Below are 57,671 nucleotides of genomic sequence, written 5' to 3' on the forward strand. Positions count from 1 at the left end.
TAATAAATATAGTTTATATATTTATATAATATGAGATTAAAAAAATTATGTTATTATGCACACCTCAAACTTTTTCATCATAATATTAAACATAACGACATTAAAATTCATGAAATAAGGGTGAAACTATGTTTAATAATAAGACAATTTTAGTAACTGGTGGTACTGGTTCATTTGGAAATGCTTTAATAAAAAAAATTATTAATTCAAATATAAAAGAAATAAGAGTCTTTAGTAGAGATGAAAAAAAACAAGATGATATGAGAAGATTATACAACAACGAAAAAATAAAATTTTATATTGGCGATGTAAGAGATTACGATAGTATTAATTATGCACTAAAAGGAGTTGATTATGTATTTCACGCAGCTGCTCTTAAGCAAGTTCCATCTTGCGAATTCTACCCTCTTCAAGCAGTTAAAACAAACATATTGGGAACAGAAAATGTTTTAAATGCATGTATAAGCAATGGAGTTAAAAAAGTTGTTTGTTTAAGCACTGATAAGGCTGCTTATCCTATAAATGCGATGGGCATATCAAAAGCAATGATGGAAAAAATAGCTATATCTAAATCTAGACTATTAGACCCTCATGATACATTAATTTGTATTACTAGATATGGAAATGTTATGGCATCTAGAGGTTCCGTAATACCTCTTTTCATAGAACAAATAGAAAATAAAAAAGATTTAACTATAACCGATCCAAATATGACAAGATTTATGATGAGCTTAGATGATGCAGTTGAACTTGTTTTATACGCATTTGAGCATGGTAACCAAGGTGATTTATTTATACAAAAATCACCAGCTTCAACTATAGAGTGTCTATCAAAAGCTTTAATTGAAATATTTAATGCATCCGATATAAAAATTAGAACTATAGGAACAAGACACGGTGAAAAACTATATGAAACACTAGCTACAAGGGAAGAACTTTCAAAGTCTGAGGATTGCGGTTCTTACTATAGAATATTAGCTGATAATAGAGACTTAAACTATGATAAGTATTTTATATCCGGAAAAGATCATGTCTCTTATTTAGAGGATTATAATTCTCATAACACTTATAGATTGAGCTTAGAAGAAACAAAAGATTTGTTATTAAATCTTGATTTTATAAAAAATAAACTAAATTCATTTTCTAAATAAAGCAATTGAGTGAGGTTAAATTATGATAAAAATAATGACTATAATTGGAACTAGACCCGAAATAATAAAATTAAGTAGAGTTATAAATGAACTCGATAAATATACGAATCACATAATAGTTCATTCTGGGCAAAATTATGACTATGAACTTAATGAAGTATTTTTTAAAGATTTAGAAATAAGAAAACCAAATTATTTCTTAAATTCAGCAAAAGGTAATGCTATAGAAACAATTGCTGATATTTTAGTAAAAGTTAATGAATTATTAGATATAGAAAGACCCGATGCAATTTTAATATATGGAGATACAAATACATGCCTATCTGTAATTGCTGCTAAAAAGAAAAAGATACCCATATTTCATATGGAAGCAGGAAATAGATGTTTTGACTTAAGAGTCCCCGAAGAAATAAATAGAAAGATTGTAGACCATTTAAGTGATATTAATTTTACACTAACAGAACATGCAAGAAAATATCTAGAGGCCGAGGGAATACGACCAGAAACTATAATCAAATCTGGCTCTAGTATGAAAGAGGTATTTAAATATAATATGGATAAAATTAATCGGTCTTCCATATTAAAATCCCTATCCTTAAATCCAAAAGATTACTTCGTCGTTAGTGCCCATAGGGAAGAAAACTTAGATTTAAACAATAATTTTGCACAGCTTCTTACTTCATTAAATAAAATAGCAAACCATTATGATAAAAAATAATCTTTTCTACACATCCTAGAACTCAAAAATAGATCTTATAGAAAATCTAGAACTCGATCAAAGAATAATTTTGTTAAAACCATTAGGTTTCTTTGACTATATAAATTTACAATTAAATGCATATTGTACTTTATCTGATAGCGGTACCATAACTGAAGAGTCCTCTATACTAGGATTTCCTGCAATAACTATAAGAAACTCCCACGAAAGACCTGAAGGTATGGATGAAGGCACCTTAATAATGAGTGGCTTAGATTACGATACAATACAAAACTCAATAGATATTGTAGTTGGTCAGTCTAGTGATAACTGTATGAATATAGTAAAAGATTATGATACTGAAAATGTTTCAAAAAAAATTGTACGATGTATCGTAAGTTACATCGATTATATAAATAGAAATGTTTGGAATAAACACTAAGGAGGGTTTATATGCAAAAAGTATTAATATTTGGTGCCACGGGAATGGCAGGACATATGGTTTCAATGTATCTATCTAAAATTAAAGAAAAATACACTGTATATAATGTTTGTCATAATTCCAAACTAAATGAAAATAGCATACTATGTGATATAAACGACATTAATAAAATAAATAGTATAATTGATTATGTAAATCCAGACGTAATTATTAACTGCATAGGTGTATTAAATAAATCCGCTGAACTAGATATTAAAAACACTATATATGTAAATACATTTTTCCCAAAACTACTAGATAGAATAGGAGAAATGAAAAATATAAAAATATTACATTTAAGTACAGATTGTGTATTTAATGGCTCTAAGGGAAACTATTCAGAAGAATCTTTTAAAGATGAAGACGGTATTTATGGATTAAGCAAAAACTTTGGAGAAATATATGGTAAGAATTCACTTACAATTAGAACTTCTATTATAGGTCCTGAATTAAAAAACGGAAGTGGGTTATTTAACTGGTTTATGCATCAAGAAGGAATTATAAAAGGTTTTACTAATGTGTATTGGAATGGAATTACAACATTAGAACTTGCAAAGGTTATAGATAAAGCATTGGATTTAAATATACAAGGTATTTACAACATAGCTAACGAGACTAAGATCTCTAAATACAATTTACTAAATTTAATGAAAAGTGAATTCAAAAAAGATAATATTGAAATAGAAAAATTTGAAGAAATTCATTGTGATAAAAGCTTAATTTCAGTAAAAAAAGATTTTAACTACAAAGTAAATCCATATGAAGTTATGTTAAAAGATATGCATATTTGGATGGAAGAAAATAAAAGTTTATACAAGTTATATTTTTAAATTATTTATACCCAATGAGTTTTGTATTATATTAAACTCATTGGGTATAAATTGTAATAACTTTAAAAACTCTGTAATTATATACACGCTTTTTTATGTAGTCCTAGATAAACTATAGAAACTATAATTGAAACAAAAAGTAGTCCAAAGAATAAAAAAGATTTGTTTATTTCATATATATACGCTGATATTATAGGTCCAAATGCATATCCACATGACTCTGCTGCTCCTACAAATCCAAATACAATCCCTTTAATTCTTGGCTTATCTCCGAATTCGGATAATGAGCTTTGTAATGATGCATTTAAAAAAGTTGCACCTAAAAAATACACTATAATAATTACAGTAAAAATAGGTATACTTCTTGTTAGCGCCAGTCCTAATAAGCTTATATTCATAACAGCAAATGATAAGAACAATTGCCTTTTATTTCCTATCTTATCACTTACCCAACCCGCAATAGGCGCACCTACTCCAAATACAATTAGATATATAGATATTATTGCAGATGTATATGATGTTGTTGCTCCTAACACATCTCTTCCATAAAAGTGAAAAAGTGCAACAACACAACCATATATAAAATCTCCTAAAAATGCAATAGTACCTAAAACTAATATCTTATATCCCAGTTTAAATTTCCTTATTTCTGAAAATATATTATTTGATTTGCATGATCTACTTGCTCTTGTTTTACAATGATTACTATTCCTTTTTATTTTTAATTTTACATATATTAATGATAGTAATATTATTATAGATGATGTATAAAATGATAAATTATAGTCTCCTGCCTTTGAAACTATAAATCCTCCTATAGCTGCTCCAATTCCTCCACCAAAGGTAAACACTGCTGAAGCTAGCCCTGTACTTTCTCCTCTTTTTTTGAGATCTAGAGATCTTGATAATATTGAAAATGTAGCTGGTGCAGCCATACCTAATATAGCCCCCTGAATTATATATATCCATCCAGATATCAATTGAGATTTATTTAACGTATATGAAAAAGGTATAAATACCATTAGTAAAATAGCTAGCATTAAAACTAATTTATCACCTATAAAATCAGATATAACTCCAAAAGGTATTTGAACTATTGCTTTGCTAACTCCGTATAAAGAAAGTATTGTTCCTATCATTACAGTGGTTACTCCTATTGAGTTTAGATACAATGGTATTATAGGAATCATAACACTATAACCTATCCCAAAAATTAACCTATAAGTACAAAATGTCCTTAGTTCTTTTTTTGTAAATAGAACACTACTCTTTAGCATTTAAATCATTCTCCTAGAATTTAATTTTCTTTACACTTTATTATATTCCTGCATATAAAATCTATTCACATAGTGCGTTCTTTAGAGAATTTATTTAATAACTATACATATTTCTTCAGTAACTTTACAATATATAACTTCATATAATAATATTAATTATTTATTTTTTAAATTTTATTAATAAAGGTATGGTGTAAAATGTTTAATGATATTTCAATTATAATTCCATATAAAGAAAGTACCCCCGAAAGATCTAAAATTTTTGAATTTGTTATTAATAGATATAAATCTTTAATGCCTGATGCTGAAATATGTATTGGTTGTAATGAAGGTGTATTTAATCAGGCTAAATCGTTAATGATGCAATAAAAAAATCTACTAGAAAGTATCTACTTTTCATGGACAGCGATGTAATAATAAATCCCGATACTGTTACTAAATGTATTGAATGATAGAAATTTATGATGTAGTTTTTACACATGATTTATTAATAAGACTTACGCCTGAATTTTCTAAACATATAATGGATAATAATATCTTAATTCTCAATCAACGCTTAGAAAATTTCGCAGGTCAATATTTCCATTATCCTTTAAACTCTATTTGTATGATAAAAAAAGAGTTATTAAATAAAACAGGTTGCTTTGATGATAGATTTGAAGGTTGGGGCTATACTGACACAGCTTTTAGAGAAGTTTTATTAGCTGCTACTCCTAATGTAACCACTTTAAAATTCCATACTATATACCATCTTCATCATAATTACGATTCTAATTTTAAAAATGATACACATTTAAATAATAATTTTAAAATTTTCGAAGAAAATTACACGCCTTCTAAAATTTCTGAAACTATAAAATATTTAGCAGATAAATATAAAAATTCATAAATTTTTTATAAAAAGCTCTATTAAATTTAATAGAGCTTTTTTAATTACTTTATTATTTATCTAAATAAATTGGAGGATATTTTACATTTTTAAGTTCCTTAACATCCGTCAGTTCATGACCATCACTTAAATCATATACTTGTAAAAAAACATGATTTACATACAAGGCATAATAATTATCACCATAAAAATACTGATATTCATATTGAGAATCATCTTTGTAAGATACCTTATAAAGGATACCTTCATAACTTGCCTTCTTTGCCTTTTCTTTCGTAATTTTACTTATATCATCTTTTGAAACCCCCTGCGCTTCCATATATTTATTAATGTGTTTTTCTGCTTCATTCCAAGGCTTAAAGTTATTATTATATATGTAAAACCCTGTTAACCCTATAATTGATAATAAAAAAATAGCCATATATTTTTTCATATAGACCTCCTTGTTTTAATAAAAGTTCCCTTATTTAAATTCAATATAGTGAACTTTAAATGTGTTATAAGTTTTCTAATATACTACGACTTTGAGATATCAAAGTCATAGTTACATCTCAATTGTAAAGTTTTAATGTATTTTCCAGATTTATTAACTTTAACAACTTGAACAGGTATAACATCCTTATAGGGAAGTTCTACAAGACGCTCTTCTTCATTAAATGTTTTTTCAACTTTATCAAAGAATTCTTTCTCTGTTAATTTAGTATTAGTTAACGACTTAAATACGTTGTATATAGCTTTAATATATTTATCATTTTTATCTAATCTCTTATTTCAGGATATTCTTTAACCCAAAAAATATCTATTATAGACTTTCCTTTTTTATAGTCTTCATACATAGAGTAATATAGACTTTGAATAGATTTTGTAGGATGTTTTTCAAAACCTCCTAGCGATAATACGAAACTACCATCTGGGTTAGAATCAGCGATACTAAGTCCACTATCTATTATAGATTTTGATATCTTTTTAGATAAATCTTGTTTAACTTCATATAATCCATCTCGGGTGTTAGTTTTTCTTGAATAAGTTTCAAAAAGTTTAATAGTTTCGTCTGCTTTAGTTTTTTGAGTTTTAACTTCAATTGAGTTTTTTGATGAATTATCTGAATGTGTACATCCTACCATTAAAACTACGCTTAAACTTGCAACTAATATCATAGATAATATAAATTTTTTTGCTTTCATACAATATCTTCCTCCATTATATTTTTACTTCTCAAATAGTTATTAATCATAAACTCCTTAAACATAAAAAAGGACGCTATCTTCTGTTAAAAGATAACATCCTCTTTTTTGAGCATCAATATATATGACCCAACTAGTAGGTTAATCGACCCAACTGTCAGTATTTTGATTTAGTGGTATGTATATATTTATCATAAATTTATTTTTTTCATCTTCAAATAATATTTCTCCATTGTATTTTTCTAAAGATGATTTAACGCTTTGAATTCCAATTCCATGCATGAATTTATCTATTTTATCAGTTAATAATATATTTTTATAAATTTTAACACTATTAACTTTACTATTTTCACATTTAATTATAAAAAATGATTTTATTACAGTTCCTTTAATTCTAATATACTTATCAATCTTTGCATCACTTATTTTATCACATGCTTCTATTGCATTATCTAAAATGTTATCAAATATACTAGATACATCTATCGGTTTTATAAAGTCAACTTTTGAAAAGTTTATATCACAAGTAAAGTTAATGTCTTTATTTGTACATACTTTACTTTTTTCATTTATTATAATATCAAGTATCATATTACCTGTATTATAAATACATTTAAAATCTTTAATTTCATCTTTTAAATTATTAATATACTCATCAACTTCTGAGCTATTATTTTTAAGATTATCTATACAACAAATATGATTATTTATATCGTGATAAAGCTTTTTAACCTTTACATGGGACTCTTGAATGCTCAAATAATATTTATATTGCATATCTAATTTATTTTGCATTAGCTCATTCTGAGCTTTTAATTTATTTTCTTTTATAGTTCTTCTAAATATTATTATTATAATTATGCTACTAGCTATTACTAATTTTGGAATCACCAATTGATCAAAATAAGGCCATTCATCTTGCAGTACCGGTACTGACATCTTCCATTCAAACAACAGCTTACTTAGAGCATAATAATTTCCTATAGGATAAACTCCCATTGTGTATCTTCCAACTATATTAATAATATTAGCCATTAATGCAATAAGTAAATATATATAATTTCTTTTTTCACTATTAAATAAATTTAACTTCTTGTTAATAAACATAAGTATCGCAAAGGTAAATATTATGAATATATACGAACATATTTGAACTTTGATCCCATCACCATAAGATACTAAAAGTGCTTGTTCAGATGATATAGAACTTCCAGTAAATCCAATGAATAATATTCTATATACAACTGCTTCGTATAAATCGTAATATACATTAAATAAATAAAATAAAACTACATATTTAACATATCTTACATTATAAAAGTAATTAAAATATATCCCCCAAATAATAAATACTATAGCATCAATTAAATAATTTATACTAATAGTGTATTTTTTAAATCCATTTATTATAGATATGATATAAATTAATGATACTAAAATATAAAATACAATTTTTTGATTTTTATTTCCTTCTTTTTTATAAGTTATTAATGCTTTAAATATAACAAATTGTATAAGTATTGATAACCCTAATATTATGTAAGATGTAAATTTTAACATATGGAATCACCAAGAAATTTTAAGAATTTAGTCTTTATATCTTTATATCTATACCTGCTAACAGCCACTTCTTCTCCACTTTCCAATATTGCAATATTTGACTTTATATTTTCTACATAACTTAGATTAACTATGAAGCTTTTATGACATCTTACAAATGTGTCTATGTTTAAGTCTTTTTCTACTTTTTCTAAACTGTATTTTACTTGGAAATTTTTGTTTATAGTATGTATTAGCATGTCCTTTTTTTGGACTTCTATATAAGTTATTTCATTTGAGTTAATCTTATATGTATTAGACTTATTCTTTATTATTATATAATTATGTTTACTTAATTTGATTTCTTTAATACATGTTAATAAATGTTTCTTTAACTCTTCGAAATTTATAGGTTTTAATAAGTATCTGTAAGCTTTTACCTCATACCCGTCTTGTACATAATCTATTAAAGAGGTTATAAATATTATCTCCATTTTATTTCCATATTCTCTAATTTTCCTTGCAACATCCATCCCATTAATATTGTCCATTTTTATATCTAAAAGTAGTATATCTACATCTTTTAAATTAGCTTCTAATAGTTCTTCTCCAGAGCAATATTTGCTTAATTCATATTCTATATTTTCTTCATCTAATATATTCTTAATGTAGTTTTCTATTAAAAGTCTCATCTCTATTTCATCTTCACAAATTGTTATTTTAATTATAATCCCCCCTTAAAATTTTATCTATTAAGTATTTTACCTCATATTAAAAGTTTTTTTAAACAAAATTAAGTCTACTATAAAAATAACGATTAGATACATACTTACTGCTAATGACCCTATAAACGAAATAAGTAAATGAATACCTCCCATAATAAGTATTAAAAACATCATTAAGTAATTCTCTACTATTCCATCATTTTTTTAAGAACATTAATTGGTCGAGAAAAAGGCATACCTTTATCGATTGTTTTAAATGTGATTATTATGATAAATACTGCAACTAAAAATGTAATTATTATATGTGGTATTATACTAAATTTATAAAAATATACAAAAACTATAGATTGAATTAAATAAAGTGGAAGTATTAAATTAATCAAACAAGCTTTAACAGATGCCTTATGTACATTCATTTTATTTTTTATATTTACTGTTTTATATATGTATGATGCTTTATAGTTTTTAGAATATTTTATAACTATCATTATGTTGGGAATTATCATTAAAGAAAAATATAAAAACATATACATATATGAACTTATATATTTTTCGTTCTTATCAAAGATCATATATATAGGATATACACAGTAAAGTCCAATGGTTGGATAGACTTTATTCTTAAAATCCCTATCATTTTTCATTATATTAGAAATAAAGTTAAAAAATATTCTCTCTTCTTTATCTTTACATATAACTTTGCTTAGTGTCATTGTAACATTATACTTTTTTATATTTTTACTATAGCTTTCATCACTAAGCTTTTGAAGTTTATTCTCAAATACTGGTGTAAATTTTATGTATATTAAAATTGATATTATAGGTATCACAAAAGCTAAAAAGAAAGTATCCCCAATGTTCTATTTATATTTCCTGTTGTTATTATTTCAAATGGAGCTGCAAACCAAAAAGGTGGTAAAATATAGCTTACTACCCCTAAGTCAACATTATTGAATATATTCATGCTTTGCGATATATTAATTACAAATATATATGCAATACTAAATACCATTGTAACTATAATCTGTATAATGCTAATTACATCTTTAAGCTTTTCTCCCTTGAATAGTTTTAATATAAATAAATAAACTAGTCCAGATAGAATTATCATAAAAATATCTATAAGTAATATTTCTATTAAAAATACCAAAGAAAAAATTAAACCATACTTTATTGATGCAATTATTGCAAATCCACTTAATGACATACTTATACTTATCATATATATTAAAATATGAGTTATTTTAGATGCATTTAATGTTTTTAGACTTATACCTTTTGTAGATAATATCCCTTTATCTTTTATATCTAGTATTACAGATGAAAAGTCTGATATAAATGTTGTAATCATAAAAAACATAAACATAGAAAAGTATAAAGCCATAGCTGTGAATATATTTTGACTATTTATTATAATAATCATCATACATAATCCAATAATTGCATATACTATTTGCATTATTTTATATTGATTTGAAGATTCTCCATATTGATTATTATTTAACAAATTAGATATTTTCCTGGAATCCATAGTTAACTTTGTACTTAGTATTAGTCTCATATCCTCATAATCAACTCCTAATTTTTCATATAAAAATCTAAATTTATCAAGTATCTTTAGCGAAATAAAATTTTGCATATCCTACACCTCTTTTAATATAGATATAAATTTTTCGGCAAGTTCTTTATGTTCACTAAAGCCTGTAAGTTGATTAAATATTTGTTCTAGAGATTCTTCATGTACACGTTCTTTTAAGTCATTAAAGTTACCATCTGCAACTATTTCTCCATTATTTAATAGCACTATTCTGTCACTTATTTTTTCTACAACTTCCATAATATGTGATGAGTAAAAAATTGTCTTACCTTCTTTTTTCAAGCTTATCATAATTTCTTTTATTATCATTACACTATTTGCATCTAAACCACTTAGCGGTTCATCTAAAAATAGTATATCTGGATTGTGTATTAAGCTTGAGATTATAACTACCTTTTGTTTCATCCCTTTTGAAAAAGATCCAATTCGTGAGTTATATGCATCTTGTATTCCTAAGACATCCATCAGTTCATAAGCTTTTTTATCTGCAGTATCGTATTCTAACCCATAAAGCTGGCCTATAAATGTTAAGTACTCTCTCGCAGTTAAACATTCATACACTTCTGCCATCTCTGGTACATAACCTATCCTTTTTTATATTTTTCATCTCCAGTTGATATGTCTTCTCCAAAAACCTCAACTACACCTGTATAACCCTCAACTAGTCCTAAAATTATTTTGACAGTTGTACTTTTCCCAGCTCCATTTGGACCTATATATCCTACGATACTCCCCTTGTCTATCTCTAAATCTATACCTTTAAAACTTCTTTCCCTTCGAAGTTTATTTTCAAATTTTTTATAAATATCGCCTTATCCATAACTGCTCCCCTTAGTACTTTTTATTTTACATATTTTTCCAAATTATACCATATAGATTATTTTCATTCAAATTTCAAAATTGTTTCTTTTTAAATCGTTATTTCAATTGGTAATTGAGATCGCTCATATTAAAAAGAGATATTAGACTATATTTCTAATACCTCTTAATCAACTTTATAATATATATTACTACAAATAACTCTTTACTTCATCCCAAGTAGGTATAGACTCCAAAGCCCCTAACTTAGTTGTAGTAATACCACCAACTAAATTAGCATATTTCACAATTTCTTCAATATTTTTACTTGGTTCATTTAGTGTTTGAGCTAAAACAGCTCCAATAAATGCATCTCCTGCGCCTGTAGCATCTTTCATTTCTAGTTGTTTTGTTTTTATCAATACTTTCTTTTCTTTAGTTACCAGCATAGACCCCTCTTTCCCTAAGGTAATAACAAGATTCTTACATCCCAAATTTATGAGATAATCAGCAGCTCCTTCAATATTGTCTTTATTACTAATTAAATAAGCTTCTTCTTCACTTAATTTAACTATATCACTACCTTTGATAAAATCTTTGCAACAATTTATAAACATCTCTTTGTCATTTTTAAATAAGCTATCTCTATAGTTGGCATCAAAAGATATTAATTTATTATTATTTAAAGCATACTCTTTTAATTTATAATAAGTATTTTTTAGTTCTCCCTCTAAAAACGCTGTTGCACTTCCAAAATGGAATAAATCAAATTTGTCCAAATCACTTTTTATCATTTCAAAAGATAAAAATTCATCTGCACCTCTTGCAAATTCAAAGTCTCTATCTCCATCTTCCTTTAATGATACGAATGCAAAAGTAGTATTCTTGTCCTTTAATTTAAACATTAAATTCGTATTTATGTTATTTTTATTAAAAGTATTTTCTAAAAACATACCAAAAGCATCATCTCCAACAGTTCCACAAAAATAAGCTTGAGCACCTAATTTTGATATTGCTGCTGCAACATTGGCAGGAGCTCCACCTGCTTTTTTTATAAAACCTGAAGTATCAATTAAGTTTTTACCTGTATCTATAGATATAAAATCTATAAGTGCTTCTCCTATACAAATTACTTTTTTCATTTTCTATCTCCTTTAACATTTAATTCCTAGCTTCTCATCTATTTTTAAGATCTTCAACTATATCGTTATACGTAGATTTATTTAACTTATATGCTAACAATACAATACCTGTAATAACCCACATTACACCTGGTATAGTTGTAAATGAATGTTTCATAATTGCTAGTACTACTTTATTTTGCGGTTGATTTGCAACATATCCAAAGGCACCTAGTGATAAAGCTAATACAGACGTACCTAAAGCCATACCTATTTTATTGCCTAGCGAAATAAATGCATATTGAAAACCATCATTTCTTATACCTGTTTTCCACTCACCATACTCAACACAATCTGGAATAATCGCATATATAGCAGTATTGAATCCTGAAAAGAAAAATTGAGCTAACCCCGATAATATGTAAAATATTATTGGTGATGTGCCTATGCTAAATTTATAAAGAATTATCATAGATATACCTGTGCAAATTGCAAAAATTGATGCCGCTCTACCCTTATTTTTTGTCCATTTAAATAATAAAGGAAAACATGCTGCCCCTATTATAGATGGAATCATAATAACTAGTGAATATGTGCTAAAGAATTTAACGTTACCTTCAACATAAGTAAAATAATACAATGCATTTGCATTTCTTCCATATAGCGTTAATCCAAATAATAATTGACCAATAAATGCTAATATGTAAGGTTTATTTTGTAGAATTGCCTTAAGCTCAACTTTTAGAGATAGTTTTTGTTTTTGAGGACCCTCTACCACTTCTTTAGTTTTTGCAAAGCAGAATATATGACATAAGGCAAATATAATTCCATAGACTATAGCAACTAATAAATAACCTTTTTGAGCATTTCCATTACCTAAATTATCTATCAATGGTACTGTAATAATATTTATAATGCTTATAGCTATCATGGCACTAACTGAACGTGATGTATTTATCTTAGCTCTTTCTTCTATATCTTGAGTCATAGCTCCACATAATGTACCATAGGGAATATTAACACAAGTGTATCCCAATACAAGAATGCAATAAGTTATTACCATATAAACTATCTTTGAGGTATCGCTCCAATCAGGATGTCCCCAAAATGTTAATACTAATACAATTGATGTTAAAGGTGCTGCAATTAATAACCATGGACGATATCTGCCCCATCTTGTATTTGTTCTATCACTCAAACTCCCAATAATAGGATCATTTACAGCATCCCAAAATCTTGAAAATAGCATAAGCATAGATACAGCTGCCATACTTATCCCAAACACATCAGTATAAAAAATCATTAAAAAGTTTCCTACAAACATCCAGCTAAAATTACAACCTACATCTCCCATACCATAAGCAATTTTACTTATTAAAGGTACTTTTCCACTTGTACTTTTATTCTTATTTACATCTGATATTGTGTTTTCAATCATGTTATCTCCCCTTATTTAATTAAGTAATTTACTATGCATCTCTTATATTTTAATAACAGCCTTTACTATGTCACTTTTGTTATTTACGCTATAATCCATAGCTTTTTGAACTTCATCTAAAGTAAACTCATCTGTTACTATTCCTTTTAAATTAACTTTTCCGTTTGCAACAGCTTCTATTGCCATTGGGTAAATATGGCGATATCTAAATACTGTTTTAAATGTAAGTTCTTTATCTAATACTAAACTCATAGGTAATGTCATTTCCCCTGTTTTACTATATCCAACTAACACTACATTAGTACCTTTTTTAGCCATATGTATACATTGAATAGTAGTTATTTCAGCACCTGCAGTTTCTATAGCTAAGTCACAACCTTTGCCATCTGTTAATTTCATTATCATTTCTACAGGATCTGCTTCTTTAGAATTAATAACACCTGTTGCACCTAATTCTAAGGCTTTTTCTAATCTTTTTTCCATAATATCGACTACATATACATTAGAAACTCCCATAGCTTTTAATGCCATCATAGTTACAAGTCCTATACATCCAGCCCCCATTACAACTGCTGTTTGACCAGCTTGAGCTTGTCCTTGAATCGCTGCATGAAAACCTACAGCTAAAGGTTCAATTAATGATCCTTCAATTGTGCTAACGTTTTCCGGAAGCTTAAAACATAAATCAGCTTCATGACATACATACTCTTGGAAAACTCCATCTACTGGGGGTGTAGCAAAGAATATTACTTCTTGACAAAGATTATATCTTCCTGTTTTACAAAATTCACAGTGTCCACATGTTTTTCCTGGTTCAAGTGCTACTTTATCTCCAACCCTTAGATGTTTCACTTCTTCTCCTACTCCAAATACAACTCCTCCTGGTTCATGACCTAGTACAAATGGTGGTTCTACAATATAATCTCCTATACGACCTGTCTCGTAATAATGAAGATCTGATCCACAAATACCTACATATTCTAGTTTAACAAGAACCTCATTAGCTTTTGGTTGTGGTACTTCTTTTTCTATAAATCCCATTTTACCTATTCCATTCATTACTGCGACTTTCATTTTATTTTTCATCTGTACTCCCCCTAATATGTAATTACTTTTATAAAACATTTTATAAAAGTAATTACATTATGTCATATCTATTACTAAAAATCAATATTTTGCTAAAACTTTTTCAAAATAAAAAAAATTACTATATGATAATAATAATTTAACTTATCATATAGTAATTTTAACTTTATATTAGCGAATCAAAGAAATTATCTACAAACTGTATCCCAGCACCTACTGCTGAGGCTTCTTTTTTATATTTAGCAGCACTTACATAAGAAGTGTCAATCTCAAAACTATTGTATTTAGATATACTTTTATTAATATCTAAAATATAATTTTCTAGGTAACCACCTACATATCCACCTAAAATTATATGGCAATCAAATACCATCCTTAAGTTAGTAACGACTATAGCAAGATTATCTAAATACTCATTCCATATACTTAAATATTTTTCATTTCCGTTTTCTAATTCTTTAAAAAATAAATCTAAATCATGATCTGAATTCTGAGATAATACATTTGCAGAACAATAAGCATCTACACATCCATTCTTACCACAATAACATGACTTACCATCTGGTCTAATTATTATATGTCCAAACTCTGCACTTTTTAAGTTATCACCCATATAAATACTATTATTCATATAGATAGCCCCTCCTACAGTGTTGCTAAGAGATAAATATATACACTGCTTATTATTTAAGGTAATTTCAGCATATGCAGCGCTATTTGCATCATTTTTAAAACATGTATCATATTTTATAAACTGGATAAAGTTTTTTAAACTTATATTACTTAACTTTAGCGTATGAGAACGAGTTAGTATTAAGTTATCCTCATCTACAATTCCTGGTATAGATATACCTACCCCTAATATTTTATCTATATCTACATTAGATTCTTTAATGAAATTATCTACTAATCTACCCAATGTTTCATAGTAATCTAGTGAGTCTTCATACCTACATCTAATTCTTTCTTTTTTATCATATTCCCTTTTAGATTTAATAATACAAAGCTTATATGATTATTGGTTATGTCTACTCCTATTGAGTATTTAATATTTTCAGAAATAGAAAGTACTTTTGCCTTTCTACCTCCAGTAGATTGATATTTCCCAACCTCAACAACAATTCCAGTCTCAATTAATTCTTTTATATTTTGTAGCACCGTAGGCATACTAAGGCCTAGCAATTTGCAAATTTCTTGCTTTGAAGTTTCATTTTGTTTATATATAAATTTGGCTATTTTAGCTTTATTTGACATTTTATAGTCTTCAATATTACTTTTCTTAATCATAAAATTCTCCCTTTGTTTTATAAAAACTTTTATAAAACTAATTATAGATTAAAGTATATATATAATCAATAAAGCAAAATAAATTGTCGTCCTTCTTTAAGAAGAATATAATTGTAAAAATATGCTTTTGAGCATTTGAACAGAGATAAGGTGTATTCCATAATTAAGGCAGATGATTCTAATATCAACACTTATTTAAAACAGAACCTATTATAAAATATATAGATTTGTTGCTATGATATAATCCACATGTAAGTAAAAATGTATTGACTATTTAACCAATACATCTTTATGGGTTCTCAATTGTGGAGTATATTTTTAAGTTTTCACAGTTTAATACATCGCTTACAATATCTTTATAAAAATCACGCTCATGACATACTAAAATCAAACTTCCTTTGTACTCTTTTAATGCTCTTTTAAGTTCATTTTTTGCATCTATATCTAAATGATTTGTTGGTTCATCTAAAATTAATATGTTACTTGATCTATTCATAAGTTTACATAGTCTAATCTTTGATTGCTCTCCTCCGCTTAGTATACTTATTTTACTATCTATATGCTCGTTAGTTAGCCCACATCTGGCTAGCATACTTCTAATTTCATATCTATTGCACTTATAAAATTCATTCCATATTTCTTCCAAAGCCGTATTGTCATTTTCTATTTTTGTTTCTTGTTCAAAATATCCTATTTCTTGATGTTCTCCAATTTTTATATTTCCACTTATAGGTATATTAATTCCAATTAGACTTTTTAATAATGTTGTCTTTCCTATTCCATTTGAACCAATTATAGCTATCTTTTGGCCTCTTTCCATTTTTATATTTATAGGCTTACTTAACGGTTTATCATACCCTATAATTAAATCTTTTGTCTCAAATATAAGCTTTCCTGATTCCTTAGATTCCATAAATTTTAAATTTTGGCTTTGGCTTATGTTTTGCTATTTCTATTCTATCAATTTTATCTAGTTTTTTTGTCTGGACTTTGCCATGCCACTTGTTGATGCCCTTGATTTATTTTGCAATATATTTTCAAGCTTAGAAATTTCCTCTTGCTGTCTATTGTAAGCGGACCTTAATTGAAGTTTATTGGATTCATATATCTTCATAAAACTTTTATAATTACCGACATATCTTGTTAGTGATTTATTTTCAAGATGACATATTATATTTACAACACTATTTAAAAAATCTAAATCATGAGATATTAATATAAATGCATTTTCATAAGATTGTAGATATTTTTTTAACCATTCTATGTGCTTTTCATCTAAATAGTTTGTAGGTTCATCTAATAGTAATATATCTGGCTTCTCTAAAAGTAATTTTGCTAATAATACTTTCGTTCTTTGACCTCCACTTAATTTTGAAACATCTTTGTCTAAGCCAATATCTCTAAGGCCTAAACCAAGTGCTACTGATTCTACTTTTGAATCTATACTATAAAATTCATTCTTAATTAAAATTTCTTGTATATCATTAGTTTTTTCAATAGCTTTCGTAATTTCTCCCATATCCATTGAAGCCATTTGATTATATATATTATTAAGTTTACATTCTATATCAAATAGATTATGAAATGCTTCCTTTAAAGTATCTCTTATAGATTTTCCTTCTTTAAGATGAGTGTGTTGGTCTAAATATCCAACATTTATTTTGCTACTCCAATGTATATTTCCACTATCAGGTATTATTTTATTGGTGATTATATTCATAAAAGTTGACTTCCCTTCACCATTTGCTCCCACAAGTCCTACATGTTCTCCTTTCAATAATCTAAAATATATACCTTTAAATATATCTCTGTCTCCAAACCCATGGCTCATATTTTCAACTGTTAAAATGCTCATTTTCATTCCTCGTTTCTTGCCTTAATTTTCATATTAAAATCATAACATTTTAAAATATAGTAACCAAGTTTATAAATACTTCTGTAATAATATGGACTTTTTAAATTATACAAATAGAAAGTGTCTCAAATAATTATAAACATCATTGAGACACTTTCTATTTATATAATTTGTTTTTCTTGTCTAATAATTCTTCTAATACTATTTTCAGTAAGGTAGTATTGCTTAGTAAGTTCTTTAATAGAGATACCTTCTTTATACTTGTTAAAAATCTCTATATTTCTTTTCTTTAAATCATTCTTACTTCCACTATTTTCTCCCCAAGATTTTTTATTACTAGGCTTTCTAGGTATATATAAATATCCACCATCTATATATTCTTGAATTAATTCAATAACATCTTCAGGTAATATATTTTGTGCTTTTTCGTATTTCATGATTCTCGCTCCTATTTACTGTTTAGTTCGTAAATAATTAAGCAAAGACTGCACAAAACAACTTAACCGAATTTAATCTCGGCTCCGAACAAAGTTTAGTTCTGTATATATATTACAGTCTTTGCGCAGAGCCAGGAACAATAACTAGTGCTGGTTTATTTTGCATAAGATAACACTCCTTTATATTAATTTATATTTTTATATTATGAATAGAATACATCACATAAATTATATCATCTGTATTGGTATTATTCAAAGGTCATAAATAATTCTGTATTAAATTTGACCAAGACTGTATTATAAACAAAAGAAAAGCACTGATCTAAAGCCTAAGCCTTAAAATCAGTGCTTCTTAGAAAATTAATCTACTAACTTCCAAAATCCTGTTTTAGGTGTTACAAATAATTCATTCCCATCAAACTCTTTATATTCAGTGCATCCTCTTTTTAATATTTTTTGTACTATAAAACTCGACTCAGCCATTCCCGAATGTATCAGCATTTTTGCTAATTTTCCAAATCTCATCTCTCCATTTTCTTCTAATATATCTATCATCTTAGCTTGTATTTCCTGTATTTGTTGTTTAGTATACTCCATGGTCTATCTCCTTTAATCTTATCTTTATATCTATATTAACAAAATACCTATACAAATTAAAGTTTAAAGTTCTAACTAATCCCGAACCTACTAGAAAGTTCTCTAAATTCCTAATCTTTTGAGTCCATTTATCAGATATATCTAAATATTTCTTGCTAATTCATAAGCATCCCAAATAGCATACATAATGTTATGAACTCCATTTGAGTCACCTATATTATAAACTGGAATATTTAAATCTTTGATTTCTTCATATAAACTATCATTAGATAGGTATCCTACTGAAGTTATTATTGTGTCTACTGGTATTTCAAATATATTATCTCCTTGTTTAACTTCCACACTTCTATCCTTGGTAATTGTAACACTTGTATTCGTGTAGATGTCAACATTATGGAATTTAAGAAGATCTATTAACATAAATTCATTCATGTGAGGTATACTATCATGACCACCTAATATTTCTGGCATCATTTCTACTACTGATATTTTTTTACCTTGCTGAGCAAGCCAAAGAGCAGTTTCACAACCAACTAATCCACCACCAACTACTACTATATTATCTCCGCATGAAACTTTATTTAGAAGAACTTCTTCAGCAGTTACACTCTTCAAAGAACCCTTAAAGTCTATTTTTCTTGCTGTAGAACCTGTTGCCACAACTATTATATCTACATCACATTGAGATAAACTATCCTGATCTATAAAAGTATTATATCTCACATCTACATTTAGTAACTCTAGTTGTCTCTTATAATAAGCTACTAGTTGATGATCATAACGTTTGAAATGAGGCATACCTCCAGGTATTAAATTACCACCTAATTTATCTGTTTTTTCACAAAGAGTTACCTTATGCCCAGATATAGACGCTACACGAGCTACTTCAAGACCTGCAACTCCTCCGCCGATAACTAGTATTTTCTTTTTAATAGTAGCTGGAACTATCCCATAAATACTTTCCCTGCCACAAGCTGGGTTTACAGCACAGCTAACAGGGCCTTTAGATAGTCTTCCCATACAACCTTCATGACATCCAAGGCATGGTCTAACTTCATCTAATCTTCCTGTTCTCATTTTTTCAACATACTCTGGATCTGCAAGTAATTGTCTACCATAACCTAATATATCGCAACTTTTCCCTATTTCTTTTACTGCCATTTCTGGATTTTCCATTCTACCTGCAAGTATTATTGGTACATCTACATGCTTTTTAAGAACTTCTCCAAACTCTCTATACACTCCCTCTTCGAAATACATAGGTGGATGGTTCCAATACCAAGAGTCATATGTTCCAGCATCAACATTAAGAGCATCATATCCAGCTTCAACTAAGATTTTAGCTGCTTTTATACCCTCTTCAATATCTTTTCCTGCTTCTACATAATCTTCTCTAGGTAGACCTCCTTGTCTCAATCCTTTCATACAGCTTTTTAAACTATATCTTAAACTTACTGGGAAGTCTTTGCCACAAGCTTTTTTTATTCCCTTAACTATTTCGGTTGATACTCTTAATCTGTTTTCTAAACTTCCACCAAATTCATCTTCTCTTTTGTTATAGAATGAAATGGCAAATTGATCTAATAAATATCCTTCATGAACTGCATGTATTTCTACTCCATCAAAACCTGATCTTTTTGCTACTACTGCTGATTCTACAAATTTTTGTATTAAATTCATGATCTCTTCTTTTGTCATTTCCCTATGTATTATGCTTGGGTCAAATCTATTTTCCTGTTCTGATGGTGCTATATTTATTGATGTAAAGCCAGGAAGCGCACTTCTTCCAAGACCTCCTGTAAGTTGTAAAAATATTTTAGCACCATATGCATGAATTCTGTCATTCATTGAATGAGTACTATGTATAAATGCAATAGGTGATTTAGTAGGACATGGCATTGTAATAGTTGGTATACCTTCGATACTATTATCAACAGAACATATCCCTGTTATTATAAGTCCTACTCCATGTTTCGCACGCTCTACATAATAATCTTGTATACGTTGATTAAATCCCCCAAATGAATCTGCATAACCTACTGGACCCATAGGAGCCATCGATGTTTTGTTCTTAATTTTTAACTTTCCTATATAAGCCGGTTTAAATATTTCTGGATAATAAGTCATTTAGTTACCTCCTCGAATATTGATCTACTTACGTTACAATTTAGCAGAATATATTCTGCAAGATAAGTGTAGTCTCGTTATTAATAATAAGTCAACATATACTTAAAATAACATCATACTTACTAAAAGAAAAAACTTTCGATAAAATACGATAGGTTTTAGAAGACAAAATAATTAATTTAATACAATATTTTTTCTTAAATCGGATAATAATAAGAATGTATTAAAACTATTACTAGGAGGACAAATTGATGAAAAATAAACAACCAAAGTTTAATAGCCATAGTGATGTTAAAATGTCTTGCACTACAAAAAAAAGACTAGAAGGTACTTGCCCAGAATATAAAAATGGATGCCAATGCAAAGAAGAAAAAAATCAAAAATACACAAATCAATTTAAATAAATTTATAACATTATTATTAATTTATAGGGAGTCGTAAATACGACCCCCTCTCTTCTGTTATTTTAGTATATACGCTTTAACTATTATCTAATTTTTTCTATACTTTTTACTTTTCCATCGCCTATAGTTACAACTATATCAGCCATTTTTGCTATTTTTTCATCATGAGTTATCATGACTAAAGTTTGATTAAATTCCTTTACACTCATGCAAAGCATATCCATAACTTCTTTACTAGTTTTACTATCTAAGTTTCCAGTAGGTTCATCCGCAAATATTATAGAAGGTTTGTTTGCAAGTGCTCTAGCTATTGCTACTCTTTGTTGTTGACCTCCTGAAAGTTCATTTGGAAATTTATTAATTTGACTTGAAATACCTAACTTTTTTATTAAAGTATTTATGTAATCTTTGTCTTCTTTTTTTCCATCTACAGATACCGGAAGAACTATATTGTCATAAACGTTTATAACTGGTATTAGATTAAAGCTTTGAAATATAAATCCAAATTCTTCTCTTCTTATCTTTGATAGTTTATCATCTGATAACTTAGATATATCTTCTCCATCTAATATAACTTCTCCACTTGTTATACTATCAAGACGTGCTATACAATTAAGTAAAGTACTTTTTCCACTCCCACTAGGCCCTATTATTGTTATAAATTTTCCTTTTTCAACAGATATGTTAATATTTTTTAATGCCTCTAATTTATTCTCACCTTTACCATAAGTCTTACTTAAATTTATTATATCTACTATACTCATCTCAACCTCACCTCTACTCTTCATTTCTAAGACCTTCTACTATACTTAATTTTGAAACTCTATTGTTTGCTAAATATCCAGCAACTACACATATAAGTATTGCTGCTACCCCAAACTGAAGTATTTCTACTGCAGGAATATTAAATTCATATGCTTGTTTAATTCCTAACCCTTTAGAAAAAGTTTCATTTGCTCTTTGCATGTTTTTATAAGTATCATAGCTAGAAAATATTCCCGCTATAATTGAACTCAAAATTCCATATATAATGCTTTCTTTTAGTATCATTTTCTTAATATTTTTCATACTCATTCCAATAGATCTTAGTGTTGAAATTTCTTTAACTCTAATCATTATGCTTGTAGTAACTATACAAACTATATTTATAGATGATATAACCATTGTAAGTACTACACTCACCAATACCTCTTTTTTAAGTTTTTCATTTCCTTCAGTAGATATCTTTCTATTTTCATACTTACTTTCCATTTCTTTAAATCTATTTTCATTTATTATTTCTTTTACATTTGAAACTACTACTTCTTCTTTATCCTTTTGCAATTTTATATATATATTATTAAAACCTTTTTTACCTGTTATCTGCTTAAAACTATTTTTATCTAATATAACTTGGAAATTTGAGTCTTTTCCTCCTTCACCGTTTAAAACATAGTCAGGTTTTAATAATCCTACAACTTTAATTTTTTGATTAACATATTTTACTTCTTCACCATTAATTAAGGGAATTCTAGCTTCAATAATATCTCCTACTTTTAATTTTTTAAATGTACTTGAATCAGTTGATATAGCTTCCCCTGAGTAAAAGTAGTTAGATACTATTGCATTTTTTATATCACCGTCTTCCCTTAGGTTATCTATACTTCCATCCTCTAAGTATTTTTCTAGTTTTTTAAGAGTACTTTTATCATATCCTTTTATAGCTATTCCTATTTCTAAGTTTGATTCATCCTTATCTAGAGAATTATATTGTTTGTAATAGTCGCTTATATTTTCTTTATTTGAGTTTAAGTATCCTGTAACATTCATACTCATAGTTAATTTACTAACTCCATCTATATCAGATATCTTACTTACCTCATCATCTGTGTATTCATTAAAATATTCACTTGAGTTGTTATAATTATGACTAAGTATTATGTCACTTTCTCCCATTTCTGAAATAATTGGGCTAAGACTATCTACATTCTTATCATATTGTCTAAATGCAACCATATTAGTTATAAACAAGAAACCTGTCATACTTATTGAAAATATTGATAAAATTGTTCTTGTTTTGTATCTCCATATATTTTTGTATGCCATATACCCTGTAATTCCAAATACTTTTCTTATGAACTTATGATAAAATTTATCTTTTTTTACTGACTTTGAACTATTAGTACTTCTAATAGCTTCTATTGGGGATATCTTTCCACACTTATAAATAATAAAAATACTAGATATAGCTACTGAAACCACTGCCATACTTAAAGGCTCTATTATACTTCCTTCACTTATATAAACACTTATAGGTTCATTGTATATACTTCTAAGACCTACATACGATGCTAGTGTTCCAAGTAAAAAGCCTACCGCTAGTCCAATAGTTAACACTAAAAAACTTTGAATACATATCATGCACCTTACATTTTTTTTAGTCATACCTATTGATCTTAACATTCCTATTTGTCTCGTCATATCTATTAAGATAATATTAAATATGTTATATATGACTAGTGTCGCTGCAACCATAGGAATCAACTTATTAGTAAGCTTAATATTTTCACCTCTACACATCTCATAATTTTTTATAGCTTCATTTAGTTGCACATTTATCATGAAATTTTCGTCATCTAATTTATATTTGGCTATTATTTTATCTGCCATATCTATACTAGTGATAAATTTAAGTACCCCTGAATGACTTATTAGTTTTTTAGGTAAAATACTTTGATTTTCTGTGTATTTAGTAAAAGCTTTGACTTTATAGTATAAATTTTCATCATAAAATCCATCTGGCTTTTTCAGTATTCCAACTAACTTAAATAACTTCTCTTTGCTATAAACCTGATTTTGATTATTTTCATCCGTATAATTTTTAATAATATTAAAATCAATACTTTGCCCTAACTCATCGCTTAATCCCATCTCTTTAAGCGCTTTTTCTTCTACTACTATTTCATTTTCATTTTTAGGTTCATGCCCTTTTATAAACTTATAACCATAAGAATTTATAAACCCGTTACTATAAGAGTTTAAACTTATAGATACTCCTTTATTACTTACTGCATTACCTAGGTTTATAATATCATTGATAATTTTTATATTCTTATCATTTTTTAATCCATCTACAGTTTCTAAATTAATATTGCTATACTCTACATGATAATCACTAAAGTTTTTATACGCTTCTTTTATATCATGTTTATTCTTAGATTCTGGAACTACATTAAGTGCAAATACTAATATAACAGCTAATGCAATACTAGTTATTAATGATAAAGTTCTTCCCTTTTGCTTTTTTAAGTATGCTATAGCTAATCTAAAACTTACTCTCATCATTTCCCTCCCGTTTTTCGTATGTAATTGTTTCGAGGGCACATAAAAAAATGTTACCTTCTTTATCATCAAAGGTAACATTTCTAAAATTCGTATTCAATATAAGTCCGACAAGTGGTATTTTTTTAACGCCAACTATCATGTTAATCGAATGTTTTTATTAAATTTTTACTCGAATGGAATATGAATACTCGTTATAAACTTAAACTCACTATTTTTAATTTCAACAACATTTTTCTAATTACTAATTTAAAATCTATAAATTATATTCCATCTTATTTATAACTTTTTTATGTACATATTCACTAGTACTAGCTGACATCACTCCACCATAGTCTAATAAAAACTCTACAGTATCTCCTACCTCATAATCAAAATCAGTTATATCTAATATCATATGATCTGAACTTGCTCCTAGTATATTTATATCTTCTTTAAGTGGAAAAATACTTGAAATATCTATATCTTGCTTTCCTATTCCAACTATAGCTCTTTTTCTCATCCCCTTATCTTCATAAACAGGCATATTCCCAAAGGCATCCATTCCTACTTCTCCTATTGGTATAGATGGCTTTTCCTTTATCTCAACTATTTCACCTACAAGCTTAAATACATCTTGGTAGGTTCTTCCTATTTTTTCTCCATAAGCAGTTTCTCGTCCTAAAACGATAGCTTCTCCAGGTCTTAAATTGCTTATTTTTTCTGGCATTTCATTTTTTTGTAATAAATGAATTGAACTAGAGTTTCCACCAGACACAAAATCTAAGTGTATATTATACTTACTTTCTATAAACTTTGCTAAATCTTCTAACTTACTTAAATTTTCCTTTGTTGGAATTATGGCACCATAACAAGTAAGATTGGTTGCTATTCCTCTAAGTTTTATATTCTCTAGCTTAATTATTTCCCCAATTGCATTTAAAAGTTCACGTTCTTCAAAGTACCCTTCTCTTAAATCACCTAAATCAACCATAACTACTACATCATGAGTTTTATTTTTTAGCTTAGCTTCTTCATTAAGTTTATATATAGTTTTTAGTTCTGAGTTAAAACTTATATCACTATATCTTACAACATCTTCTACCTCGCTTATCATAGGTATTCGAATTAATATTTTAGGTATTTCTATATTTCTTAATCTCTTTAAGTTTTGAATTCTTGAATCTGCTATGTAATCTATAACCCCTTTGTTAACTATCTCCTCTACAACTTCTTCAATTGCACAGTACACCTTAGTAACCATGGCAACAGTCATGTTGTTTTTTTTACATATATCACTAACTATACTAGCATTATGTACAAGTTTTTCTATATCTATCTCTAATCTTGGATACATACCTATGCCCCCTTTATCCTGTTTAATATATAAATTTATATCTTTAAATAAATATATAAAAAAGAACTGTAATAACCCCTATTATTACAGTCTTTTATATATTATACCATTAAATTGCATATACTCTAACAGTTGTATATTTTTTTACAATTTAGGATTATTATTATCCATAGTTATATTTAATAGCTTACTTTATATTAATTATATTATTAGGATTTATAGTTTTATTTTAAATATAAAGTAACTCATTGTGCTAGTTAATTTATATTTAGTTTATTCTGATGTAGTGAATTGACTTATTAATTTAGTAAAATATTTTGCCATCATTTATTATTATTATCTTATCTGCAGTTTCTGCTATTTCATCATTATGAGTTATCATAACTAACGTTTGGTTAAATTCTTTAACACACACTTTTAAAATATCCATTACCTCTCTTGTAGTTTTCGAGTCTAAATTTCCAGTAGGTTCATCCGCAAATATTATAGAAGGTTTGTTCGCAAGTGCTCTAGCTATTGCTACTCTTTGTTGTTGGCCTCCCGAAAGTTCATTTGGAAATTTATTGACTTGACTTGAAATACCTAGCTTCTTAATTAAAGTATTTATGTAATCTTTGTCTTCTTTTTTTCCATCTACAGATACCGGAAGAATTATGTTGTCATAAACGTTTATAACTGGTATTAGATTATAACTTTGAAATATAAATCCAAATTCTTCTCTTCTTATCTTTGATAGTTTATCATCATTCATAGTATAAATATCTATATCATCAAGATACACATTTCCTGATGTTGGTTTATCAAGACCCGCCATACAGTGCAGTAATGTACTTTTACCTGAACCGCTTGGACCTATTATAGCTGTAAATTTATTAGGTTCTATTTCCAAATCTATGCCATTCAATGCATATACTTTATTATCTTCTTTTCCATATATCTTTTCTATATTTTTTATAATTAATTTTTTCATAACTCTCTGCTCCCTCATTGTTACTTTATACTCTTTTTAAATTTAATCATTTTCTGAAATTCCTTCTGTTATTGATATTCCTTCTATCTTATCTTTAGATACATAGACTGAAACGAATCCTATAATTATAAATATTGTAAATAATATAATTATTTGGTTCCAAGGAACATTAAATTCTATAGTTCTTACAAAGCTTCCTTCCATAAGACTTTTATTAGCATTTGAAATTCCTATATAATGATATACAGTTGCAATTATAGCACCTATTGTAGATGCAACAATTCCATAAAATTGACTTTCTATTATCAAAGTTTTTTTAATATCCTTAAGACTCATCCCTAACGCCCTTAGTGTTGATATCTCTTTTTTCCTTGCAATAATATTACTTCTCATAATAAAAATACTATTGACAGAAAGTATAAGTAAAATTAAGCATTGATATATTACATTAAGTCTATCTTCTGAACTTTGTTGTGCTCCAACAAGTTTCATATCTTCACCTTTACCAGCTATCGAAGAAAATGCATAATCTTTTGTCAGTTTCTCTAATCTTTTTTCAACTAAATCTGCCTCACCTTTTTCAGTCATTACATAAATCTTATTATAATCCTTTTGATTCGTTAATTCTCTATAATCATCTTCTCTAAATATTACTTGTGCTCCATTTGCATCAACATTTCCATCTTGAGATGCTGCATAAACTTCTTTCATAATAGCACTAACCTCTACTTCAAAAGTTTCATACTTTTTAATACCCTCTTTATATACAGGTAGTTTTACATCTATAATGTCCCCAATATTTACATCGTCAATAACCTCTGCTTCAAACGAATGAGTAACTTGTGAATTGGTGTTATTTACTAATATAACCTTTTTATACTGTCCAACTTTAGCATCTATCAAATTTTTCCCTTCTTGAATAAATGAACCTCTAATTTTTAACATATCATCGCTATAACCTCTTATAAGAAGTGGATACTCATTATTATGTTTATCTTTATACAGGTCAGTATTTCTATTTAATTCTTCTTGATAAGCTTTAGATATTTTATCTTTAGAAAGTAAGATATGTCCGTCAGGATTATAAAAGTTTGGTTCTACACTTTGCACTCCTTCTATATTTTTTATATCTTCTATCATATCATTATCAACTTTATAAAATAAATTTTCTGACCCATTATAACTACCACTCACAGTTTTATCTACGCTTCCATATGACATTCCCCAGATACCACCAGTTATACCTTCCTCTATGTTGGTTTTCAATGTGTCTTTTAATGCAAAGCTACATATAAACATTGTTCCAACCATTGTAATTGCAAGAATTGTTATAATAGTTCTAGTTTTATTTCTCCATATATTCCTAATCGCAATACTTCTAATTATGTTCTTTTGTCTTATAGTTGTATTATTATTCTTTTTCTTTGATTTTTCTTATACTTTTCACTAGCCTTTATTGAATCAACTATAGACATCTTTATAGATTTTCTAACTACTATAAAACTGCTTATAGCTACTGATACTACTGAAACTATAAAAGAGTAGGCTATACTCAGACCTTGTATAGTTAATCTAGAACTATGATCATATACTAATCTTACTCCAATATATGACACAATCATCCCAAATAATATACCTATCACCGTCCCTAAAACTATATAAATAAGACTTAACTGTACAAACATAGTCTTTATTTTCTTCCTTGACATACCAATCGATCTCATAAGTCCTATTTGAATTGTCATATCTTTAAGAATAATATTAAAAATATTATATATTACAAGACTAGATACAATAACTAAAAGAATTATTTTCTTGATATTTTCTATATTATTTTAGATATATCTTTGAAAAAATTAGCTGCACTAACTTCGGCATTTTCATAAAAATATCCATCATTAAGACTAAGATTTAATTTCTTTTCCATCCTATTTAAAAAATTAGATGTATTTTTTCAGACTTAAGAAATATCGTTCCTTTGTATGTATCTTTAGTTTTTATAGGTAACTTAGCTTCTTTATATACAAAAGCTTGAGTCTTAACGCCACTTACTGATCTAGATAGAGAACTGTAATATCTATCTGGTTTTTCAATTAATCCAACAATTTTAAATGTTTTGTTTTTACTATCTATCTTGTTTATTCCATTGACATCAACATAATTATTCATTAACAACATATCGATATTCTTATTTAATGGGTTACTTATTCCCATTTGTTCTGCAGCTTCTTTTTCTATAACTATTTCCCCATCTTTTCTTGGTTCTCTTCCTACTATCTTATAATTAAGTGAATTTATAAAATTTTCATCATAAGAATTTAAATCTAACTTAACCCCATTTTCTTTATTGGCTATTTCACAAAAATATTTAACTTTACTTGCCTTTTTCACCTCATTGTCGTTTTCTAATTGTTTGACTTTATCTATGTTAAGTCTTTCAAACCATACTTGATAATCACCATGTAAATCTTTTGCTTCTTGTATTTGAGAGTCATATCCCGAATCTCTAATTACATTCATAGAGAAAATGAGCATAACTGCAAGTGCAATGCTTGATAATAGTGCTATAGTTTTTCCTTTCTGTTTTTTCATATAAGATATTGCTAATTTAAATGTAATCAAATTTTCACCCCTTCTTTCTTGTATTAAATACTTTCATAAAAAATTCGCTTCGCTCATGTCGCTCAAATTTCATGTCGTCAACGTCCACTCGGTAAACTCGTGTCACGTTACTCAAACGACTCCGTCCGTTGCTCAAAATGTCATTTTTTACTTTCACCAAAATATTTGTATCACTATGTTACATAAGTTATACACAAATATTCGTTAATCATAAATTTCTTAAGCGTAAAAAATGTTACCTTCTTTATAATCAAAGGTAACATTTTTAAAATTCGTATTCAATATAAGTCCGACAAGTGGTATTTTTTTACCGACAACTATCATGTTAATCGAATATGTTTATTAAATTTTTAATCGAACGGGATATGAATACTAGTTATAAATTTAAACTCATTATTCTTAATTTTTAATTCTCCATTATACTTTTTTATTGAAGATTTTATACTATCCAAACCTATTCCATGAAGAAATTTATCTTTTTTAGAAGTTAAAATCTTATTGTTTTTAATTATTACTTTATTTGTTTTGCTGTTTTCACATCTTACTACATAATAGCTCTTTATAAAAGTGCCTTTTATAGTTATATATTTTTCTATATTATTATCATCAATTTTATTACATGCTTCTATTGCGTTATCGATCAAATTTGAAAATATACTACTTATGTCAATCATATCTATGAATTCACATTTACTAAAATCTATGCCTACATTAAAATCTATATTATTTTTTATACAGTCTTTACTTTTTTCATATAATATAATATCTAATAAAGCATTTCCTGTATTATAAATATTTTTATTATTTTTCACTTCATCTTCGATATTGTTAATATATTCATTTACGTCTTCACTACTATTTTTTAGTGATCTTATGTTTTCCATATGATTATTCATATCATGATATACTTGTTTCATTTTTCTTGTGATTCCTTAACCATTAAATAATATTTATATTGCATATCTAATTTTTCGTTTACAATTGCTCTTTTTGCTTTTTCTTTTTCTGATTTTATAGAGTTAATAAATATAGATATCAATATTATATTTATTATGAATAAAATATAAGGGAATGTACTTTGCATAAAACCTGAAATTACAATAGTATCTAAAAGATGAGTATATTCTATATTATTCTTTACTACTATTGAATATAAATCCCCTATTTTTTCATCTGATATATTTAAAAATAAAATTATAACTACATTAACTGGTATTGTTAAAATAATACATATATAATACTTTTTATCATTATATATCTTTTGTAGTCTATCAAAAAAAATAGATGCCTGTAAAAATAATAATAAAGTTTATTGCAATATCTAATATTATCATGTGAATAGCTTCATACTTAAGTGAGCACTGTAAAATCCAATATATACTACACTCTATAAAAATATAAAATAGACTATACATAAGAGAGTTAATAATAGATTCTTTCATATCAATTTTATAAGTAATTTTACATATCAATGATAAAATTGATATTATTACTATTAAAATCTGTAATACAACAACTCCAAAAGGCATACCATCTTTAATTAAAGCCATTAAAAATATTAAAAATTAATATAAAGCGAATATTATTTTTGATGTTATAGGCATAACCTCTTTTATTCATCAACATAAAAAATAAAACTATAAATATAACCATATTTATCCTAGCTAGAACATAATAAAAATCTAACATAAGATCTCCTCTATCAACTCAAAAAATTTCTCTTTAGTTTCCTTAAATCTATATCTACTTACAGGTACTTCTTCACTATCTTCAAGTATGGCAACATATTGTTTTATAGATTTTACGTAATCTAAATTAACTAAAAAACTCTTGTGGCATCTAAAAAATCTACTACAATCTATATCCTTCTCAAAATTGCTCATGGTTCCCTTTGTTTTATAAGTTTTGGTTAATGTATGTATAGTTATATTTTCTTTTTGAACTTCTATATAAGTTATTTCATTTATATCTAATTTAATTTGATTGCCATGTTCCTTTACTATAATATATTTATTTTTTATCTCTACTTCTTTAATACAGTTTATTATATTATTTTTTAAGTTTTCATATTTTACTGGCTTTACTAAATACCTATAAGCTCTTACCTCATATCCTTCTAGTGCATATTCGATTAAAGATGTAATAAATATAATTTCCACCTTATTGTCTAAAATCCTAATTTTTCTAGCTGTATCCATCCCATTAATTTCATCTAATTGTATATCTAGTAAAACTATATCAAAATCTTTAGAGTAACTTTCAAGTAGTTCTTCTCCTGAACTAAATATATCTAATTTATATTGTAATGAAAGACTTTTAAACGCTTCATTAATATACCCTTCTAGTAACTCTTGTTGATCCTTTTCATCTTCACAAATTGCTATCCTAATCATAATACCCCCTTATGTCTTATAGAAGATTTCAACTTATCTATATACGTACACTTTAGGATAACATTTTTAAATCATTTTTATCAATACTCAAGTATAAGTAGTGTTAATTAATCGTAAAAAACCATACTGAATAAAATTCAGTATGGTTTTTAATTCTATATAAGTAAATCTAAAGTTTTATATACTACAGTATCCTATAACTTCATAGTCTTCAGGTATATTATAATCTTTATCTATTTTATCTAAATTCCATTTTAAATCAAATAAAGTTGTATCTATTATTAACCCGAAATATAACATAGCTATTCCAGCATCTATACCTATCTCGTAATTGCTAGTAAAATCATCTTTTTTAACTGCTAGTATAATTTTTCCTCCATCTATTATAAATCTCCATGGTTGTCTATTAAGAGTTGATGGTGCCATTCTAGCGTAACTAAATGCATCAAGAAGACCTCTTTCTTCTAGCTCATCTATACTTGTATTTATTCCCCATTTATCCATATATACAATTTTTTCTACTCCTAATCTTTCTGATCCACTCTTATTTTTAATGTTTTTATCAATTCCATAACCTAACGCTATAATCGCAGTTACCTCTTTATTTGATGAAATATTTAATTTTTCTTTTATAATATCACTATCATTAAAAGTTACCCAACATGAGTCAATATCTAAATCCCTAGCTTTTAAGATTAATTTTTCTCCTATATATCCGCTATTTTCAATGTATCCCTGTTTAACATCTGATAATATAACAGCGTAACTAGGAGCTTTTATCATATGTCCATTATATCCAGCTACATTTTTTAATTTTTCATAAGTTTCCTCGTTGTCAAATATTTTTAACTCTATATTCAATTCGGGTAATAATTTTTTAGACTTTTTTATGTAGCTTTCTATTTCATTAAAACATTCTGATTCTATAGCTTTCTCTTTAAAATCTCTTACTGACTTCCCATCTAATATAAGTTTTTTATAATTCATAAATAATCCCCCTTTAAATTAATTTTTATAAGTATACCCATACTATGGCTATTGTAATTATTTTTTATTTAATTAACTTTAAATTTTAGGTATATTATTTTTACTTTTTTCTAAAATAAAGTTAACATATAAAAAGACCATGAAGAGTCCTGATTCAACATGGTCTAAATATTATTAAAATTAACTTATAGGATATATAATCTCTTTAAAATTTTCCCAATTAGATGAGTTTTTATATAAATCTACACTTTCACTTGGAACATATATCTTGCTAAATTGAAAATAAGACGATGCTAATATTGGTGGATTTGGTGAGTATATATATAATACTATTCCTCTTGGTAATGAACTTCTTCCAATATATTGAATATTGTTTCCCAAAACTACTTCACTTATATCCATACAGTTACAAACCTTTATACTATTGTCAATATCAATATACATCAAATCACGATAAAACGCACATTCTTCTAATATTTCTATAGAATTAAGATTTAGTTTTCCAACCAAGTTACAATAATAAAATGAATACTTCCCTATTTTTTTTACACTTTCTAAATTAATTTTTTCAAGTTTTGTACAACATGCTAGTGCATATTCATCTATTTCTTCTAAATTTGTATCTAGCTTTATATTTTTAAGATTCTCTCCTCCTATAAACGAACCTAACCCTAATTTTTTAACAGTTGCTGGTACTTCATATTCTTCCGATTCTCTTACTTGAGGGTATCTTATTAATTCAGTTTTATCTATATTAAACAAAACACCGTCATCAGATTTTAAACTATGACTTCCCTCTTCTACATATATGTTTTTGATTGTTTTGTCTTGACCTAATGCATATGGTCCTATCGTATCTATATCGTTAGGTATTGTTATATCTTCCTTACTATCTATCCATTGTATTAGAGTGTTACCTACTCTCGCTATCCCATCTTTAATTATGTTTTGAGAGAAAAATTCATTATTGTAATATCTCCACTGATAAGAATTTTTATATTCTTCAACAACTTCATCAGGAACATAAATTTTTGTACTTTTGATATTTGTAGATATATATGGATCATCCATAAAAACATAGGTACTATTTTAGAATTAATATATAGAACCCTTAGATTTTTGCATTTAAAAAATGGTTGTTTTCCTGATATTAATCTTACATTATCATCAATAGTATATATATCTTCTTCCTTATCTAAAGGATATGCCTCTAAAGCTCTATTATAATAACTGTACAATACATCTCCCTTACTTGTATAAAAATAGTTTTTAGAATCCACAATAAATTTTTTAATTCCATTTGCCATGCTAAAAGCATTGTATCCAATATTTTTAACATTTTCCCCAATATTAAAACAAGGTACTTCTATACATCCAAATGCATAATTACATATATTAATCAAAGTCTTAGGAGCGTTAAATTCCTTTAGTTTAATATTTCCAAAAAACGCATATTCACCTATATAAACTAATTTGCTATTTTTACTAAAAATTACTTTTTCTAAGGATGATAAACTCAAACATGGTGTGATACTTGGTGGACCTAAACTTACCACGTTGTTTGTAAATGAATATTTACCTATTATTTCTACACTATCAGGTATTTCAATTTCTTTAATATTGTAACAATTTGAAAAGCTACTGTTTCCTATAATCACAAGTTTTTGTGGTAATTTTAAATTTTTAATCTGGTAGCAACGATAGAATGCACTTTCACCTATTATACTTATCGGCATTCTATTGTAATGTGATGGTAGTACTAAATTTTGAGGAATCGTGTTTTTATTTTTTGCATATATAGTGTAACTTTTTTTATCACTATTTAATTCAAAACTGAAAAACCCTAAACTTGTAGGCATATAATCTGGAGTTAATAAAATGTTTATATTTTTATTAATACATTTGAAATATGATTTCCATTCACATATATTTATTTTAGATAAATATATATTTAAGTTTTTGGAATTACTGTGAAAACTATCATTTATTGGTTTCAAATGTTGGGATGTAGTAATGTATATTTTTTGCAAATTTATACAGCAATCAAAAACATTTTCCTCAATATTTATTACACTTTTTGGTATTATGATACTTTCTAATGATTTACAATTTTTGAATGCATGACAACCAATATGCTTTAGAGTGCTACCTTCTTCAAATAAAACTATAGATAAGTTAATGCAACCCTTAAATGCCCCTCTATTGATTGATTTTATAGTATTTGATGTTAATACTGAAACTAAGTTTTCACAATTACAAAATCCTTCTGACTCAATATGTGTAACCGGTAGTCCTTTATATTCTTTTGGTATTACAATATATGGAGGTAGATTGTAAGGTTCTTTTGCTGAAATACTATAAGAATTTTCATTACAAATAAGTCTAAAATTAAAGTGCTCAGTATCTGTTTCTTCATGGTTTTGCCTACTGATTTCTCTATAATTAAAAGGCTCCATAATTTTTGAATTTTTACTTATTTCACTGTCACTGTTAAGTTCTATTTCAATATATATATTATTATCATCCATATTATTTCTCCTATAACATATTTAAGCAATTCTGCTTATATTATTATATGTTGAATATTCTATTTTAGGTCACTTTGCAATTGATATTCTATATATTATACCCCTACTTTTAAATTTATCTTATTTACTAAAACATCATATCCTGTATATGCAAGTGCTAAAGTACCTATAAGTAGTCTTTCATGTGCAAAAGGTGTTGTAGTAGCATCTGCCATGTTTACACTATGCCCCGTTACACTACAATTAGATATTCCTATGTAAGGGTGTATTGTAGGTGTTTTATGACTTACATTTCCTATATCACTTGAACCTGTATCTTTTGCTTCATAAATATCTTTTATACCAAGCGCTCTTAAGTTTTTGCTAAAAGCCTCTGACAAACTCTTATTAGTTTTTAAATTATCATTAGGTAATTCATATCTTGTGATCTCCAGTTTTGAACCCGTCATAAGTGCAGCTCCTTTTGCAATATTTTTTACTTTTACTAATACATCATCTAGTATCTCTTTTTTAGATGCTCTAAAGTAAAATTGAGCTATAGCTTTATCTGGAACAATATTTGCAGCTACGCCTCCATTAGTTATAATTCCATGTATTCTAACATCTGGAGTGACATGTTGTCGTAAAGCATCAATTCCATTGAATAACTGAATAACACTATTTAAAGCATTTATTCCATCTTGTGGACAAGAAGCCGCATGTGCAGTTTTTCCTGTGTAAGTAAATTGTAATGGATAAAGTGCCATAGATGTACCACTTTCTATAGTTTTATCTGATGGATGGACCATCATTGCAACATCTAGTTCATCAAATACTCCCTGTTCTGCAAAAACAACTTTAGCTCCATTAGTTTCTTCAGCAGGCGTTCCATAAACTATAATCTTACCTCCAATATCATCTAAAACTTTACTTAGAATAACACCAGCACCTGCTGACATTGCTCCTATCATGTTATGTCCACACCCATGCCCTATTTCTGGCAATGCATCATATTCACATAAATATCCTATAGTTGGACCTTCTTTTTTACTATCATAAGTTGCTCTAAATGCAGTTTTTATACCTAAAAATTCTGTTTCTATTTCAAAGTCATGCTCTTGTAAAAAGAAGTTAATTTTTCTACAGCCTTGTACTCTTCATTCCCAAGTTCTGGATTGTGATATATAAAATCACTAATTTCACATAATTCTTTATGTATTTCTTTTCCCTTTTCAAATAATATAGACTTCATATCTTACCTCCTGTTTAATTTTACATTTAATAAAATAAAAAACCTCTTAGCAATATGCTAAGAGGCGAATTTACGCGGTACCACTCTTATTGGTAAATTTATTAATATTAAAAATGATAACAATCTTGATAATAAAAAAAGCCCCTTGGAATAAAATCCAAGAGGCGAACTATCTCCGCGTTACCACTCTTATTGGTAATAAACTTACCCACTCAATCTCTTAAGGCGAGCAACCTACTGCAATACTTAGTTTCCTGCAGTCTTCTCCAAAGTTCTTTTCACATAAACATCAATGTTTAGCTTCCACCATCCTAAACTCTCTATAAAATTAATTCATGCTACTCTCTTTTTCATCGAATTTTCATAGTTTTCATTTATTTTATAATATTATATTTATAATGTCAATGTTTTACTAACTATCAAGCTTATTATATTCCAAAATCTTTTTTAGTTTAAACATAAATAAAAAACACACTAATTCCGAAAGTTAATGACTTTAATAAGTTACATCTATAGTTGTGTTTTCTTTTGATAATTTCTTTGATAAAATTATAAAATAAATTACACATAATATAATTTGTACAGCTGTAGACATTGGTGTAGCAAGGCCTACTCTAAATAATGATACAGGTATGATTTTGCTCATAAGATATGCTACAGGTATCCTTACTCCAAAAGCACCTATTATTCCTTGTATCATTACAAATGTTGTTTTTCCACATCCATTGAAATAACCTACCATACTAAACATAATTGCAGTTAAAAGACAATCGATTCCATACGCTTTCATATATTCCCATGCTGCTAAAACTACATCTTTATCCTTAGAGAACATGCCTGCAAGTATATTTCCATGGAAAAATGTAGTATAAAACATTATAATACCACAACACAATGAAGCTGAAATAGCATAAATAAGAACTTTCCTTGACCTATCGTATTTTTTAGCTCCATAGTTTTGTGCAACAAATGCAGATACAGCTTGAGAAAAAGCTGATGGTATTAGCATTATAAATCCAACAAGTTTTTCTGCAACACCAATTCCTGCTGATGGAATAACTCCCATTGAATTTCCTATTATCATAATTACAAGAAAAGACATATGTACAAGTCCATCTTGTAATGCTATTGGGGTTCCATATTTGATTATCTTTGAAGTTAAATTTTTATGAAACTTTATACTGTTCTTAGAAAACTCAAAAGGAAGTCCTCTTTTTTTAATAATAACTACCGATAATATAACACTAATTGCCTGAGCCATTATAGTAGCCAACGCAGCACCCATAACGGCCATTTTAAATATTCCAACAAATATTAAATCTCCTATAATATTTGTCACACATGCAATTCCTACTGTGATAAGTGGAGTTTTTGAATCACCTAACCCCCTAAATACTCCTCCTATAATATTGTACGCAATTATAAAAACAGATCCTGAGGCACAAATTTTTATATATACCGTGGTACTATCAAAGGCCTCTTTTGGGGTATGCATAAAAGTTGAAATAGGTGAAGCAAAAGTAACAGTTAAAATAGTTATAACTATCGCTATGATAGCAAAGATTGAAATACCACTTCCTACAACATCTCCAGCTTCTTTTGATTTACCTTCTCCAAGCTTTTGCCCTATAAGTATTGTGATACCCATAGTTAATCCTGTAATTATTACAGTTATAGTCATCATTACTTGACTGCCAGTTGAAACTGCTGATACATCTGCTGCATTTCCAAATTGACCTACTATAAGCAAATCAACCGCTCCATACATAGTTTGCAAAAATAATGCAATCAGTATAGGTATAGTAAATTTTAATAAAGGAGAAAATATTTTTCCCTCTGTAAAATTAGATATTTTTGACATATATCATCCTCCTATTTTTATGTTTTGTGCAAAACAATATTCATCTAAATATAAACGTTATTGGAAATCCAAATGGTTATTCTATACTATTTCTTATTTTATTAAGTACATTTTGAAATACTTTCAATTCTTCTTCCGTTATGTTTTCTGATAACTTATTTTCTATTAAATCAATTGCATCAGATATTTTTTCATAAATCTTTATAGACTTTTCTGTTAAAACTATTTTTTTTAATCGTCCATCTTCCTTAACAGGCACCCTTTCTATTAAACTACTTTTTCCATATTGTTTAACATTAAACTAATTGATGAACGTTTTAAATCAAATACACTCTCCAAGTCCTTTTGAAATACGTCCTTATCCTTACCTTCATTACATATAAAATCTATTACATAAGCCTGTGATATGGTTAAATTATCATCAATTGCACTGATTACAGACGCATCCATCTTTCTTGAAATTATGTGATTAATTTTACTAATATCAAGACCTAACTTAAGCTTTTCTTTATTTATCATATAAACACCTCAACATAAATTTGTTTAGTACAAAACAATATTAACTATTCTTACTCTTTGTGTCAATAAAATATTATAAATTTTTTATGAAATAAAAAAGACAGATTTCTCTGCCTTTTATTTATATAATTATTTTCAAATTAAAAATATCCTTTTTCAATACCTTCTTTATATTGTTTTTCTCGATACTCCCTATTATAAGCTTTATCTTTAAATTCATTAACTTTACTGATATCAAAGAAACTTTCCTTAAGCTCTCTTCCTCCTGTGATTGTTATAATAAAACAACTTTCAACTTCATTGGAATCGGATAACTCTACATAATAATGCTTAAGTTCATCTTTAATAGCGCTCATATACTCGCTTACTCTTGGAATATAATATTTAAAATTGTGATTGTCTAAAAATTCTACAAGTTCCTCTCTGGTATTAAAGCTATAGTTCTTCATATGTATCTCCTTTTAAAATTATGTTTATATATTTATTATCTCTTATTTTTTATAATTATTAATAATTACACATTTAATAATTATCTATGTATATATTTTATCTCTATTAACATTTTATACAAAATTTCATGATATACTTAAATATGTGGAAATTATTGTAAAATCAATAAAAAAGTTTCCAAGTTTAAAAAGGATGGTGATGGGAATTGATTTTAAAAGATAAGAAATACAAGTATCTTTTTGAACTTATAATTTTAGCATTAGGATGTTTTATAATGTCTGTTGGACTTAATATGTTCTTAGAGCCATATATGATAGCGTCAGGTGGACTTACAGGTCTTGCAATAGTCCTTAAAAGTATTTTTAATACTCCTTTATGGCTTATAAACTTAGTTTTCAACATCCCTTTGTTTATATTTGGAGTTAAGATTCTTGGTAAGAAAGATGCTATAAAGACTTTGATAGGAATTTTATTACTTACATTTTTCTTGAAAGTCACAGAACCTCTAACTTCAGCTTTTCAAACTAATGATATATTGTTATCATCAATTGCAGGTGGTATAGTTGTTGGGATAAGTCTTGGAATGTTGTTTAGAATAGATGCATCTACTGGTGGAACAGAACTTGCTTGCCTTATTTTAAATAAGGTTTTTCCATTTATATCTATTTCTGTTTTCATGTTTATAATAGATGGCTTAGTAATAGCTTTAGCAGGACTTGTTTCTAAAAATATTCAAATAGCTCTATATGCTATAATATCTTTATATATTTCAGTCAAAATTTGTGACACTATTGTTGAGGGATTTGATTTTTCTAAATCTTTTATAATTATAACTGATAATCCCGATGAGATTTCTGATTCAATTATGAAAAACCTAGAAAGAGGAGTTACTTTTTTAGAAGGCCGTGGAGGATATTCAAAGCAAAAGAAAGATGTTTTATTAGTCGTAGTTTCTCGACGTGAAGAAGTTATTTTGAGAAAACTTGTTAATGAAATTGATCCTTTAGCATTTGTTATAATAAATAATGCTTATGAAGTACTTGGAGAAGGTTTTACTAGAAAAGTTTAGTATAAAATACTAAAGCCATGAAGATATTAATCTTCATGGCTTTTTATTAATCTTTTTGTGTTTTTAAAGCTTCACTTAAAGCTATTTTTCAATTTTTCTGGAACATATAGATTTCGATATCTCAAAGGTAAGAGCTATTATAACAAAACCTATAAGTATATAAGGTAAGTTAATTTTAGCCTCTAGAGCTATGTCAAGTTCCTCAAATATTTTAAAGATTAAATTTATTATGATATACCCAATAGGTACTCCTATAATATATCCAATTATTACATAAATCCTTGACCCATTTAACATCATTGAGTTTATTTCTTTTTCTTATACCCAAAGACCTTCATAAGGGCTATATGATTTTTATTTTCTTCTATACTTGTAGACGCTATTATATATACTATAATTATTCCTATAATAAAAGCTACAACCGCTATTCCATATATAAATGCTTCCATTAAATCCATATAATCTGCTAGCATATCTTTCATGTTACTAGGAGTGTTTACCATATACACTGAATCTTTATCTAATTTAATAGGCGTTTTTGAAATAATTGCACTATGCTCGCCTTTTTTAAGTCCCATCATTTTATTGAAGTTGTCTATTGAAGTAAATACATAGTCTCCTGTATTTGTTTTAGCTATATCAGTAATTTTTATAGAATACTTTTTGTCATCAAGTATATTTATAAAAGATAGTTTATCACCAATATCTAATTTATATTTTTTTGCCATTTTAGAAGAAATAATAAATTTATTATCATTAATATTTATTTCTTTTCCATGTTTATCTTTTAAACTTACCATTTGTGAGTTTTTGCTTACTCCCAATAACTCAAATTTATCTTTTAGAGTACTATCGATTGCAAATCTAATTCCCGATATCTCCTCTGAACCTACAGGAGGTTTATCTGTTGTAGGCTGTTTTAATATATATTCATAGTTGTAGCTAAATACATCATTACTATCTTGGTTAATTGCATAGTCCATTGAACATTTAGCAATAAATCCATACATCAAAAATACCGTAGCTATAGCAACTCCAGTTACCAAAAATACCAATCTAGGTATTGAACGTAATTGTTCTCTTATAGCAAATTTTGTCTTAAATTTGAATTTACTTAAGTTGATTTTTCTTTCAATTTTATTTACTTTTTTGCTCTTAATTTCATTGTTCATTAATAAAACTGGTGATGATTTCAATATCTTATTAATAGATATGTAACTTCCTACAACAGTAAACAATCCGCATAAAATTATTCCTAATATGAAATATATAGGGCTATACGATAATTTTTCAACTGGTATTGGGAAAAATTCAAGAAATAAGTCAAATATATATTTTTGTACTATAAGTCCAATTGTGCCTCCAATCACCCCACCAGTTAACGAAAGTATTATAGGGTAGTTTAGATAATGCCTCATTATTTCTTTTTTTCTATACCCCAGTGCATATAATGTACCAATCCCTGCCATTTCATTTTTTATCATTCTTCCTAAAACAATGCTTATTAATACAACTGTTATAAGTAATATTATTGTAGGTAATACTATTGAGTATGTGCTTATGGCAATAACTTCTATATCTAATACTGATATCTTTAAGTTATTTTTAGCATATACCCAGTCAATTATATTTACTCCATTTTCATTCAAGTAAGTTTTTAAGTTTTTGGATATGTCATATATATTTTGATTTTCATTGTTGTATTTTACTGAATATAAATATGTACCATTTTTAATATCCTTTTCATTTATTATACCTATACCAAATTCATTTGGATTATTTATAAAGTCTCCTTCTTTTTCAAGTATATAAGCATAATTTGGTATAGCAATAAATCCTGAAATTTTATAAGAAGAATCTCCTATACGATAATTATCTCCAATATTTAGTTTATTTGATTTAGCAAATTGAGGATCTAATGCTATTTCTCCAGCTCTTGGCATAGAACCTTCTAAAACGGAAGTAATATTTACTTTTTCATTTGGAGTAAACAACCTTAATGTTTTCCCACCATCTTCATATTCTTTTACAATCGCTTCATCCATTTTTAAATTGAACTTACTTTCTATTTTGCCTATATCATTAATTTTATTTAAAGTATAAAATTCTAAATCTTCTTGAACATTTTTTCTTACATATTCATCTTTATTATATCTTAAGTTTTGAGCTGTAAGGTTCAATGAAACAAATAAAAAAACCGATAGTATTAACATATACAGCATACCTAAGTATTTTCCCATATTTTCTTTCATTACGCGTAATATGCTTTTATTTAGCTTCATTACCACTGAACCTCCCTCGCATCAGCCGGGTTGTTGTTAGTAATAGAATCCGTAACCTCACCACTTCTAAATTTATATATTTTATTTGCCATAGCACTTATTGAAGCGTTGTGTGTGATTATTAAAATTGTAGTATTGAATTTTCTATTTATATCTTGTATAAGAGAAAGTACATCTATTGCAGACTTATAATCTAGTGCACCTGTTAGTTCATCACAAAATAATATTGCTGGATTTTTTATTACTGCTCTAGCAATTGCAACACGTTGTTGCTCCCCACCAGATAGTTCTTTTGGAAATCTATTTTTTTTATTCATTAATCCTACTGCTTCTAATACTTCATTGATATCAAGAGGTGATTTACTTATGTTTTCTATTATCTCTATATTTTCTAATACTGTTAAATGAGGCATTAAATTGTATGATTGAAATATAAATCCTGTTTTTTCACGTCTATATTCTACTAGTTCATCATCTGATAGTTTAGTAATATCAACTCCATCTACAATTACCTTACCGCTATCTGATTTATCTAACCCTCCAAGAATATTCATTAAAGTAGATTTTCCACTTCCTGATGGACCTAATATTACACCTATATCTCCTTTTTCAATTGATATATTTGTATTTTTTAATGCTATAGTTTCGATATCCTCTGTTTTGTATGACTTGCATAAGTTACTAGTTTTAATAAACATTAGTTTTCTCCCTTATAGTATAATTTTTTATAAAAATTTATATAGTCTTCCACTTCTTCAAATAATCTTTTTAAATCCTCTTCATAGTTTTCATATGATAATTTATCCATCCATTTCATTGATAGTCCATCAAATGTAAGTTCAATGGACTTTACTGCCATATCAATATCTAAATCATCTTTAAATTTTGTCTTATCATAATCTCCTATAAAGTTTAATACTATTTCGTTTCTATTTTTAAGCATATCTTCTATCCATTTTTGTGATACTGGTGACTCATCTGTGTACAATGTTTGAAAAAACTTAAAAATATATGGATTTTTCTTAAGTATTTCAAACTTAATATGCGCAGCCTGTTTATATATTTCAAAAAAATCAGTTTCATTATTTTCTTTTTGTTTAAATGCTTCATCTTTAATTATATCTATTTGATAATTGCAAATATATAAGTATAATCTTTCTTTATTTTTAAAGTATTGAAATATTGAACCTTTTGAAATCCCCGCTCTTAATACTATGTTATCTACTGTTGCACGCATATATCCTTTATTGGCAAACTCTTCTATGGCTGAATTTATTATCCTAAGTCTTTTTTCCTCACCTAGATTTTCAAATGTCTTATTCAATGTTATTCCTCCTTATTCCTCTGTATGACTAACTTGGTCATACTTATATATTATTGAATATGACTAAGTTAGTCAACTTTTATATAGATTAATAAAAATAAAATAAGGCTATAATCTTTTTAGATTATAGCCTTAATTTTTTTTATTTTTATATGTAACTAAGCATTAGATTTTTCTTTTATATTGTGAGTATTCCATGTAAATGATAAAAATACTATAGATAAGATTGCAGATGCTATTAGCATTATAAATCCTCCATCCCAATTAAACTTATCAACTACCATACCCATTGCTAGTTCAGCTAAAACTTGTCCTCCCATATAGCCAAATAAACCGGTAAACCCAGCCGCAGTTCCTGCTGCTTTTTTAGGTACAAGGTCTAGTGCACTTACCCCTATTAACATAACAGGTCCATAAATTAATGCTCCTATTGATGCTAATGCACAGTTTATAGCAAATGGACTTGTACTTTTCCAATATACTGCTGTGGCTATAGCCACCCCAATCATACATATAACTCCCATTGGAGCACGTCTACCATGGAATATATGATCACTAATCCATCCAACTATAATAGTTCCAGGTATAGCCGCATACTCAAACAATGCAAATGCTATAGAAGAGTCTTTTGGGTTAAAGTGTCTGACTTCTTGTAAATATGTAGGAACCCAACTTATAACCCCATATCTAACCAAATATACGAAAACGTTTGCAATAGCTATACACCATAAAAGCTTATTGTTTAATACATACTTAAATAAAATTTCTTTAGCAGTAAGCTCTTCTTCAGCATCTTTAACTTCAACCTCGTACTCTGGGTAATCATCTTTAAATTCTTCAATTGGTGGTAATCCAACAGATTGTGGAGTATCTCTTGCAAATATAATGTATACTAGTCCACCTACAATTGCTATTATTGCTGGTAAGTAAAAAATACCTTTCCATGTTCCAAATAGTGATACCCCAATTAATGCAATTGTAGCTATAAATCCTCCACCTACATTATGTGCAGTATTCCAAATTGACATTTTAACACCACGTTCACTATCTGAAAACCAGTGAGTCATTATTCTTCCACATGGAGGCCATCCCATTCCTTGAAACCATCCATTTAACAACATTAAAACAAACATAAAAGCAATATTAGTTGTGTTTGGTAAAAACAAGTTTACTATACCTGATAATATAAGCCCTATTGCCAAGAAATATCTTGGATTAGATCTATCAGATACATTTCCCATTACAAATTTACTAATACCATAAGATAATCCAAGTGCTGATGCAACAAATCCTATCTCAACTTTTGTAAACCCCTGTTCTAAAAGATATACTTTAGATAAAGCAAAGTTACTTCTTACAAAATAGTATATAAGGTATCCTACATAAATACTAATAAACATCTGGATACGATATTTTTTATAAGCTGAATCTATTTCTTTTTCTGGTAGCCTGCTTATGTATGGAGCTGGCTTTAAAAATTTTAACATTAAAAATCCCCCTTTTTACGTTAAAAAAGCCAAGCTAAGCCTATGTTAATATTGTTAAAATAGTAACATTTTAAGGCTTGTGCTTGACTCCTCTTCTCTAACGCACGTTATATATTGTAATTTTTTTAACTTTATGTCCTCAATATAAAAGGTATCACATGATGATTGGTTTTTCAACATTTTTTACAAATATACATATTAAATATTCATAATAAATTTATTTCGTTAAAATATAGCAAATTTAACATACCTAATTTATAATTAATGATAAAATATTAAAGTTATTAAGGAGGCTTTTATCTATGAAGCAACGACCAAAATCCATAGATTGTACACTTAGAAAATCGTTTTTACGTGTTCCTGAGGTTATTAGAGAATGTAGTGGTATAAATATTTTTGGAAAACGAATAAAGTCACTTGTTTTTCAACTGATTTGGCTATTATAAAAAATGTAAATGCAGACGCAGTAATAGCTGTATATCCATTTACTCCTCAGCCAATAATTACACAATCTATTATTATGGCTTCTGATATCCCTGTTTTCGCAGGAGTTGGTGGTGGTCTTACAAAAGGAATACGCTCAATAATGTTAGGCACTAACGCTGAATTACAAGGTGCCATTGGTGTCGTTGTTAATGCTCCTACAACAAACGGTGTAGTTAGAGCTTTATCTAATGCACTTGATATACCTGTTGTTGTTACGATTGTAAACGATGATACAAACATTCAGGAAAGAATAGATGCCGGAGCAACTATTTTTAATGTTTCAGCTTCTTCTGATACTCCTCGAATAGTTTCAAAAATTAGAGAATCTTATCCTGATTTTCCAATAATAGCTACAGGCGGTCCAACTAATGAAAGTATAAGAAAAACAATAGCCGCTGGGGCAAACGCAATCACTTGGACTCCACCTTCTGTTGCTGAATTATTTAAAGATGTTATGACTTCTTATAGGGAAAATGCAAATTCTCATTAGTGTATAATTTTCGTAATTTATCAATTTCAATCAAAATAATAAGAGGTACCCCAAGAATTGCATATGCATATCTACTGGATACCTCTTATTATTTTTAAATTAAAATGCACATTCTATAAAGTTTATATTTCTATATTCTACAGCCATTGGTACAAATCTAATATTACCAGATTGGCAAGCTATTCTAAACCCTTGAATGCTCCTACGGTCAGTTCTATCCACTATCATAAAGAAATTAGAAGGATTAAATCCTCTTCTCATTACTATTCTAACTATTGCCATCCTTCTACAATTACCTATAGTAAACTGCCCCCCCTCAGGTGATATAAAAGTCTCAGGTGATTGAACTGGATTAGGCATCATAAAATCTACTTCTGTATCTATTTCTGAATCACTATTATCATCATATTCATCGTAAATCTCGTAATTTTCAAAATTCATAGAAGGCTCAAGTAAACTAGCAACTTCTAAGTATTCATTTTTAATATCCACATCTGGTCGTACGTCTTGTAATTCTCTAAGATATACAGCCATAAACTTCCAATAATTATCCCAATATTCTTGCCAATAATTTTTTCCATTGTTGATTCTCCTTTTTATGATATAAATATTGTTCTATATATCATATGAAAATTTCAAACAATGGTTCTTATTTATGCAAATCAATTTATTTTTTAAAATTACATATCTGCTCTAGTTACTTTTCTTGGCCTACCTTTTATATTTTTAGTTTGTAGTGCTTTTAACACCATCTCGCCTTTGTTGTTTAATATTTCAACATAAGTAGATATATCAAGTACACTTATAACTCCAATGTCTTCTGCATTCATACCTTCTATACTACAAAGCGTACCTACTATATCAACAGGTCTCATCTTAGTTTTTTTACCAGCATTTATATGAAGCTTCATTATTTCTTGACTTAGATTTGCACCTTTGTCTTCTTTAACTTTTTGTCTTTGCTCTAACTTTTTGTCAAATTCAGGCTTTAAATCCATTACGACTCTTTTACTTGGTTTCATTTTCATTGTTAATTCCTTACCTGTATAAGAGTATATCTCAAACATACGTCTTTCATCAGATTTCATAACAAAAGTAATAGCTCTTCCCTCTTTACCTGCACGACCTGTTCTACCTATTCTATGAACATAGTTTTCTCTTAAAACAGGTACATCATAATTTATTACATGAGTGATATTATCTATATCTATACCTCTAGCCGCTACATCTGTTGCTATTAAGTATCTAAAATATCCTTTTTTAAAGTTATTCATTACTTTAATTCTCTCATCTTGTTCCATTCCTCCATGTATTTTATCACATGGATATTTAAGTTTTCTTAATTCATTGTATAAAGACTCTACCTTAACTTGTGTATTACAAAAAATAACACAGCTATCTGGATTTTCTATTGTTGTTACATCTTTTAATAAATTTAATTTTCCTGTTTCTTCTATGCTATATCCATCTTGTTGTATTCTATCAACAGTTAATGTTTTTGCTTCAATTTCTATTGTCACGTGATTTTTCATATATTTTTTTGATAATCTATTTATATCATCTGGCATAGTTGCTGAAAATAGCATAGTCACACGATTCTTAGGCAGTAATGAAATTATCTCTTCTACTTGTTCTAAAAATCCCATACTAAGCATCTCATCAGCTTCATCTAGTACAAGATACTTTATGTTATCAGTTATAAAGTTGCCTTCTTTGATATGGTCTATTGTTCTACCTGGAGTTCCTACTACTATATGAGTCTTTTGTTTTAACTCTTTTGCTTGTAATGAAAAAGATGATTTACCATAAAGTGCTGGCACTTTTATTCTTTTAAATCTTCCTATGTTAAATACATCTTCCTTAACTTGTATTGCAAGCTCTCTTGTCGGTGTAAGTATTAATGCTTGTGGTTTGTTTTCGTCCCAATCAACTAACTCACATAGTGGTATTGCAAATGTTGCTGTTTTGCCACTTCCTGTTTGTGATTTTACTAATACATCTTTATTTTCTAGTGCAACTGGTATTACTTCTTTCTGAACTTTTGTTGGTGTCTTATAATTTAGCATATTAAGTGATTTTAATATTTCATTACTTAGTTTGTAATCTTTAAAGTTTATATTTGTCATTTATGTGTTCTTCCTTTATGTCATTTTAGTATTTTTTATAGTATCATACTTCTATTTTTCTATATTCCTTATTTTTCTGTAATACTTAATATATCATAAAAATCATACTTCTCCTAATTATATATTTAACGCTTGATAAAATCTATTAAAAAATACATGCTTTATAAATAATTCTTAGATATATAATTCATAAATCAACCAAAATTCCAACATATTATAATTTATCCAACATTAAAACTGTTAGTTTTTTACAAATACAATAATCTCTAAAAGAATATGTAACTTATTTAGAATATAAATCATATTATGATTATAGACTAGCTTAATACTATAAAATTTATATAGCTAGTTTTTAATTGAAAATTTTTAGTTATGTTTAATCGCCTGGAGGTTAATTTAATTGAAAAAAAAGTTAATTGTTACTATAAATTTTAACACAATGGATTTATCAAAAAATAGATTAACAAAAGAATGGATAGATTATAGAATTGATTTATTTATAAAATACACTTATTTTAGTTTAGTTAATCAAACTTACCAAGACTTTTTAGCCTTAATATACTATGATATAAATAGTCAGGATTTGGTTTTAGATGCTCTGTCTAAATACCCTAAACTTGCTGACAATATTATATTTAGGCCTATGATTTCAACTATTGCTTTTGAACAAATATGCGAGGATGACTTTGTGAAAGAATCTATATTTGGATATGACTATTTATATTTAGTTCCTTTTGACTCTGATAATCTAATGCATCCTGAATATCTTCAAAAATAATAGATTTTGAAACTAAACCAGATACTCAATGTATAATAAATAGAAATGTTTATATTTATGATATATCAACTAATACTATGCTTTCCTTTACTACTCCTGATTATCATTGTGGTTTATATGCATTAATATATGATGTTAATTCATATATTAATGGACTTCGTTATAAATATGCAGATCATGGTTCAGTAGTTCATTTAACTCATGAGTATCTATTGCATGAATATGTTATGGTTTTAATACACGGAACAAATATTTTAAATTCATTATCTGCATATCAAGGAATTCCTAAAACACCTGAAGATTTAAAATCTAAAGCTTTAAAAGATTTTAACTTAATATAAAATAAAAAAGGAGGAACGATTCGTTCCTCCTTATCTTATAGCATATTTTTATAATCAGATAAAAACTTTTCTATTCCTATATCTGTTAATGGATGCTTTGCCATTTGCTTTAATACATTAAATGGTATAGTGGCTATATCAGAACCAGCCATAGCACATTCTGATACATGTATTGGGTTTCTTATACTTGCTGATATTATTTCAGTATTGATACTGTGTACCTCAAATATATTAGCTATATCACTTATAAGATCTACTCCTGTAACGCCTATATCGTCTAATCTTCCAACAAATGGGCTTACATAAGTAGCACCTGCTTTTGCTGCAAGTAATGCTTGTTGTGATGAAAATATTAAAGTAACGTTAGTTTTTATATTCTTTTCTGAAAGAATCTTAACTGCCTTTAATCCTTCTATACACATTGGAAGTTTTATGACTATATTTTTATGTAACTTTACTAAGTCCAAAGCTTCTTCTACCATTTTGTCAGACTCTAAACTTATTACTTCAGCACTTATTGGTCCATCAACTATTTCACATATTTCATTTATTACTTCTTTTATATCTCTTCCTTCTTTAGCTATTAGTGAAGGGTTTGTTGTTACACCATCTAATATTCCCCAAGTTGCTGCTTCTTTTATTTCTTCTACATTCGCTGTGTCTATAAATATTTTCATAATATGTCTCCTTAATCATTATAAGTTTTTAAAATACTACCCCTGATTTTAATATTATATTTGCATATGGTGTAAATTCACCCGTTCTAACTATAGCCATAGAATCTTTAGTCACTTCTTTAAACTCTTCGTGATCTATTTTAGTTATTTTTATATCTTTAAATCTATTTTCTATTTCTTTATAAAGTTTTGTACTAACTGCTTCCATTTCACAAGCTATTATAACTTCTTCTACTTTTAATTCTTCAAGTACCGTATCTAATGTATCTAAAAATGTTGGTATACCATGCTTTAGTGCTAAATCTATTCTTTCAACATTTTTCGGTATAGGAAGCCCACTATCACATATTGTTAACATATCTGTGTGTCCCATTTTTGATATTACTGATGATATTTCACTGTTTATTAAAACTGATTTTTTCATCTTAAATCTCCTTAATTTATGTACTATTTTTTATTTAAGTCTTTATAATTTTAATTATTTTACTAAAATTTATGATTCATAACGTCATATAAGTTTGGTATTGATGTTTGCGCCCCTATATTAGTAACACATAATGCACCTACTTTTGATGCAAAATCCATTGCTTCATCTATATCTTTTCCTTGAGAAAATGCTACTGATAATGCCCCTGTGTAACTATCCCCTGCTGCTGTTGTATCTACAGCCTCTACTTTATATGATTTTTTAAATTCTATTTTATCCTTATCTAAATAAAGACTTCCCTTTGATCCTAACGTAACTATAAGTTGTTTTACACCTTTTTGTATCATTACATTAGCAGCTTTTTTTATATCATCTTCCTTTTCTATTTTCACTCCACTTAATATTTCAAGTTCTGTTTCATTTGGAGTTAATAAATCTACATTTTTTATGATATCATCACTAAGCTTAACTGCTGGTGCTGGATTTAATATTGTAAACTTTCCTAATTCTTTTGATTTTTCTAAAGCGTATTTTATAGTATCTATCGGTGTTTCAAGTTGTATTACAACTATACTACTTTCTTTTATACCATCTATACATTTATCTATATCTGATTCTGTTAATTCGAAGTTTGCACCTGGAGACACTACTATAGCATTTTCAGCATTTTTATCTACAGTTATAAGAGCTACCCCGCTTGGTCCTTTTTCAATTTGTACATAATCAGTTTTTACTTTATCAGCCTTTAATTGTTTTAATAAACTTTGTCCAAATCCATCATTTCCAACTTTACCTATCATGTAAACATCTCCACCAAGTCTTGATGCTGCAACTGCTTGATTAGCACCTTTTCCACCTGGTATTTCTTTAAATTTACTTCCTATTAATGTTTGACCCTTCTTTGGCATTTCATCTACATTTACAACTAAGTCCATATTAAGACTTCCTATTACACATATCTTTTTCATGTTAAATTCTCCTTTTTGTTGTCATAAATTTGTAATATATTTTCATATTTTTTACATATATCTTACATAATTATATCTTTTTTATTATGCAATTTCATCTATTAATTCACTAGATACACTTTCTTCACTTTCATTTTTGCTAACTAGCTTTATTCCAACAAATGTACCTATCGTCAATCCTATCATAGTATAAATTCTGTAATCTACAATTCCATCATACATAGCAAGGTGTATTAACCCTGATGTAACTGCTCCCATTATAGGTGCTACCACAGGTATCCATGCATATTTAAAATCAGAGCTCCCCTTACCTGGTATTGGTAATAATAAATGAGCTAAACGTGGTCCTAAATCTCTAGCTGGGTTTAATGCAGCTCCTGTTACTCCACCAAACGATGTCCCTACTAAAAATATTAAGCACCCAACAGCTAAAGGCTTTAACCCACTTGGAAATGTATTTGTATCCAGTCCTAATATACAAAATACCAACGCAAAAGTTACTATGTACTCACTAAAGAAGTTTGCTAAATTATTTCTTATAGTTGGTGCTGTTGCAAATATAGTTAATTTAGCTTTCGGATCATCAGTTTTTTCCCAATGATGAATAAATTGAAGGTATACTAATAAACCTCCAAACATACCTCCAGCTATTTGAGCTACAATATACCCTGGAACTAAACTCCATTCAAAATTCCCTCTAACTGCTTGCATAATTGTAACTGCTGGATTAATATGAGCTCCACTTATATCCCCAAGGCAATATATAACCATTGCAACGGTACATCCCCAGGCAATATTTATCGCTACATTTCCTGCTTGATATGATCCTGATGTTTTTAATGAATTTCCTGCTAAAACTCCACAACCAAAAAATATTAACATTGTTACACCTATGAATTCCGCTAAATATACACTCATTTTAGTTCATCATCCTTTATAATTATTTTTTGTTTAATTCCTTTTCTTGATATCGTTTTCCAAGTTATATTTGATATAATATACTTATTTTTTCACTTTTCAATATTTTTTCATATTTTTTTCATATTTTTCCATATTTATTTCAGTTCTATATTTTTACGGATAAAAAAATAGAGGCTACTTAGCCTCTGTTTTACTATTAATATTTATTAACTTTTCCGAACCCCTAAGCACAATACTTGGTTTTAATACTATATTTTGAGTCGTGTATGGTTCCTCTTCTAGAATTTTCTTTGATAAAACTTCAAAAGCTATTTTCCCCATTTCAGAAGTTTGTCTAGAAACAACACTAATATTTAATCCTAGATATGTAAAAAATTCTAAATCATCAAATCCCAGTAAAGATATATCTTGTCCTATTTTTATTTCCATTTCATTTAGTGCATTTATAACGCCCAGAGTCATCATATTATTACAACTAAATATTGCAGTTACGTCTTTGTTATTATTTATTATTTCTTTTGTGAGATTATAACCGGAATCAATTTGATAATCTCCTTCGTGAATATAACTTTCATTTATTTCTAATTCATTTACCTTATGTGCTTGCTTATACCCTTCTAATCTAAGCTGGGCAGTCTCATACTCTAAAGGACCTGTTATAACAGCAATATTTTTATGCCCTTCAGATATTAAAGTATCTACACCATCAAAAGCACCCTTTTTGTTATCACTAAATATTCCATCAAAATCACAAAATATCAAATCTCTATCTATTAATATGATAGGTACTCCCAAAGAATTTAGGTTTTGGACATGCTTTTTAGTAGTTTCTCTATTTCTTATAGTTGTTGTAATTATTAGTCCACATATATTAAAATCTTTTAATGCATCAATTATTTTCATTTCTTTTTCAATACTTTCACCACTATCAAATGAAAATACATTATAGTTTAATTTATCAGCTTCTTCAGTTAATCCTTTAAGAACATCTGTAAAAAACATATTTGATAAATCTGGAAATACTACTGCAATGTTTTTTTCTTTTTCATATATATTTTCTTGTTTTTTATTTCTTGTATTGCATTCTTGATCAATTCCCTTGTTTCTTGTTTTACATATCCTGATTTATTTAAATATCTAGAGACTGTAGCTATAGATACACCTGATTTGCTAGCTATATCTTTTGTCTTTATATTCATATCATCTTTCCTCAATTCCTTAGATTAATAGTTTCTATTTTTATATTTAATGTATTATTTGTTTTACTATATTATATTATAAGATATTAATTTAGTAAAATAAATATCTATTCTAAAAACACCTACTGATAGATAACTTCTATAAGTAAGTGTTTTTATTTTACTATTTAATATTAATATTTCCAATTTTATCTGGTTGATCCATATTTCACTTATTTTATATACTAACCTTAACAACTTTATTGTCTATATAATCTAAAAACTTAATAAAATCATCTCCAGATATATTAAAGGTTTCCGTATTTATAGCTGGATGAAAATTAAGATTTTGACCATCTAATAAATCATTATCTATTATAACTTCTACTACACTATCTTCATCATTTATAATACTAAATGGATTTACACTACCAGGTGTTACCTTCATTAATTCATACAATTTTTCAGGTGAATCAAATGAAAGTCTACTACTTCCAATTTGTGATTTTATTTCTTTTAAGTCTACAGCTTTATCGTGTTTTGCTACTACTAAAAAATTAATACTTTTATTGGAGTTTTTTAAAAATAAGTTCTTACAATGATGCCCTGGCATGTCCCTTGTAACTGCATAAAATTCATCAGCTGTAAACACTTCATCATGTTCTAAAATTTTATATTCTATACCGAGCTCATCTAATTTATTATATATTTGTTTTTTCATAAGTTACCCCCTGCTGCATTTATATAAGTATATTATTACATAAATTTTAGTTTATTTAAACGGTATAAATTAATAACATTGAGCTGAAATTAAGTTCACTTGACCATCTCCTCTTACTGTAGCAATTGCAAAAACTCTATCGAGTTTAGTCCATCACAACTACAATGTGGATATATAAAATTTAAATTGTTACTTTTATTACAATCAATTTCATTTTGATTTGTACAAATTGATTCGTTATCCATATTTTCTAATTTTGACGTTCCGCATACATTACAATTTGTTAAATCTCTATAACTTGAAATTTTCACTTGCAATCTTAATGTAACCCCAGGTGCTGGGTTTTCTTTAGTTCCATAATTTTTAGGTTCACTTGCAGTTACATTACAGTCCAAATAATATCCAGGACTTGCAGAAATTATTTTAGGTGAAACAGTTGCATCTGCTAAATAACTACCCTTTCCATTAAATGTCCCTTTACAACTATATGAGAAGTAAAATATTAAGCTAGCTATAATTTCATCATTTTCATTTCTGATAGAATATCCAAACGGACCATACTTTCTATCAACAAACCCCTCCATATCCTCCCAAACAGCATTTTTAGGTAAAACAGATACAGAAACCGAGTTAAAATTCACATTAGATTCTATATAACTAAATCCCCAATTATCTTCAATTACATTTGATTCAAATTTTTCACAATGCTTTAATCTTTTATCTTCATATATACTCAATTGATATCATTCTCCTTTATACTATAATGATATAAGGTTTTTCTTAGCCTTATATTATCAATATATGTTGATTACTAGTATAAATTGTCAAAATAGTTATATGTTCAAAACAAAAAATCCTAACTAATTTTTATAGTTAGGATTTTTTACTAATTAACTATTGGACTTAAAACTTCAAAATTATTTACATCTATTAGTCCTTTATCAGTAATTTTCCATTTAGGGCTTGTGGATAAAGCTAAAAAAGATAAATGCATAAATGGAGCATGTAAATTCCCACCTAAATCTTTACTTACTACATTTTCTAGTAAATCTATTTTTTCACTTACTTCACTTCCTGTAAGTTCATCTGTAATAAGCCCTCCTACATTTAACCTTAGTTCTTCTAAAACTCGGCCATTATTGACAACAGCAATACCTCCGCCCATTTCTATAACTTTATTAACTGCAACTACCATATCATTTATATTAGTTCCAACAACAGTTATATTATGAGTATCATGAGCTATACTTTCTGCAAATGCCCCTTTTTTAAGTCCAAATCCATTGACAAAAGCTTTACCTATATTATTGTTTCTCCCATATCTTTCAATACATGCAATATGTAAAATATCATTAGTTGTGTCAGCTTCTACTACATTATCCCTAGTTTTTAACTTAACTTCCATACATTCAGTTAGATTTTGATCAGGTATTGCTTTTATGCATCTAGCAACTACTTCTTTTTCATCACTTATAATTCCTATATCTTTTTCATTTATTTGATCTATTTTAATAGAGTTTTTTACACTATCAGGATAGGTATATTTAGGCAAGTCTATCAATAGTTTTTTATTAGAAGCTACAAGTTCTCCTTCTATAAAAACAGCTTCTATATCCATATCATTCAAATTATTTATTATTGCAATATCAGCAACTTTTGATGGAGCTAGTACCCCTCTATCCTCTAAATTAAAGTAAGTTGCAGGATTTATTGTCGCCATTTGTATAGCTTCAACAGGATTTATACCCGCTCTTATAGTTCTTTTTATTATTTCATTCATATGCCCTAATTCTTGTAAATCTTTTGCCACCATATCATCTGTAGCTAATATGCATCTTCTTGAATCCAAATGTTCTTCTGTTATTGCTTTTATACATTCCCCCATATTCTTTTGAGTAGATCCCTCCCTCATGAATACGTAGACCCCTTGTCTTAACTTTTCTATACATTCGGATTTAGTAGTTGTTTCATGGCAAGAACATTTTCCACCAGTACACACTATATGTGCGGCAAGTTCATTCGAGAACAATTCCGGAGCATTACCATCTACTATTTTCCCTATACTTTTAGCATAAGTAGTCGATGCTAATAAATCTGTTATTATTTCCGGAGTATTGTTGTATACATGTTTTGCATTGCTAAATCCTTGAAGTTCTCCTATACCTATTATGTTTTTATAGTTTAGCAAATCTTCCATATCTTTAGAACTAACATCAACTCCTGCTGTTTCAAGACTAGGGCAATCTGGAGTTAACGCAGGGACTACAAATCTTACATAGTTTGGAACATAACTTGCTTCATCTGCCATAGCTTTCATTCCAACAGTACCTAAGGCATTTCCTATTTCATGAGGATCTGCTATCAAAGTTGTGGTTCCTGATGGTATCGAAAGCCTAGAAAACTCAGTAACTGTTAGCATGCTACTTTCAAAATGCATGTGTGAATCTATAAATCCAGGAGACAAGTACTTACCACGTACATCTACTACTATAGTGTTTTCACCTATTAAATCCTCACAATTTCCCACCATTAATATGTATTTCCCATTTATAGCTATATCTCCTGTGTATATCTCTTTAGTCAGTACATTTACAATGTTCCCACCATACAGAACAATATCTGCATGGTGCTTATTACTCATAAGTGTATCTATTAACT

The 57,671-nt window shown here is 27.7% G+C and carries 67 protein-coding genes and 1 other annotated feature (1 of these 68 running past the window's edge); of the genes, 13 read left to right on the top strand and 54 right to left on the bottom strand.

The window, feature by feature from the left end; translation table 11 throughout:
- Positions 1 to 128: 128 nt before the first annotated feature.
- From LEQ07_RS07620 to LEQ07_RS07630, 4 genes are read left to right on the top strand one after another with little or no spacing between them, the layout of a single operon-like run.
- A complete protein-coding gene (locus LEQ07_RS07620; RefSeq protein WP_046822773.1) occupies positions 129 to 1,151 on the top strand; it encodes a polysaccharide biosynthesis protein in 1,023 nt (340 codons plus the stop codon).
- Positions 1,152 to 1,173: 22 nt separating this feature from the next.
- On the top strand, positions 1,174 to 1,869 hold the full coding sequence (locus tag LEQ07_RS21005) for a UDP-N-acetyl glucosamine 2-epimerase (protein WP_332843000.1): 696 nt from the start codon (positions 1,174 to 1,176) through the stop codon (positions 1,867 to 1,869).
- A 37-nt stretch (positions 1,870 to 1,906) separates the two neighbouring features.
- Entirely contained in the window at positions 1,907 to 2,290 is a 384-nt protein-coding gene (locus tag LEQ07_RS21010; protein WP_332843008.1) for a UDP-N-acetylglucosamine 2-epimerase, read from the top strand.
- An 11-nt stretch (positions 2,291 to 2,301) separates the two neighbouring features.
- On the top strand, positions 2,302 to 3,159 hold the full coding sequence (locus LEQ07_RS07630) for a dTDP-4-dehydrorhamnose reductase family protein (protein WP_046822771.1): 858 nt from the start codon (positions 2,302 to 2,304) through the stop codon (positions 3,157 to 3,159).
- 77 nt (positions 3,160 to 3,236) lie between these two features.
- Here the strand turns inward: LEQ07_RS07630 and LEQ07_RS07635 are convergent, their stop codons facing one another.
- Positions 3,237 to 4,436 (bottom strand): MFS transporter, encoded by a 1,200-nt coding sequence (locus LEQ07_RS07635; RefSeq protein WP_046822770.1) that lies wholly within the window; start codon positions 4,434 to 4,436, stop codon positions 3,237 to 3,239.
- Between the two features lie 198 nt (positions 4,437 to 4,634).
- Here LEQ07_RS07635 and LEQ07_RS07640 point away from each other — a divergent pair, with 198 nt between their 5' ends.
- From LEQ07_RS07640 to LEQ07_RS07645, 3 genes are read left to right on the top strand one after another with little or no spacing between them, the layout of a single operon-like run.
- The gene (locus LEQ07_RS07640; protein WP_263330140.1) at positions 4,635 to 4,805 is read left to right on the top strand and encodes a hypothetical protein; all 171 of its coding nucleotides are present in this window, start codon (positions 4,635 to 4,637) and stop codon (positions 4,803 to 4,805) included.
- Between the two features lie 29 nt (positions 4,806 to 4,834).
- A complete protein-coding gene (locus tag LEQ07_RS22935) occupies positions 4,835 to 4,888 on the top strand; it encodes a hypothetical protein (protein WP_442952407.1) in 54 nt (17 codons plus the stop codon).
- Entirely contained in the window at positions 4,885 to 5,325 is a 441-nt protein-coding gene (locus LEQ07_RS07645; RefSeq protein ID WP_263330142.1) for a hypothetical protein, read from the top strand. The genes LEQ07_RS22935 and LEQ07_RS07645 overlap by 4 nt, the downstream gene beginning before the upstream one ends.
- A gap of 52 nt (positions 5,326 to 5,377) precedes the next feature.
- Here LEQ07_RS07645 and LEQ07_RS07650 read toward each other — a convergent pair whose 3' ends face one another.
- The 18 genes from LEQ07_RS07650 to LEQ07_RS07720 form a co-directional block, all read right to left on the bottom strand.
- Positions 5,378 to 5,758, bottom strand: a complete 381-nt coding sequence (locus tag LEQ07_RS07650; protein ID WP_263330143.1) for a DUF3139 domain-containing protein — start codon at positions 5,756 to 5,758, stop codon at positions 5,378 to 5,380.
- A gap of 325 nt (positions 5,759 to 6,083) precedes the next feature.
- On the bottom strand, positions 6,084 to 6,509 hold the full coding sequence (locus LEQ07_RS07655; protein WP_263330145.1) for a hypothetical protein: 426 nt from the start codon (positions 6,507 to 6,509) through the stop codon (positions 6,084 to 6,086).
- A 141-nt stretch (positions 6,510 to 6,650) separates the two neighbouring features.
- Positions 6,651 to 8,069 carry a sensor histidine kinase gene (locus tag LEQ07_RS07660; protein ID WP_263330147.1) on the bottom strand — a complete coding sequence of 473 codons (1,419 nt, stop codon included), beginning with the start codon at positions 8,067 to 8,069 and terminating at the stop codon, positions 6,651 to 6,653.
- Positions 8,063 to 8,776 carry a LytR/AlgR family response regulator transcription factor gene (locus LEQ07_RS07665; protein ID WP_046822765.1) on the bottom strand — a complete coding sequence of 238 codons (714 nt, stop codon included), beginning with the start codon at positions 8,774 to 8,776 and terminating at the stop codon, positions 8,063 to 8,065. Before LEQ07_RS07665 ends, LEQ07_RS07660 begins: the two co-directional genes overlap by 7 nt.
- A 185-nt stretch (positions 8,777 to 8,961) precedes the next feature.
- Complete coding sequence (locus LEQ07_RS07670; RefSeq protein ID WP_263330148.1) at positions 8,962 to 9,603, bottom strand: hypothetical protein; 642 nt, start codon at positions 9,601 to 9,603, stop codon at positions 8,962 to 8,964.
- A 5-nt stretch (positions 9,604 to 9,608) separates the two neighbouring features.
- Positions 9,609 to 10,412, bottom strand: coding sequence for a hypothetical protein (locus LEQ07_RS07675; RefSeq protein ID WP_263330149.1), 804 nt, complete (start codon positions 10,410 to 10,412; stop codon positions 9,609 to 9,611).
- Between the two features lie 3 nt (positions 10,413 to 10,415).
- Positions 10,416 to 10,940: an ABC transporter ATP-binding protein gene (locus LEQ07_RS07680; protein WP_334307504.1), complete on the bottom strand. Its 525-nt coding sequence runs from the start codon at positions 10,938 to 10,940 to the stop codon at positions 10,416 to 10,418.
- A gap of 14 nt (positions 10,941 to 10,954) precedes the next feature.
- The gene (locus LEQ07_RS22440; RefSeq protein WP_334307505.1) at positions 10,955 to 11,176 is read right to left on the bottom strand and encodes an ATP-binding cassette domain-containing protein; all 222 of its coding nucleotides are present in this window, start codon (positions 11,174 to 11,176) and stop codon (positions 10,955 to 10,957) included.
- Positions 11,177 to 11,380: 204 nt separating this feature from the next.
- Positions 11,381 to 12,310 carry a carbohydrate kinase family protein gene (locus tag LEQ07_RS07685; protein ID WP_046822762.1) on the bottom strand — a complete coding sequence of 310 codons (930 nt, stop codon included), beginning with the start codon at positions 12,308 to 12,310 and terminating at the stop codon, positions 11,381 to 11,383.
- Positions 12,311 to 12,344: 34 nt separating this feature from the next.
- The gene (locus LEQ07_RS07690) at positions 12,345 to 13,727 is read right to left on the bottom strand and encodes an MFS transporter (protein WP_263330151.1); all 1,383 of its coding nucleotides are present in this window, start codon (positions 13,725 to 13,727) and stop codon (positions 12,345 to 12,347) included.
- A gap of 42 nt (positions 13,728 to 13,769) precedes the next feature.
- Complete coding sequence (locus tag LEQ07_RS07695; protein ID WP_046822760.1) at positions 13,770 to 14,813, bottom strand: NAD(P)-dependent alcohol dehydrogenase; 1,044 nt, start codon at positions 14,811 to 14,813, stop codon at positions 13,770 to 13,772.
- A 166-nt stretch (positions 14,814 to 14,979) separates the two neighbouring features.
- Positions 14,980 to 15,813 carry an ROK family protein gene (locus LEQ07_RS07700; protein ID WP_317852044.1) on the bottom strand — a complete coding sequence of 278 codons (834 nt, stop codon included), beginning with the start codon at positions 15,811 to 15,813 and terminating at the stop codon, positions 14,980 to 14,982.
- The gene (locus LEQ07_RS20080; RefSeq protein ID WP_317852042.1) at positions 15,747 to 16,100 is read right to left on the bottom strand and encodes a winged helix-turn-helix domain-containing protein; all 354 of its coding nucleotides are present in this window, start codon (positions 16,098 to 16,100) and stop codon (positions 15,747 to 15,749) included. The genes LEQ07_RS07700 and LEQ07_RS20080 overlap by 67 nt, the downstream gene beginning before the upstream one ends.
- A gap of 289 nt (positions 16,101 to 16,389) precedes the next feature.
- Positions 16,390 to 17,013 (bottom strand): ATP-binding cassette domain-containing protein, encoded by a 624-nt coding sequence (locus LEQ07_RS22940; protein WP_332843001.1) that lies wholly within the window; start codon positions 17,011 to 17,013, stop codon positions 16,390 to 16,392.
- A 57-nt stretch (positions 17,014 to 17,070) separates the two neighbouring features.
- Positions 17,071 to 17,955, bottom strand: coding sequence for an ATP-binding cassette domain-containing protein (locus tag LEQ07_RS22945; protein ID WP_332843002.1), 885 nt, complete (start codon positions 17,953 to 17,955; stop codon positions 17,071 to 17,073).
- A gap of 161 nt (positions 17,956 to 18,116) precedes the next feature.
- Positions 18,117 to 18,392, bottom strand: coding sequence for a CD3324 family protein (locus LEQ07_RS07710; protein ID WP_046822757.1), 276 nt, complete (start codon positions 18,390 to 18,392; stop codon positions 18,117 to 18,119).
- Between the two features lie 360 nt (positions 18,393 to 18,752).
- Positions 18,753 to 18,989 carry a hypothetical protein gene (locus LEQ07_RS07715; RefSeq protein WP_046822756.1) on the bottom strand — a complete coding sequence of 79 codons (237 nt, stop codon included), beginning with the start codon at positions 18,987 to 18,989 and terminating at the stop codon, positions 18,753 to 18,755.
- A 141-nt stretch (positions 18,990 to 19,130) separates the two neighbouring features.
- Entirely contained in the window at positions 19,131 to 21,116 is a 1,986-nt protein-coding gene (locus LEQ07_RS07720) for an oxidoreductase (protein ID WP_263330156.1), read from the bottom strand.
- Positions 21,117 to 21,367: 251 nt separating this feature from the next.
- Here LEQ07_RS07720 and LEQ07_RS07725 point away from each other — a divergent pair, with 251 nt between their 5' ends.
- On the top strand, positions 21,368 to 21,520 hold the full coding sequence (locus LEQ07_RS07725; RefSeq protein WP_156317183.1) for a hypothetical protein: 153 nt from the start codon (positions 21,368 to 21,370) through the stop codon (positions 21,518 to 21,520).
- 83 nt (positions 21,521 to 21,603) lie between these two features.
- Here the strand turns inward: LEQ07_RS07725 and LEQ07_RS07730 are convergent, their stop codons facing one another.
- From LEQ07_RS07730 to LEQ07_RS07820, 19 genes are all read right to left on the bottom strand, one after another.
- Entirely contained in the window at positions 21,604 to 22,284 is a 681-nt protein-coding gene (locus tag LEQ07_RS07730) for an ABC transporter ATP-binding protein (protein ID WP_263330211.1), read from the bottom strand.
- Positions 22,285 to 22,297: 13 nt separating this feature from the next.
- Positions 22,298 to 24,841 (bottom strand): ABC transporter permease, encoded by a 2,544-nt coding sequence (locus tag LEQ07_RS07735; protein WP_263330158.1) that lies wholly within the window; start codon positions 24,839 to 24,841, stop codon positions 22,298 to 22,300.
- A 256-nt stretch (positions 24,842 to 25,097) separates the two neighbouring features.
- Positions 25,098 to 26,177 carry an ornithine racemase Orr gene (orr, locus tag LEQ07_RS07740; protein WP_263330160.1) on the bottom strand — a complete coding sequence of 360 codons (1,080 nt, stop codon included), beginning with the start codon at positions 26,175 to 26,177 and terminating at the stop codon, positions 25,098 to 25,100.
- A gap of 304 nt (positions 26,178 to 26,481) precedes the next feature.
- Entirely contained in the window at positions 26,482 to 27,147 is a 666-nt protein-coding gene (locus LEQ07_RS07745; RefSeq protein ID WP_263330161.1) for an ABC transporter ATP-binding protein, read from the bottom strand.
- 42 nt (positions 27,148 to 27,189) lie between these two features.
- On the bottom strand, positions 27,190 to 28,548 hold the full coding sequence (locus tag LEQ07_RS07750; protein WP_332843011.1) for an FtsX-like permease family protein: 1,359 nt from the start codon (positions 28,546 to 28,548) through the stop codon (positions 27,190 to 27,192).
- A complete protein-coding gene (locus LEQ07_RS07755) occupies positions 28,545 to 28,976 on the bottom strand; it encodes an FtsX-like permease family protein (RefSeq protein WP_317852045.1) in 432 nt (143 codons plus the stop codon). Before LEQ07_RS07755 ends, LEQ07_RS07750 begins: the two co-directional genes overlap by 4 nt.
- 103 nt (positions 28,977 to 29,079) lie before the next feature.
- A complete protein-coding gene (locus tag LEQ07_RS07760; RefSeq protein WP_263330166.1) occupies positions 29,080 to 29,739 on the bottom strand; it encodes a hypothetical protein in 660 nt (219 codons plus the stop codon).
- Positions 29,740 to 30,119: 380 nt separating this feature from the next.
- Positions 30,120 to 30,686 carry an ATP-binding protein gene (locus tag LEQ07_RS07765; RefSeq protein WP_263330167.1) on the bottom strand — a complete coding sequence of 189 codons (567 nt, stop codon included), beginning with the start codon at positions 30,684 to 30,686 and terminating at the stop codon, positions 30,120 to 30,122.
- Positions 30,683 to 30,853: a hypothetical protein gene (locus tag LEQ07_RS07770; RefSeq protein WP_263330168.1), complete on the bottom strand. Its 171-nt coding sequence runs from the start codon at positions 30,851 to 30,853 to the stop codon at positions 30,683 to 30,685. Before LEQ07_RS07770 ends, LEQ07_RS07765 begins: the two co-directional genes overlap by 4 nt.
- 598 nt (positions 30,854 to 31,451) lie before the next feature.
- A complete protein-coding gene (locus LEQ07_RS07775; RefSeq protein WP_046821589.1) occupies positions 31,452 to 32,162 on the bottom strand; it encodes a LytR/AlgR family response regulator transcription factor in 711 nt (236 codons plus the stop codon).
- Between the two features lie 177 nt (positions 32,163 to 32,339).
- The gene (locus LEQ07_RS07780) at positions 32,340 to 33,149 is read right to left on the bottom strand and encodes a nitroreductase family protein (protein WP_046821590.1); all 810 of its coding nucleotides are present in this window, start codon (positions 33,147 to 33,149) and stop codon (positions 32,340 to 32,342) included.
- 180 nt (positions 33,150 to 33,329) lie between these two features.
- Positions 33,330 to 33,911: a leucine-rich repeat protein gene (locus LEQ07_RS07785; protein WP_263330212.1), complete on the bottom strand. Its 582-nt coding sequence runs from the start codon at positions 33,909 to 33,911 to the stop codon at positions 33,330 to 33,332.
- A gap of 179 nt (positions 33,912 to 34,090) precedes the next feature.
- Positions 34,091 to 35,677, bottom strand: a complete 1,587-nt coding sequence (locus LEQ07_RS07790; protein ID WP_263330170.1) for a leucine-rich repeat domain-containing protein — start codon at positions 35,675 to 35,677, stop codon at positions 34,091 to 34,093.
- Positions 35,678 to 35,772: 95 nt separating this feature from the next.
- Complete coding sequence (locus LEQ07_RS07795) at positions 35,773 to 36,792, bottom strand: M20 family metallopeptidase (RefSeq protein WP_317852046.1); 1,020 nt, start codon at positions 36,790 to 36,792, stop codon at positions 35,773 to 35,775.
- Entirely contained in the window at positions 36,756 to 36,908 is a 153-nt protein-coding gene (locus LEQ07_RS07800) for a hypothetical protein (RefSeq protein WP_263330172.1), read from the bottom strand. The genes LEQ07_RS07795 and LEQ07_RS07800 overlap by 37 nt, the downstream gene beginning before the upstream one ends.
- Positions 36,909 to 37,065: 157 nt before the next feature.
- Positions 37,066 to 37,271, bottom strand: a binding site (T-box leader).
- A 133-nt stretch (positions 37,272 to 37,404) separates the two neighbouring features.
- A complete protein-coding gene (locus tag LEQ07_RS07805; RefSeq protein ID WP_046821592.1) occupies positions 37,405 to 38,769 on the bottom strand; it encodes an MATE family efflux transporter in 1,365 nt (454 codons plus the stop codon).
- Between the two features lie 76 nt (positions 38,770 to 38,845).
- Positions 38,846 to 39,028: a hypothetical protein gene (locus tag LEQ07_RS07810; RefSeq protein WP_263330174.1), complete on the bottom strand. Its 183-nt coding sequence runs from the start codon at positions 39,026 to 39,028 to the stop codon at positions 38,846 to 38,848.
- Between the two features lie 8 nt (positions 39,029 to 39,036).
- Complete coding sequence (locus LEQ07_RS07815; protein ID WP_263330176.1) at positions 39,037 to 39,288, bottom strand: MarR family transcriptional regulator; 252 nt, start codon at positions 39,286 to 39,288, stop codon at positions 39,037 to 39,039.
- A gap of 140 nt (positions 39,289 to 39,428) precedes the next feature.
- The gene (locus LEQ07_RS07820) at positions 39,429 to 39,737 is read right to left on the bottom strand and encodes a hypothetical protein (protein ID WP_046821594.1); all 309 of its coding nucleotides are present in this window, start codon (positions 39,735 to 39,737) and stop codon (positions 39,429 to 39,431) included.
- A 206-nt stretch (positions 39,738 to 39,943) separates the two neighbouring features.
- On the opposite strand from LEQ07_RS07820, the gene LEQ07_RS07825 reads away from it, so the two are divergent.
- Positions 39,944 to 40,807 carry a YitT family protein gene (locus LEQ07_RS07825; RefSeq protein WP_046821595.1) on the top strand — a complete coding sequence of 288 codons (864 nt, stop codon included), beginning with the start codon at positions 39,944 to 39,946 and terminating at the stop codon, positions 40,805 to 40,807.
- Between the two features lie 81 nt (positions 40,808 to 40,888).
- Here the strand turns inward: LEQ07_RS07825 and LEQ07_RS22950 are convergent, their stop codons facing one another.
- The 5 genes from LEQ07_RS22950 to glpT form a co-directional block, all read right to left on the bottom strand.
- Entirely contained in the window at positions 40,889 to 41,107 is a 219-nt protein-coding gene (locus tag LEQ07_RS22950; protein WP_442952406.1) for a hypothetical protein, read from the bottom strand.
- A 5-nt stretch (positions 41,108 to 41,112) separates the two neighbouring features.
- Positions 41,113 to 43,089, bottom strand: coding sequence for an FtsX-like permease family protein (locus tag LEQ07_RS07830; RefSeq protein WP_263330178.1), 1,977 nt, complete (start codon positions 43,087 to 43,089; stop codon positions 41,113 to 41,115).
- The gene (locus LEQ07_RS07835) at positions 43,089 to 43,787 is read right to left on the bottom strand and encodes an ABC transporter ATP-binding protein (protein WP_263330179.1); all 699 of its coding nucleotides are present in this window, start codon (positions 43,785 to 43,787) and stop codon (positions 43,089 to 43,091) included. The genes LEQ07_RS07830 and LEQ07_RS07835 overlap by 1 nt, the downstream gene beginning before the upstream one ends.
- Positions 43,787 to 44,413 (bottom strand): TetR/AcrR family transcriptional regulator, encoded by a 627-nt coding sequence (locus LEQ07_RS07840; RefSeq protein ID WP_263330180.1) that lies wholly within the window; start codon positions 44,411 to 44,413, stop codon positions 43,787 to 43,789. The genes LEQ07_RS07835 and LEQ07_RS07840 overlap by 1 nt, the downstream gene beginning before the upstream one ends.
- A 158-nt stretch (positions 44,414 to 44,571) precedes the next feature.
- Positions 44,572 to 45,900 (bottom strand): glycerol-3-phosphate transporter, encoded by a 1,329-nt coding sequence (glpT, locus tag LEQ07_RS07845; RefSeq protein WP_021431039.1) that lies wholly within the window; start codon positions 45,898 to 45,900, stop codon positions 44,572 to 44,574.
- A gap of 302 nt (positions 45,901 to 46,202) precedes the next feature.
- On the opposite strand from glpT, the gene LEQ07_RS22955 reads away from it, so the two are divergent.
- A complete protein-coding gene (locus tag LEQ07_RS22955; protein WP_332843003.1) occupies positions 46,203 to 46,346 on the top strand; it encodes a hypothetical protein in 144 nt (47 codons plus the stop codon).
- On the top strand, positions 46,334 to 46,876 hold the full coding sequence (locus LEQ07_RS07850) for a hydrolase (protein WP_332843004.1): 543 nt from the start codon (positions 46,334 to 46,336) through the stop codon (positions 46,874 to 46,876). Before LEQ07_RS22955 ends, LEQ07_RS07850 begins: the two co-directional genes overlap by 13 nt.
- 99 nt (positions 46,877 to 46,975) lie before the next feature.
- Here LEQ07_RS07850 and LEQ07_RS07855 read toward each other — a convergent pair whose 3' ends face one another.
- On the bottom strand, positions 46,976 to 47,410 hold the full coding sequence (locus tag LEQ07_RS07855; RefSeq protein WP_263330182.1) for a hypothetical protein: 435 nt from the start codon (positions 47,408 to 47,410) through the stop codon (positions 46,976 to 46,978).
- 146 nt (positions 47,411 to 47,556) lie between these two features.
- A complete protein-coding gene (locus LEQ07_RS07860) occupies positions 47,557 to 49,002 on the bottom strand; it encodes a DEAD/DEAH box helicase (protein ID WP_263330184.1) in 1,446 nt (481 codons plus the stop codon).
- Positions 49,003 to 49,402: 400 nt separating this feature from the next.
- On the opposite strand from LEQ07_RS07860, the gene LEQ07_RS07865 reads away from it, so the two are divergent.
- Together LEQ07_RS07865 and LEQ07_RS07870 are read left to right on the top strand one after the other, a co-directional pair.
- Positions 49,403 to 49,780 (top strand): hypothetical protein, encoded by a 378-nt coding sequence (locus LEQ07_RS07865; protein WP_263330185.1) that lies wholly within the window; start codon positions 49,403 to 49,405, stop codon positions 49,778 to 49,780.
- A gap of 77 nt (positions 49,781 to 49,857) precedes the next feature.
- Positions 49,858 to 50,121 carry a hypothetical protein gene (locus LEQ07_RS07870; protein WP_263330187.1) on the top strand — a complete coding sequence of 88 codons (264 nt, stop codon included), beginning with the start codon at positions 49,858 to 49,860 and terminating at the stop codon, positions 50,119 to 50,121.
- Positions 50,122 to 50,156: 35 nt separating this feature from the next.
- Here the strand turns inward: LEQ07_RS07870 and fsa are convergent, their stop codons facing one another.
- The 9 genes from fsa to LEQ07_RS07915 all read right to left on the bottom strand — a co-directional run.
- Complete coding sequence (gene fsa, locus LEQ07_RS07875) at positions 50,157 to 50,798, bottom strand: fructose-6-phosphate aldolase (protein WP_150887408.1); 642 nt, start codon at positions 50,796 to 50,798, stop codon at positions 50,157 to 50,159.
- A 28-nt stretch (positions 50,799 to 50,826) separates the two neighbouring features.
- The gene (rbsD, locus tag LEQ07_RS07880) at positions 50,827 to 51,222 is read right to left on the bottom strand and encodes a D-ribose pyranase (RefSeq protein ID WP_263330189.1); all 396 of its coding nucleotides are present in this window, start codon (positions 51,220 to 51,222) and stop codon (positions 50,827 to 50,829) included.
- Positions 51,223 to 51,284: 62 nt separating this feature from the next.
- Positions 51,285 to 52,193 (bottom strand): ribokinase, encoded by a 909-nt coding sequence (gene rbsK / locus LEQ07_RS07885; RefSeq protein WP_263330190.1) that lies wholly within the window; start codon positions 52,191 to 52,193, stop codon positions 51,285 to 51,287.
- 84 nt (positions 52,194 to 52,277) lie between these two features.
- Entirely contained in the window at positions 52,278 to 53,111 is an 834-nt protein-coding gene (locus LEQ07_RS07890) for an MIP/aquaporin family protein (RefSeq protein WP_317852043.1), read from the bottom strand.
- 177 nt (positions 53,112 to 53,288) lie between these two features.
- Positions 53,289 to 54,116, bottom strand: coding sequence for a substrate-binding domain-containing protein (locus LEQ07_RS07895; protein WP_263330191.1), 828 nt, complete (start codon positions 54,114 to 54,116; stop codon positions 53,289 to 53,291).
- A 20-nt stretch (positions 54,117 to 54,136) separates the two neighbouring features.
- Positions 54,137 to 54,313: a LacI family DNA-binding transcriptional regulator gene (locus LEQ07_RS07900; protein ID WP_263330192.1), complete on the bottom strand. Its 177-nt coding sequence runs from the start codon at positions 54,311 to 54,313 to the stop codon at positions 54,137 to 54,139.
- Between the two features lie 217 nt (positions 54,314 to 54,530).
- Positions 54,531 to 55,013: a prolyl-tRNA synthetase associated domain-containing protein gene (locus tag LEQ07_RS07905; protein WP_263330193.1), complete on the bottom strand. Its 483-nt coding sequence runs from the start codon at positions 55,011 to 55,013 to the stop codon at positions 54,531 to 54,533.
- Between the two features lie 113 nt (positions 55,014 to 55,126).
- The gene (locus LEQ07_RS07910) at positions 55,127 to 55,750 is read right to left on the bottom strand and encodes a hypothetical protein (protein ID WP_263330194.1); all 624 of its coding nucleotides are present in this window, start codon (positions 55,748 to 55,750) and stop codon (positions 55,127 to 55,129) included.
- Between the two features lie 149 nt (positions 55,751 to 55,899).
- Positions 55,900 to 57,671, bottom strand: the 3' portion of a protein-coding gene (locus LEQ07_RS07915; RefSeq protein ID WP_226896656.1) for an adenine deaminase. The gene runs 34 nt beyond the window's last position; only the last 1,772 of its 1,806 coding nucleotides appear in the window; its start codon lies off the right edge, out of view; it ends in the stop codon at positions 55,900 to 55,902.

This window comes from Paraclostridium sp. AKS73 (genome assembly GCF_025671395.1).
Classification (GTDB): domain Bacteria; phylum Bacillota; class Clostridia; order Peptostreptococcales; family Peptostreptococcaceae; genus Paraclostridium; species Paraclostridium benzoelyticum.

What these genes read in the sequence shown, in the direction of transcription:
- LEQ07_RS07620 (WP_046822773.1), top strand. Translation starts at nt 129, where the DNA reads ATGTTTAATAATAAGACAATTTTAGTAACTGGTGGTACTGGTTCATTT.
- LEQ07_RS21005 (WP_332843000.1), top strand. Translation starts at nt 1,174, where the DNA reads ATGATAAAAATAATGACTATAATTGGAACTAGACCCGAAATAATAAAA.
- LEQ07_RS07630 (WP_046822771.1), top strand. Translation starts at nt 2,302, where the DNA reads ATGCAAAAAGTATTAATATTTGGTGCCACGGGAATGGCAGGACATATG.
- LEQ07_RS07635 (WP_046822770.1), bottom strand. Translation starts at nt 4,436, where the DNA reads ATGCTAAAGAGTAGTGTTCTATTTACAAAAAAAGAACTAAGGACATTT.
- LEQ07_RS07640 (WP_263330140.1), top strand. Translation starts at nt 4,635, where the DNA reads ATGTTTAATGATATTTCAATTATAATTCCATATAAAGAAAGTACCCCC.
- LEQ07_RS07645 (WP_263330142.1), top strand. Translation starts at nt 4,885, where the DNA reads ATGATAGAAATTTATGATGTAGTTTTTACACATGATTTATTAATAAGA.
- LEQ07_RS07650 (WP_263330143.1), bottom strand. Translation starts at nt 5,758, where the DNA reads ATGAAAAAATATATGGCTATTTTTTTATTATCAATTATAGGGTTAACA.
- LEQ07_RS07655 (WP_263330145.1), bottom strand. Translation starts at nt 6,509, where the DNA reads ATGAAAGCAAAAAAATTTATATTATCTATGATATTAGTTGCAAGTTTA.
- LEQ07_RS07660 (WP_263330147.1), bottom strand. Translation starts at nt 8,069, where the DNA reads ATGTTAAAATTTACATCTTACATAATATTAGGGTTATCAATACTTATA.
- LEQ07_RS07675 (WP_263330149.1), bottom strand. Translation starts at nt 10,412, where the DNA reads ATGCAAAATTTTATTTCGCTAAAGATACTTGATAAATTTAGATTTTTA.
- LEQ07_RS07680 (WP_334307504.1), bottom strand. Translation starts at nt 10,940, where the DNA reads ATGGCAGAAGTGTATGAATGTTTAACTGCGAGAGAGTACTTAACATTT.
- LEQ07_RS07685 (WP_046822762.1), bottom strand. Translation starts at nt 12,310, where the DNA reads ATGAAAAAAGTAATTTGTATAGGAGAAGCACTTATAGATTTTATATCT.
- LEQ07_RS07690 (WP_263330151.1), bottom strand. Translation starts at nt 13,727, where the DNA reads ATGATTGAAAACACAATATCAGATGTAAATAAGAATAAAAGTACAAGT.
- LEQ07_RS07695 (WP_046822760.1), bottom strand. Translation starts at nt 14,813, where the DNA reads ATGAAAAATAAAATGAAAGTCGCAGTAATGAATGGAATAGGTAAAATG.
- LEQ07_RS20080 (WP_317852042.1), bottom strand. Translation starts at nt 16,100, where the DNA reads ATGATTAAGAAAAGTAATATTGAAGACTATAAAATGTCAAATAAAGCT.
- LEQ07_RS22940 (WP_332843001.1), bottom strand. Translation starts at nt 17,013, where the DNA reads ATGGAATCTAAGGAATCAGGAAAGCTTATATTTGAGACAAAAGATTTA.
- LEQ07_RS22945 (WP_332843002.1), bottom strand. Translation starts at nt 17,955, where the DNA reads ATGAGCATTTTAACAGTTGAAAATATGAGCCATGGGTTTGGAGACAGA.
- LEQ07_RS07710 (WP_046822757.1), bottom strand. Translation starts at nt 18,392, where the DNA reads ATGAAATACGAAAAAGCACAAAATATATTACCTGAAGATGTTATTGAA.
- LEQ07_RS07715 (WP_046822756.1), bottom strand. Translation starts at nt 18,989, where the DNA reads ATGGAGTATACTAAACAACAAATACAGGAAATACAAGCTAAGATGATA.
- LEQ07_RS07720 (WP_263330156.1), bottom strand. Translation starts at nt 21,116, where the DNA reads ATGACTTATTATCCAGAAATATTTAAACCGGCTTATATAGGAAAGTTA.
- LEQ07_RS07725 (WP_156317183.1), top strand. Translation starts at nt 21,368, where the DNA reads ATGAAAAATAAACAACCAAAGTTTAATAGCCATAGTGATGTTAAAATG.
- LEQ07_RS07730 (WP_263330211.1), bottom strand. Translation starts at nt 22,284, where the DNA reads ATGAGTATAGTAGATATAATAAATTTAAGTAAGACTTATGGTAAAGGT.
- LEQ07_RS07735 (WP_263330158.1), bottom strand. Translation starts at nt 24,841, where the DNA reads ATGAGAGTAAGTTTTAGATTAGCTATAGCATACTTAAAAAAGCAAAAG.
- orr (WP_263330160.1), bottom strand. Translation starts at nt 26,177, where the DNA reads ATGTATCCAAGATTAGAGATAGATATAGAAAAACTTGTACATAATGCT.
- LEQ07_RS07745 (WP_263330161.1), bottom strand. Translation starts at nt 27,147, where the DNA reads ATGAAAAAATTAATTATAAAAAATATAGAAAAGATATATGGAAAAGAA.
- LEQ07_RS07760 (WP_263330166.1), bottom strand. Translation starts at nt 29,739, where the DNA reads ATGAAAAAACAGAAAGGAAAAACTATAGCACTATTATCAAGCATTGCA.
- LEQ07_RS07765 (WP_263330167.1), bottom strand. Translation starts at nt 30,686, where the DNA reads ATGAAACAAGTATATCATGATATGAATAATCATATGGAAAACATAAGA.
- LEQ07_RS07770 (WP_263330168.1), bottom strand. Translation starts at nt 30,853, where the DNA reads ATGCAAAGTACATTCCCTTATATTTTATTCATAATAAATATAATATTG.
- LEQ07_RS07775 (WP_046821589.1), bottom strand. Translation starts at nt 32,162, where the DNA reads ATGATTAGGATAGCAATTTGTGAAGATGAAAAGGATCAACAAGAGTTA.
- LEQ07_RS07780 (WP_046821590.1), bottom strand. Translation starts at nt 33,149, where the DNA reads ATGAATTATAAAAAACTTATATTAGATGGGAAGTCAGTAAGAGATTTT.
- LEQ07_RS07790 (WP_263330170.1), bottom strand. Translation starts at nt 35,677, where the DNA reads ATGGATGATAATAATATATATATTGAAATAGAACTTAACAGTGACAGT.
- LEQ07_RS07800 (WP_263330172.1), bottom strand. Translation starts at nt 36,908, where the DNA reads ATGAAGTCTATATTATTTGAAAAGGGAAAAGAAATACATAAAGAATTA.
- LEQ07_RS07805 (WP_046821592.1), bottom strand. Translation starts at nt 38,769, where the DNA reads ATGTCAAAAATATCTAATTTTACAGAGGGAAAAATATTTTCTCCTTTA.
- LEQ07_RS07815 (WP_263330176.1), bottom strand. Translation starts at nt 39,288, where the DNA reads ATGATAAATAAAGAAAAGCTTAAGTTAGGTCTTGATATTAGTAAAATT.
- LEQ07_RS07820 (WP_046821594.1), bottom strand. Translation starts at nt 39,737, where the DNA reads ATGAAGAACTATAGCTTTAATACCAGAGAGGAACTTGTAGAATTTTTA.
- LEQ07_RS22950 (WP_442952406.1), bottom strand. Translation starts at nt 41,107, where the DNA reads ATGATGTTAAATGGGTCAAGGATTTATGTAATAATTGGATATATTATA.
- LEQ07_RS07830 (WP_263330178.1), bottom strand. Translation starts at nt 43,089, where the DNA reads ATGAAGCTAAATAAAAGCATATTACGCGTAATGAAAGAAAATATGGGA.
- LEQ07_RS07835 (WP_263330179.1), bottom strand. Translation starts at nt 43,787, where the DNA reads ATGTTTATTAAAACTAGTAACTTATGCAAGTCATACAAAACAGAGGAT.
- glpT (WP_021431039.1), bottom strand. Translation starts at nt 45,900, where the DNA reads ATGTTAAAATTTTTAAAGCCAGCTCCATACATAAGCAGGCTACCAGAA.
- LEQ07_RS22955 (WP_332843003.1), top strand. Translation starts at nt 46,203, where the DNA reads ATGAAGCAACGACCAAAATCCATAGATTGTACACTTAGAAAATCGTTT.
- LEQ07_RS07855 (WP_263330182.1), bottom strand. Translation starts at nt 47,410, where the DNA reads ATGGCTGTATATCTTAGAGAATTACAAGACGTACGACCAGATGTGGAT.
- LEQ07_RS07860 (WP_263330184.1), bottom strand. Translation starts at nt 49,002, where the DNA reads ATGACAAATATAAACTTTAAAGATTACAAACTAAGTAATGAAATATTA.
- LEQ07_RS07870 (WP_263330187.1), top strand. Translation starts at nt 49,858, where the DNA reads ATGCTTTCCTTTACTACTCCTGATTATCATTGTGGTTTATATGCATTA.
- fsa (WP_150887408.1), bottom strand. Translation starts at nt 50,798, where the DNA reads ATGAAAATATTTATAGACACAGCGAATGTAGAAGAAATAAAAGAAGCA.
- rbsD (WP_263330189.1), bottom strand. Translation starts at nt 51,222, where the DNA reads ATGAAAAAATCAGTTTTAATAAACAGTGAAATATCATCAGTAATATCA.
- rbsK (WP_263330190.1), bottom strand. Translation starts at nt 52,193, where the DNA reads ATGAAAAAGATATGTGTAATAGGAAGTCTTAATATGGACTTAGTTGTA.
- LEQ07_RS07890 (WP_317852043.1), bottom strand. Translation starts at nt 53,111, where the DNA reads ATGAGTGTATATTTAGCGGAATTCATAGGTGTAACAATGTTAATATTT.
- LEQ07_RS07895 (WP_263330191.1), bottom strand. Translation starts at nt 54,116, where the DNA reads ATGTTTTTTACAGATGTTCTTAAAGGATTAACTGAAGAAGCTGATAAA.
- LEQ07_RS07900 (WP_263330192.1), bottom strand. Translation starts at nt 54,313, where the DNA reads ATGAATATAAAGACAAAAGATATAGCTAGCAAATCAGGTGTATCTATA.
- LEQ07_RS07905 (WP_263330193.1), bottom strand. Translation starts at nt 55,013, where the DNA reads ATGAAAAAACAAATATATAATAAATTAGATGAGCTCGGTATAGAATAT.